42 protein-coding genes are annotated in these 55,036 nt (G+C 43.7%); 24 read left to right on the forward strand and 18 right to left on the reverse strand.

All coding sequences use genetic code 11. The features are described from left to right. Positions 1-4,133, forward strand: a 4,133-nt coding sequence (locus tag VJL_RS24630; protein WP_038881958.1) for a Calx-beta domain-containing protein, incomplete at its 5' end; no start/stop codon positions are given. A gap of 67 nt (positions 4,134-4,200) precedes the next feature. On the opposite strand, the gene VJL_RS24635 is transcribed toward VJL_RS24630, so the two are convergent. Both VJL_RS24635 and VJL_RS24640 read right to left on the reverse strand, forming a co-directional pair. Beyond that, positions 4,201-5,394 (reverse strand): class I SAM-dependent methyltransferase, encoded by a 1,194-nt coding sequence (locus tag VJL_RS24635; RefSeq protein WP_038881960.1) that lies wholly within the window; start codon positions 5,392-5,394, stop codon positions 4,201-4,203. 186 nt (positions 5,395-5,580) lie between these two features. Beyond that, positions 5,581-6,984 (reverse strand): methyl-accepting chemotaxis protein, encoded by a 1,404-nt coding sequence (locus VJL_RS24640; RefSeq protein ID WP_038881961.1) that lies wholly within the window; start codon positions 6,982-6,984, stop codon positions 5,581-5,583. A gap of 90 nt (positions 6,985-7,074) precedes the next feature. Here VJL_RS24640 and yccX point away from each other — a divergent pair, with 90 nt between their 5' ends. Beyond that, positions 7,075-7,347, forward strand: a complete 273-nt coding sequence (gene yccX, locus VJL_RS24645; protein ID WP_038881962.1) for an acylphosphatase — start codon at positions 7,075-7,077, stop codon at positions 7,345-7,347. A gap of 47 nt (positions 7,348-7,394) precedes the next feature. Here the strand turns inward: yccX and VJL_RS24650 are convergent, their stop codons facing one another. Next, complete coding sequence (locus VJL_RS24650; RefSeq protein WP_038873035.1) at positions 7,395-7,724, reverse strand: TusE/DsrC/DsvC family sulfur relay protein; 330 nt, start codon at positions 7,722-7,724, stop codon at positions 7,395-7,397. Between the two features lie 419 nt (positions 7,725-8,143). Between VJL_RS24650 and VJL_RS24655 the strand changes: the two genes are divergently transcribed. Then, positions 8,144-8,500, forward strand: coding sequence for a putative quinol monooxygenase (locus VJL_RS24655; RefSeq protein ID WP_038881963.1), 357 nt, complete (start codon positions 8,144-8,146; stop codon positions 8,498-8,500). A gap of 75 nt (positions 8,501-8,575) precedes the next feature. On the opposite strand, the gene VJL_RS24660 is transcribed toward VJL_RS24655, so the two are convergent. The 5 genes from VJL_RS24660 to VJL_RS24680 form a co-directional block, all read right to left on the reverse strand. Next, positions 8,576-9,238: a Bax inhibitor-1/YccA family protein gene (locus VJL_RS24660; protein ID WP_005446774.1), complete on the reverse strand. Its 663-nt coding sequence runs from the start codon at positions 9,236-9,238 to the stop codon at positions 8,576-8,578. 342 nt (positions 9,239-9,580) lie between these two features. Further along, positions 9,581-10,330: an amino acid ABC transporter ATP-binding protein gene (locus VJL_RS24665; protein WP_038873031.1), complete on the reverse strand. Its 750-nt coding sequence runs from the start codon at positions 10,328-10,330 to the stop codon at positions 9,581-9,583. 23 nt (positions 10,331-10,353) lie between these two features. Then, a complete protein-coding gene (locus VJL_RS24670; RefSeq protein WP_038881964.1) occupies positions 10,354-11,451 on the reverse strand; it encodes an amino acid ABC transporter permease in 1,098 nt (365 codons plus the stop codon). A gap of 1 nt (position 11,452) precedes the next feature. Next, on the reverse strand, positions 11,453-12,658 hold the full coding sequence (locus tag VJL_RS24675; RefSeq protein ID WP_038873025.1) for an amino acid ABC transporter permease: 1,206 nt from the start codon (positions 12,656-12,658) through the stop codon (positions 11,453-11,455). A gap of 82 nt (positions 12,659-12,740) precedes the next feature. Continuing rightward, positions 12,741-13,769: an amino acid ABC transporter substrate-binding protein gene (locus tag VJL_RS24680; RefSeq protein WP_038881965.1), complete on the reverse strand. Its 1,029-nt coding sequence runs from the start codon at positions 13,767-13,769 to the stop codon at positions 12,741-12,743. Between the two features lie 461 nt (positions 13,770-14,230). Here VJL_RS24680 and VJL_RS24685 point away from each other — a divergent pair, with 461 nt between their 5' ends. Next, positions 14,231-15,151 (forward strand): NAD(P)-dependent oxidoreductase, encoded by a 921-nt coding sequence (locus VJL_RS24685; RefSeq protein ID WP_038881967.1) that lies wholly within the window; start codon positions 14,231-14,233, stop codon positions 15,149-15,151. Between the two features lie 105 nt (positions 15,152-15,256). Here VJL_RS24685 and VJL_RS24690 read toward each other — a convergent pair whose 3' ends face one another. Both VJL_RS24690 and VJL_RS24695 read right to left on the reverse strand, forming a co-directional pair. Beyond that, positions 15,257-15,739, reverse strand: coding sequence for a YajQ family cyclic di-GMP-binding protein (locus VJL_RS24690; RefSeq protein ID WP_038873018.1), 483 nt, complete (start codon positions 15,737-15,739; stop codon positions 15,257-15,259). Positions 15,740-15,771: 32 nt separating this feature from the next. Then, on the reverse strand, positions 15,772-16,824 hold the full coding sequence (locus VJL_RS24695) for a 3-deoxy-7-phosphoheptulonate synthase (RefSeq protein WP_038873016.1): 1,053 nt from the start codon (positions 16,822-16,824) through the stop codon (positions 15,772-15,774). A 396-nt stretch (positions 16,825-17,220) separates the two neighbouring features. On the opposite strand from VJL_RS24695, the gene VJL_RS24700 reads away from it, so the two are divergent. Beyond that, on the forward strand, positions 17,221-17,712 hold the full coding sequence (locus tag VJL_RS24700) for a PaaI family thioesterase (RefSeq protein ID WP_038873013.1): 492 nt from the start codon (positions 17,221-17,223) through the stop codon (positions 17,710-17,712). A gap of 25 nt (positions 17,713-17,737) precedes the next feature. On the opposite strand, the gene VJL_RS24705 is transcribed toward VJL_RS24700, so the two are convergent. After that, complete coding sequence (locus VJL_RS24705; RefSeq protein ID WP_038881969.1) at positions 17,738-19,090, reverse strand: hypothetical protein; 1,353 nt, start codon at positions 19,088-19,090, stop codon at positions 17,738-17,740. Between the two features lie 182 nt (positions 19,091-19,272). On the opposite strand from VJL_RS24705, the gene VJL_RS24710 reads away from it, so the two are divergent. Continuing rightward, positions 19,273-20,109 (forward strand): CvfB family protein, encoded by an 837-nt coding sequence (locus VJL_RS24710; protein WP_038873007.1) that lies wholly within the window; start codon positions 19,273-19,275, stop codon positions 20,107-20,109. A gap of 324 nt (positions 20,110-20,433) precedes the next feature. Here the strand turns inward: VJL_RS24710 and rsmF are convergent, their stop codons facing one another. The 4 genes from rsmF to VJL_RS24730 all read right to left on the reverse strand — a co-directional run bounded on the left by rsmF (position 20,434) and on the right by VJL_RS24730 (position 27,717). Continuing rightward, a complete protein-coding gene (gene rsmF, locus VJL_RS24715; RefSeq protein WP_038873005.1) occupies positions 20,434-21,870 on the reverse strand; it encodes a 16S rRNA (cytosine(1407)-C(5))-methyltransferase RsmF in 1,437 nt (478 codons plus the stop codon). Positions 21,871-22,001: 131 nt separating this feature from the next. Beyond that, a complete protein-coding gene (locus VJL_RS24720; protein WP_038881970.1) occupies positions 22,002-24,656 on the reverse strand; it encodes an MlaD family protein in 2,655 nt (884 codons plus the stop codon). Further along, the gene (locus tag VJL_RS24725) at positions 24,649-25,896 is read right to left on the reverse strand and encodes a paraquat-inducible protein A (protein WP_038881973.1); all 1,248 of its coding nucleotides are present in this window, start codon (positions 25,894-25,896) and stop codon (positions 24,649-24,651) included. Before VJL_RS24725 ends, VJL_RS24720 begins: the two co-directional genes overlap by 8 nt. 24 nt (positions 25,897-25,920) lie before the next feature. Further along, complete coding sequence (locus tag VJL_RS24730) at positions 25,921-27,717, reverse strand: ABC transporter ATP-binding protein (RefSeq protein WP_038881974.1); 1,797 nt, start codon at positions 27,715-27,717, stop codon at positions 25,921-25,923. 92 nt (positions 27,718-27,809) lie between these two features. Between VJL_RS24730 and VJL_RS24735 the strand changes: the two genes are divergently transcribed. From VJL_RS24735 to rmf, 14 genes are all read left to right on the forward strand, one after another. Next, positions 27,810-28,283, forward strand: coding sequence for a free L-methionine (R)-S-oxide reductase MsrC (locus VJL_RS24735; protein ID WP_038881975.1), 474 nt, complete (start codon positions 27,810-27,812; stop codon positions 28,281-28,283). A gap of 98 nt (positions 28,284-28,381) precedes the next feature. Continuing rightward, positions 28,382-29,008, forward strand: coding sequence for an RNA chaperone ProQ (gene proQ / locus VJL_RS24740; RefSeq protein WP_038872990.1), 627 nt, complete (start codon positions 28,382-28,384; stop codon positions 29,006-29,008). A gap of 17 nt (positions 29,009-29,025) precedes the next feature. Continuing rightward, the gene (prc, locus tag VJL_RS24745; RefSeq protein WP_038872987.1) at positions 29,026-31,020 is read left to right on the forward strand and encodes a carboxy terminal-processing peptidase; all 1,995 of its coding nucleotides are present in this window, start codon (positions 29,026-29,028) and stop codon (positions 31,018-31,020) included. Between the two features lie 210 nt (positions 31,021-31,230). Beyond that, on the forward strand, positions 31,231-31,896 hold the full coding sequence (locus VJL_RS24750; protein ID WP_038872985.1) for a hypothetical protein: 666 nt from the start codon (positions 31,231-31,233) through the stop codon (positions 31,894-31,896). A 232-nt stretch (positions 31,897-32,128) separates the two neighbouring features. Further along, positions 32,129-34,735: an aminopeptidase N gene (gene pepN / locus VJL_RS24755; protein ID WP_038881977.1), complete on the forward strand. Its 2,607-nt coding sequence runs from the start codon at positions 32,129-32,131 to the stop codon at positions 34,733-34,735. A gap of 66 nt (positions 34,736-34,801) precedes the next feature. After that, a complete protein-coding gene (locus tag VJL_RS28360) occupies positions 34,802-35,020 on the forward strand; it encodes a DUF2835 domain-containing protein (RefSeq protein WP_080774401.1) in 219 nt (72 codons plus the stop codon). Between the two features lie 199 nt (positions 35,021-35,219). Continuing rightward, positions 35,220-40,061: an NAD-glutamate dehydrogenase gene (locus VJL_RS24760; protein ID WP_038881979.1), complete on the forward strand. Its 4,842-nt coding sequence runs from the start codon at positions 35,220-35,222 to the stop codon at positions 40,059-40,061. Between the two features lie 305 nt (positions 40,062-40,366). After that, the gene (gene pyrD / locus VJL_RS24765) at positions 40,367-41,377 is read left to right on the forward strand and encodes a quinone-dependent dihydroorotate dehydrogenase (protein WP_038872975.1); all 1,011 of its coding nucleotides are present in this window, start codon (positions 40,367-40,369) and stop codon (positions 41,375-41,377) included. A 164-nt stretch (positions 41,378-41,541) separates the two neighbouring features. Next, entirely contained in the window at positions 41,542-42,090 is a 549-nt protein-coding gene (locus VJL_RS24770; protein ID WP_038881980.1) for a cell division protein ZapC, read from the forward strand. Positions 42,091-42,602: 512 nt separating this feature from the next. Then, the gene (rlmKL, locus tag VJL_RS24775) at positions 42,603-44,729 is read left to right on the forward strand and encodes a bifunctional 23S rRNA (guanine(2069)-N(7))-methyltransferase RlmK/23S rRNA (guanine(2445)-N(2))-methyltransferase RlmL (RefSeq protein ID WP_038881982.1); all 2,127 of its coding nucleotides are present in this window, start codon (positions 42,603-42,605) and stop codon (positions 44,727-44,729) included. A gap of 22 nt (positions 44,730-44,751) precedes the next feature. Beyond that, complete coding sequence (locus VJL_RS24780; RefSeq protein WP_038881984.1) at positions 44,752-45,003, forward strand: glutaredoxin family protein; 252 nt, start codon at positions 44,752-44,754, stop codon at positions 45,001-45,003. Next, on the forward strand, positions 44,981-46,900 hold the full coding sequence (locus VJL_RS24785) for an ABC transporter ATP-binding protein (protein ID WP_038881986.1): 1,920 nt from the start codon (positions 44,981-44,983) through the stop codon (positions 46,898-46,900). Before VJL_RS24780 ends, VJL_RS24785 begins: the two co-directional genes overlap by 23 nt. Positions 46,901-46,907: 7 nt before the next feature. Continuing rightward, positions 46,908-48,641, forward strand: a complete 1,734-nt coding sequence (locus VJL_RS24790) for a DUF3466 family protein (protein ID WP_038881987.1) — start codon at positions 46,908-46,910, stop codon at positions 48,639-48,641. 170 nt (positions 48,642-48,811) lie between these two features. Beyond that, complete coding sequence (gene rmf, locus VJL_RS24795; RefSeq protein ID WP_005532367.1) at positions 48,812-48,985, forward strand: ribosome modulation factor; 174 nt, start codon at positions 48,812-48,814, stop codon at positions 48,983-48,985. Positions 48,986-49,114: 129 nt separating this feature from the next. Here rmf and fabA read toward each other — a convergent pair whose 3' ends face one another. Together fabA and VJL_RS24805 are read right to left on the reverse strand one after the other, a co-directional pair. Beyond that, entirely contained in the window at positions 49,115-49,633 is a 519-nt protein-coding gene (gene fabA, locus VJL_RS24800) for a bifunctional 3-hydroxydecanoyl-ACP dehydratase/trans-2-decenoyl-ACP isomerase (RefSeq protein WP_038872958.1), read from the reverse strand. A 70-nt stretch (positions 49,634-49,703) separates the two neighbouring features. Continuing rightward, positions 49,704-51,344 (reverse strand): S16 family serine protease, encoded by a 1,641-nt coding sequence (locus tag VJL_RS24805; protein WP_038881988.1) that lies wholly within the window; start codon positions 51,342-51,344, stop codon positions 49,704-49,706. 211 nt (positions 51,345-51,555) lie between these two features. Between VJL_RS24805 and matP the strand changes: the two genes are divergently transcribed. From matP to VJL_RS24825, 4 genes are all read left to right on the forward strand, one after another. Continuing rightward, positions 51,556-52,005, forward strand: coding sequence for a macrodomain Ter protein MatP (gene matP / locus VJL_RS24810; protein ID WP_038872954.1), 450 nt, complete (start codon positions 51,556-51,558; stop codon positions 52,003-52,005). An 11-nt stretch (positions 52,006-52,016) separates the two neighbouring features. Next, positions 52,017-52,328 carry a DUF3634 family protein gene (locus VJL_RS24815; protein WP_038881990.1) on the forward strand — a complete coding sequence of 104 codons (312 nt, stop codon included), beginning with the start codon at positions 52,017-52,019 and terminating at the stop codon, positions 52,326-52,328. A 113-nt stretch (positions 52,329-52,441) separates the two neighbouring features. Next, positions 52,442-52,765, forward strand: coding sequence for a hypothetical protein (locus VJL_RS24820; protein WP_038881993.1), 324 nt, complete (start codon positions 52,442-52,444; stop codon positions 52,763-52,765). A 131-nt stretch (positions 52,766-52,896) separates the two neighbouring features. Continuing rightward, positions 52,897-54,111 (forward strand): HDOD domain-containing protein, encoded by a 1,215-nt coding sequence (locus VJL_RS24825; protein ID WP_038881995.1) that lies wholly within the window; start codon positions 52,897-52,899, stop codon positions 54,109-54,111. A 95-nt stretch (positions 54,112-54,206) separates the two neighbouring features. On the opposite strand, the gene VJL_RS24830 is transcribed toward VJL_RS24825, so the two are convergent. Beyond that, entirely contained in the window at positions 54,207-54,677 is a 471-nt protein-coding gene (locus VJL_RS24830) for a helix-turn-helix domain-containing protein (protein WP_081635034.1), read from the reverse strand. Between the last annotated feature and the right edge of the window lie 359 nt (positions 54,678-55,036).

The following is a 55,036-nucleotide window of genomic DNA, read 5'->3' on the forward strand; positions in this document are numbered from 1 at the left end:
CCAATGACGATGTCTTTGAAGGCCCTGAAACCTTCACATTGTCAGGTTCCACTTCAACTCAAAATACTCCAGCACAAGGCACGGGTACGATTGTTGATGATGGTAGTGGCCCGGGACCTGAGCCAGATGACGACCGTCCAGTTGTCGCGTCAATTAGCAACGCAACAGTCAATGAAGGTGATCCTGCCACATTAGATGTCACGTTAAGTAACCTAAGTACGACCGACACAGTTGTGAGCATGACACTTGCTGATGGCACTGCCGATGGTGGCGTGGACTACACAGACACCTCGGTCACTATCACTTATGCAGACAACTCAACCCAAGTGGTGGCTGTAAATCCGGATGGTACATTCGATGTGACTGTTCCAGCTAATAACACCACTTACAGTGTTATCGTTAATACGACCGATGATGATGTCTTTGAAGGACCCGAAACCTTCACACTGTCAGGCGCTACCTTAACTCAAAATACCCCAGCGCAAGGCACAGGTACGATTGTCGATGATGGCAGCGGCCCGGGGCCTGACCCAGATGACGACCGTCCAGTGATTGCTTCAATTAGCAGCGCGACAGTCAATGAAGGTGATCCAGCCACATTAGATGTCACGTTAAGTAACCCAAGTACGACCGATACAGTTGTGAGCATGACACTCGCTGATGGCACAGCAGATGGTGGTGTGGACTACACCGACAGCTCTGTGACTATCACTTATGCAGATAACTCAACCCAAGTCGTAGCTGTGAATCCGGATGGTACATTTGATGTAACTGTGCCAGCCAATGACACGACCTACAGCGTTACTGTAAACACCATCAATGACACTGATTTTGAGAGTTCCGAAACCTTCACGCTTGATGGTGCAACCTTTACCCAAAATACGCCAGTGCAAGGTACTGGTACGATTTTAGATAACGACGCGCCTCCGGCCATCGGTAATGTGGTTGATGCGATTGTTTCTGAAGAAGGGTTACCTGATGGTATCGCCGATACTATGGGAACTCCTTCAGACTCCACGAACTCGGCGAGTTTTGTTGGTTCATTCACCGTCAGTGATCCTGATACGACGAACGTCAGTGTTGTACTTTCCGGCCCCAATGGACTGGCATCTGGAGGTGAACCTGTTACTTGGTCTTGGAACGCCAATACTCAAACACTCACCGCATCGACGGCAAGTATTGCGAGTGTAGCAACAGTCGTGTTGACAGAACCAAATGCGGCAGGGCAAGGAACATGGGGTTACACCATCACACTCTTAGAGCCACTCGATCACCCAGTTAATGACGTCGAAGATTTGATCGACTTTGATTTGCAGATCTCAGTGAGTGATGGTCAAACCACGAGCTCCCAAAGTATGAGCGTGGTTGTCGAGGATGATTGTCCACATGTTCCAACGTCTTCTCAAGCCGTAGATGTGTCGCTGGCAGATATCCCGGAAATTCTCACCGGCAATATTAGTTTTGTTGGTAATGAATCCGATGCATTAAGCCGAACTTTCGGAGATGTCGAAGTGACTGCCTTGGGATTTTTGTCTAATGAGTCTACCGATCTTGGCGCCGCAGAGATTAATCAAACTTCATCAGGTATTGGTGTGAAAAGTGTCGGTAATAACGGCTATCCACTTGCTAATGAAGTGGACTATCGTTTTGCCAATGATACTGGTGTCTCAGAGCAATTGGTCATCGACTTGGGCGACAAGATTGCATTTGGGGCTGAGATCGAATTCGAGAAGATGTTTGGTGGGGAGCTAGAAGAAGGTCTTGCGTCTTTCTATCGAGATGGTGTTTTGATCGCACAGCAAGCGTTTAACTCTGATGCGGCAAGTGGTGACTATGCGGCTAACTTTAGTGTTCAACAGGGTGGTTTTGACAAGGTTATTCTTGAAGCAACTGGCAACGGGAACGGGCCAAATACCGCAGACAACAGTGACTTTACCGTCAAATCTATCACCTTTACTGGGGCTGACTCCTCCATTCCAATTGCAACAGCAGAGGGGAATTTAGGCGCACTCTATGGTGCTGATGGCCCAGGAAGTATCGTTCTTAATGGTGCAGAGAGTGGTCTAGAAACGCTTGATGGCATGGCTATTAGTGTTGCGATTGATCCTCAAAACCCAAACAGGTTAGTCGGTGAAGCGAACGGCGAGTTGGCATTTGAAGTTCAATTAACGCCAAGTACCGGGAAGTGGGAATTCTTCCAGTACGTACCTTTGACCGCTCCAAGTGGTGATGGTGATATCGACTTCAGTTACACGATTACCGATAACGATGGTGACAGTAAAGCGGGGAATTTTGCGGTTAATCCATATGCGCCTCAGATTGTTGAAGGCGTCACGCTTAATGTTTCTGAAGAGGGTTTGGGTAATGCTATTGCCGATGACTTCGCGTTGAATGGATTTATGGACACCACAGATTCAACGTTAGATATGGATCAGTTAACACTTGGTCAAACCGTTGACTCTGTCGCACTGAATGTCCCAACTGCGAACCTAACCAGTAACGGTGAGGCAATCACATGGACCTTGGCCAACAACGACCAATTGCTTGTTGGTTCAGCGGATGGAGAAGAGGTTATTAAGATCTCGGTTAGTGATACGGGGGCAATCTCTACTGAACTCCTTGGTCCAATAGATCACCCAGATACTTCTGGCGAGGACTCTTTAAACATTGAGGTTCCTGTCGTTGTTTCGAATGCACTTGGCTTGACGAACTCTGCGGTAGCAAATGTTGTTATTGAAGATGATTCACCTGATTCGACATCCATTGTTCATGATGTGGTCGCGGAAACAAAAGAGAGCGCTAACGTTCAATTGATTATGGATGTTTCAGGCTCGATGCGTACGGGTAATCGCCTTCAAATAATGAAGGACTCGGCAACTCAGTTATTAAATCAGTACGAATCGATTGGCCAGACTCGGGTTCAAATCATCAAATACAGCGGTTCGGCAACAACGTACGCTATTGCTGGGGCAACATGGTTAAGCGTAGATGAAGCGAAAGCGTACATTGATACACTCACTGCTGGCGGTGCAACTAACTACAATCGCGCAATTAATGAAGCGAAGGACTCTTGGGATGATGCGGGTAAATTACCTAGTGCATCAAACGTGAGCTACTTCTTATCTGATGGTCAACCAAATCCAGCCTCATCATTCATCAACGATGCTCGTGAGAACAGCTGGATAGATCACTTGACCGATTCTGATAATCAGATCACAGCGCTGGCTTATGGCATGGGCGTGAACCTGATGCCTGATCAGTTAGACCGTGTTGCTTACGATGGTTTCTTGAACCAAGACCTTGATGGTGTAGTCGTGCCTGACGTAACTCAGCTGCCTCCAGTAATGTTGCAGTCTGTGATTCAACCTGTTGGTGGTAACCTCATGTACACCACATCACCGGATACAGGTATTGGTGCAGATGGCGGTTACATCAGCGAAATAGAACATGACGGTGTCACTTATTCATTTGACGGTACAGACTTGACGGTTGTAGACAACAACAACGACATCTCACATGCGTTTGACGATATCACGAAGTTGCTCACTATCTACATCGATAGTAAGCACTCGTTGGAAGTCGATTTGAATGATGGCGCATATGCCTTCTATGGAGCGGTAGGCGACACAATAGAACCGTTAGACTTCGATTACGTACTGACCGATAACGATGGTGACCAATCTGAAAATACACTTCAGTTTGTGATTGACGAAAATGGTGGCGTAAACGCGGCGAGCGGTGGTACTGCGAACATCATCGAAGCGGAAGTGGATGTAAGCCATGACATTTTAATTGGTAATGACAACGAAGCGGACATATTTAGATGGGTTAATGACTCACTAGATTCCGGCACGGACTTGGTGCGTGGCTTTGAACGAGACCTCGATACTCTAGATCTAAACCAAGTTGTCGAAGATGCAGGGCATAACACCATTGAAGAGCTGCTCAATAGTATCGACCTAAATGTGGACGGCGAAGATCTATCGCTTGAAATCACCCACAAAGAGGGTAATTCCATCCAAACGATCGTCATTGAAAAAGGAGCTTCCGAGTTTAGCGACTTGATCATCGGAAATATGGACTTTGAAAGAGATGTCTTATCGGCTCTCACGAAAGTTAATTTAGATTCATAATAAAAAAGGGCCAACAGGCCCTTTTTCTATGTTTCAATTCTTTATCGTTGGCTATGACTAAGCCCGATTATAGGACCTTACACGCAAAACCTTTTAGGTAGAAACCTTCTGGGTAAGCCGTATCCGTTGGGTGATCGGCAGCTTGCTCAAAACGCTCTACGAACTTAACTTGGCGGTTTGCATCTACTGCGGCGTCAGCAATGATTTTTTGGAACAGAACTTGGTCCATTAAGCCTGAGCAAGAGTAGGTCAGTAGTGTGCCACCTGGGTTTAGAATTTGCATCGCCAACATGTTGATGTCTTTGTAGCCACGACATGCACCGTTTAGCTGTGCTTTACTTTCTGCAAACTTCGGTGGGTCCATGATCACAACATCGAACTTCGTACCTTGGTCACGGTATTCGCGTAGTAGTTTGAACACGTCAGCGTTTAGGAACACAGCGCGTTTTTTAGAGATATCAAACTCGTTCAGTTCTGCGTTGAACTTAGCAGTGTCTAGAGCTGGTTGTGATACGTCCGCATTGATAACGCGTTTTGCGCCGCCTTTTAGTGCGTACAGACCAAAACCGCCAGTGTAAGAGAAACAGTTCAGAACTTCTTTATCTTTCACGTACTTCATCGCTTGTTGGCGGCTGTCGCGTTGGTCTAGGTAGAAACCCGTTTTATGACCACCAACGATGTCTACGCTGATTTTCACGCCGTTTTCTTCAATCACCACTGATTTTGGTGGCTCTTCACCGTGCAGTACGCCAGTGGTTTCTTTCAAACCTTCTTTCTTACGTACCGCGACGTCTGAACGCTCGTAAACGTTGCAATCAGGGAAACACTCAACCAAAGCATCAACAATCACTTGCTTGTTGTATTCTGCGCCCGCACTTAGAAGCTGACACACAAAGAAGTTTTGGTAACGGTCGATGGTAACCCCAGGCATACCATCAGATTCTGCCGCGATAAGACGGTAGCCAGTTAGGCCATCGCGTTCGATAATGTCTTCACGAAGAAGTTGAGCGTTGTTGAAGCGCTTAACGAAGAAGGCTTTGTTGATTTCTTCTTTTTCAAAACTCCAGATGCGAGCACGAATTTGAGACTCTGGTGAGTACGCTGCTTTAGCTAGCCATTTTCCGTCGTGAGTGAATACATCAACGGTTTCGCCGAGCGCTGGTTCGCCCTCAACTTTACTGATGCCTCGAGAGAAGATCCAAGGGTGCTTGCGCTTAACCGATTTCTCACGACCTTTTACCAAATAGATAGCAGCTGTCATTTCTTTAGCTCTTGTTGAATTTTGAAAGGGGCGTATTGTCCGGGATGTTGCCCGCAAAAGCAATATCCATCGACAATCCAATCATTTGTAGAGGCTTTAATTATAAACTGATGAGTGGAGTAACGGATGGGTTTTCCAGACACAAAAAAGGGCCACCGAAGTGACCCTAGTTATTCGTTTTAGCGATTACGCTTTTAAGCCAGTCAGTAGCGACTCCATGGTGTCACTTTGAGCTCGAAGCTGCTCAACGTTTTGCGACGTTGTGCTGATCATCGTACATACATTGTTTGCTTGTATGCGAATCTCTTCAACGCTTGATGCGATATTGTCTGCCACGACACCTTGCTCCTCAGCTGCTGTCGCAATTTGAATGCTGCTGTCTGAGATAGTTTGGTTCTTGTCTGCTAGTGAGCCGATTTCGTGGTTCACTTCAGCCATCAGAGTTTGGCCTTCGTTCGCATTGTGAACCGTTACTTCCATCAGTTTAGTCAGTGATTGGCTGTTACGTTGTAGCGCTTCAATCATTGCTTGAATCTCTACTGTCGCTTGTTGAGTGCGGCCTGCAAGAGCACGAACTTCATCAGCAACAACCGCAAAGCCACGACCTTGTTCGCCTGCACGCGCCGCTTCAATTGCAGCGTTCAAGGCGAGTAGGTTAGTTTGCTCAGAGATACCGTTGATGGTTGTAACCACTTCATCAATCTGCGCTGCGTTTGCATCTAGCTCTTCAACCGCTTGAGATGCCGATTGGATCTCAGTAGAAAGGTTCGAAATAGAGTGAAGGGTATTTTCCACTTTCACCTGACCTGATTGCGCGACGCTGCGAGCATCATCAGTTTGTGTACTTGAGTCATGAGCCAGTGTTGCTACTTCACGAATCGTGGAAGCCATCTGCTCTGTTGCACTTGCTAGTGAGTTAAGGTGCTCTTGTTGGGTATTAGAGATCTCAGAGCTGTTGTGAATCGAAAGGTTAAGGTCAGAGCTGATTTGCTGCATCAGCGCTACGGATTCTTGAATCGACTGAACCATCTTTTGTTCGCGATCCGCTACTTTGTCGATAGTAATCGCGATTTCGCTGAACTCATCACGAACACGGAAGAAATTCATACGCGCGGTTAGATCACCATCTGCCAGCGTGTTGAGCGCTTTGTTCATCGTAAACATCGCACCACCGATGAAAGTCATGATGTAGTAAACACCCATCGCGATGATGAATAGAGTCACAAGAATAATACTGACTTGCGTTGTAGAAAGTGCGGTCCATAAAGACTGCTCATGGTTTGCTACAAGGCTAAATGCGCCATTCAGCACGGACACGGAATCTGGACCAGTACCAAAGGTAATGGTGTCTGAGCCAGCAATAAGGTTTGCAACTTGAGATTGCGAAAGGTTACCAGCCTCGATTAGCCCTTTCATCAGCATTAATTCTTCCTGATACAAACCAGAAATCATGGAGTCAGCAGCACTGTTTAAGACTAAAGTGAGAATGACCAATGCAAGAAGAGGAAGAAAGAAGAGTAAATAGAACTTTTCTTGAATTTTTAGATGGATGAGATACTTATCAATCCAACGGAAGGGAATTTCTTTCATAATTATTATAACCATATAAAAACCCACTATCCTTAGTGGGGTAAATAGACGCAAATAATATATCACTCAAATATAGGGAGCGGTATACGGATGGTACTAAAGTGTGAGAAGTTTCTGATAGTAGGGCATGTTCAAGGGGTAGGATTTCGATACCACACGTCACATCAAGGTTTGAAGTTAGGTTTAACAGGGTATGCAAAGAATTTGAACAATGGTGATGTTGAGGTAATCGCTTGTGGTACAGAGGCGCAAATCGCAGCGTTTTCGGCGTGGTTGGAGGATGGACCGCGGACGGCAACAGTAGATAGCGTTACCCAAGAGAGTGTATCTTACAAACCTTTCCGCGGATTTAAGATCTTATAGTTTTATAAGCAGTGATCTTTTTAGTCGTGTTTTTGCAAACTAGAGTACTACAAGCATTTCGCTGGTTTTGGCAATCCTGCCAATTTTGTCGCTTGTTTTGCAGGGCCTTTTTTAAATAATTTGAATAGGTACTTACTGTTACCTTTTTCTGGGCCGTGCGCTTTTTCCATTGCCTTCACAAGCATTCGAACTGCTGGTGATGTATTGAATTCTTCATAAAAATTACGCACGAAGTGAACTACTTCTAAGTGAGCTTCGGTAAGTTCGATTTCTTCATCTTTTGCTAGAAGCGCAATCATACCTTCTTCCCACTGGGTGTGATCAAGTAAGTAACCTTGAGAATCGGTTTCTATTTCTTTGCCGTTGTATACGAACATCGCTTTGTATCCGCTAAGTAAACACTGGTGTGTATAGGGTAGCGTAGAGCGAAGCTTAGACTCAACAAAAGAATCTATGAAAGCTTCTGAGCGAAGTAAATTTACACAATCGAGAGCTCACGTAAAGGTAAAGGCGTTGAGCCTAACTACTTTTTCATTATTCACAAAAATGTAAGTTTATTCACGTTGTTGGAAAATTATCGGGGTGAGTATTTTGGTATCTGCATTTTTATGCTGAATTTGGAATAATGTCTCTGTTTTATTAGTGGGAATAGAGCAGAGTTATCGTTATTTCACTGCCTTTTGTTTTATTCAGCTATTGCTGGCGATGTGTATCGCACTTTATCGTTACTGAACGTGAACTTTTTCATTGTTCGTTTACCTTTTTGATAGCACTACTCAACAATGAAGGAAATCGAATGACAAGCCGTGTCTATGTTTTAGCTCAATTTAAACCAAAAGAAGGAAAAGAAGCCGAGTTATTTGAAGTACTCAAAGCACTAGAGCCAGACTCCTATCGAGAAGAGGGATGCATCCAATATATGCTCACTCGGCAAATTGATCACCCCAGTGCGATGAAAAATGACTATCCGATTGTGTTTAATGAAATTTGGGAAGATGCAGAATCTTGGGCAGCGCATGGGCGAAGAAAGCAGATTCAACATTTCTTTGAAACTCAAGTGAAAGCCGAGACAGGATTAGTTGAAGACGCGATGGTTACGGCATACAGCGATGAAGGGTATGACTACGATGCGCCCATCTATGAACCAGAATAGACACTGCTAAAAAGTGAAAAGAAAAAGCCCGAAGTATAACTTCGGGCTTTTGAGTCTTGGATTCAATCTAACGAATTAGTCGTCGTTCATGATGCCTAGAATGCTTAGTAGGCTGATGAAGATATTGTAGATTGAAACGTATAGCGTAATCGTTGCAGAGATGTAGTTTGTTTCACCGCCACGGATGATGCCTTGCGTAGTCATCAAAATAGCCATGGTAGAGAAAACAATAAACAAGCTGCTCATTGCTAGGTGCAGGATAGTTGATTGGATGAAGATGCTCGCAATCATGCCCACTACTAGAACAACGAATAGAGACAACATCAGGCCACCCATCATAGATAGGTCGCGTTTGGTCGTTAGAGCGTAAGCAGAAGCTGCCATGAATGACAGTGCGGTACCGCCAAGTGCAGTAAGAACCACATCGCCCATACCAGCACCGATGTACATGTTTAGAATTGGACCGATGGTGTAACCCAAGAAACCAGTAAATAGGAATGTGAATACCAAACCCATGCTGTTGTTACGGTTCTTTTCAGTCAAGAATAGTAAGCCGTAGAAACCAACCAACATCAGGATAATGCCCGGACGTGGCAAGTTAAACGCCATTGAAACGCCAGCAACCAGTGCTGACCATAGTAAAGTCATTGAAAGTAGTGCATATGTATTACGCAATACTTTGTTGGTTTGTAGAGCACTCTCTTGAGTAGTAGTGCGTGAAAACATAGGACTGTTCATAATCTTCCTCTATAAGGGACCGTCTTATCTTTGATATATAGACATATATGGGCCCGAAAGTTCAAAAAATCAAGCCCGACACGTCTATCTCTAGAACAAAATAATAATAGAAATAGTGTGTTATGTATGTGGCAACTTGTAACACAATATTACTGCCTTGCATAGTTAGGAAGGGCTTGGCAATCAAAGGGATGAAGGTTACCTCACGAACTTTTTTGTAAAATCGAACAAATTTACAACGTATTGAATCAACTGGATTTTAGTAACATCGACCTGAGGCAAACAAAAAGCGCCGATTTTTTCGAATCGACGCTTCACTTTTTTAGCGTTTTTTGCGACTAATTAATGATGAAGAATTTGCGCGAGGAAGTTCTGGGTTCGATCCGATTGCGGATTCTCGAAGAAGTCGACAGGGTTATTCTCTTCGATAATTTCACCTGCATCCATGAAGATAACTCGATCCGCAACTTCTTTCGCGAAGCCCATTTCGTGTGTTACACAAAGCATGGTCATGCCTTCTTCAGCCAGTTCAACCATTACATCAAGAACCTCGCGTACCATTTCTGGATCGAGCGCTGATGTCGGTTCATCAAACAACATTACCTTTGGGCTCATGCAAAGAGAGCGTGCAATCGCTACACGTTGTTGTTGACCTCCTGAAAGCTGACCTGGATACTTATCTGCTTGATCTGGGATCTTAACACGCTCTAGGTACTGCATCGCGATGGCTTCCGCTTCTTCCTTTGGCATCTTCTTCACCCAAATTGGGGCAAGTGTACAGTTCTCGAGGACCGTTAGGTGAGGGAAAAGATTAAAGTGTTGGAAACACATGCCGACTTCGCGACGAACGGCTTCGATGTTCTTTAGGTCTTCGGTTAATTCGGTGCCTGACACATAGATGTTGCCTGCTTGATGTTCTTCCAAGCGGTTGATACAACGAATCATGGTCGATTTGCCAGAGCCAGAAGGACCACAGATAACAATCTTTTCGCCTTTCTTTACATCGAGGTTGATGTTCTTTAGTACGTGAAACTCACCATACCACTTATTCATGTCCTTCAGCTGGATCATATAGTCTTGTTGTTGCGTCATAATACGTCCTTGATCTTGATGAGTTATCGTTTGTGACCGGTATGAAGTCTATTTTCGAGCCATATCGAGTAGCGTGACATGCCAAAACAGAATACCCAAAACACTAACGCGACAAATACATAACTTTCTGTAGCGAAGCCTAACCATTCAGGGTCAGTGTTCGCTGCTTGTCCTATACCCAGTACATCAAACATACCGATAATAAGCACAAGGCTGGTGTCTTTGAACAAACCAATAAAGGTGTTCACGATAGAAGGGATAGTAATTTTAAGAGCTTGAGGCAAGATGATCAGCCCCATCTTTTTCCAATAGCTTAAACCCAACGCATCGGCGGCTTCGTACTGGCCCTTTGGAATGGCTTGTAAGCCACCACGAACCACTTCTGCCATATAAGCGGCACTAAACATCACAACACCAATTAGGGCGCGGATGAGCTTGTCTGTTTCTGAGCCTTGGGCAAGAAAGAGCGGGAGCATGACGGACGCCATGAAGAGTACTGTAATTAAAGGTACCCCACGCCATACCTCAATATAGATAGTACAAATACTGCGGATGATCGGCATATCGGAACGACGGCCTAACGCTAACGCCACACCAATAGGTAAGGAGACAACGATACCGACTAAGGCGATGATCAGAGTAACCAGCAAGCCACCCCATTTGTGTGTTTCAACCACTTCTAAGCCAAATACCCCGCCATACAACAATGCTGCGATAATGAACGGATAAATGTTCACAAAGAACAACCAAATCCAAATACGTTTTGGAGTCTTTTCGTAAGCAAGGAGTACTGTGAATATCGCCAAGGTAATGTAGAACAGACGTGGCCGCCACAGTTCAGCTTCTGGATAGAAACCGTACATAAACTGTTCCCAGCGTACACTGATAAATACCCAACATGCGCCTTCACGGGAACAGTCATCTCTCGTTGTGCCAACCCAATCGGCATTAATGAATGCCCAATCCGCAATGTTCCAAAGTGCAGAAAACACGATGTAGGCAAGGATGATGGTAACAACCGAGTTAACTGGACCATTGAATAGGTTTTTGCGCAGCCATCCCACAATACCGACGGTATTGGACGGAGGTGGGAGATCAGGCTGAAATTGATGTGTGCTCATATTATCTCTCCACCAGCGCTACTTTTCGGTTGTACAAGTTCATCAACGCCGACGTTATCAAGCTCAATGTTAGGTATACACCCATCGTCATTGCGATGATTTCGATCGCTTGTCCAGTCTGGTTCAGCGTTGTACCGGCAAAGACCGAAACAAGGTCTGGGTAGCCGATTGCCATTGCCAACGAAGAGTTCTTCGTCAAGTTCAAGTATTGGCTTGTTAGAGGAGGGATAATGATTCGCAATGCTTGCGGAATCACCACCAGTTTCAATGTTTTTGCTCTTGGTAAGCCCAGCGACATAGCGGCTTCGGTCTGACCATGATTCACTGCATTAATACCAGATCGAACAATCTCAGCAATAAACGATGCAGTGTAAACACTTAGCGCTAACAGAAGGGCTGCGAGCTCCGGAATAATGCTGATACCACCGCGGAAGTTGAAGCCTTTTAATTCTGGGTACTCCAAAGAGATCGGCATGCCTGTTACAAAGTAAACCACCAAAGGCAGACCAATCACTAGACCGAACACAATTCGTCCCATTGGTGTTTGTTGGCCTGTTAATCGCTGTTTGTTTTTAGCCCAACGATTGATTAAGAAACTTGCAATGACACCTATGATGAGTGCTGCAACCACAAGACCACCGCCAGCTTCAATTACCGGTGAGGGGAAGTAAAGACCGCGCACATTCAGGAAAACGGATTCGCCAAGACTTAAGCTTTGTCTTGGAGATGGAAGGGCTTGTAGAACCGCGAAATACCAAAAAAAGATCTGTAAAAGTAGAGGGATATTTCGGAACGTTTCAATGTAAACAGCCGCCAAACGACTGACCAGCCAGTTAGAAGAAAGGCGTGCAATCCCCATAACGAAACCTATGACGGTTGCGAGGATAATACCCAACACAGACACGAGTGCAGTATTAAGTAAGCCAATGACAAACGTACGCCCATAAGAGAACGTTTCGTCATATTCGATGAGTGTGAGTCCAATACCAAAGCCCGCTTCTTGATTAAGGAAACCAAAGCCGGTGGCGATACCACGAGCGTCGAGATTGGTTAGTGCATTGTTGATGATTGTGTAAAAGAAAAATACCAGTGCGGCGATGGCAATGATCTGGAAAATAGCAGAGCGAAAAGCTGGGTTATAAATCAGACTCTTGCTTCCGCTTGGTTTGGACATCGTACTTTGCGATGCATTATTCGTCGGTTTCATACAGCGATAACCTCAAACCCTTATATAGAATAGATTCAGCCAAGAAAAAGGGCGGCATGCACCGCCCTTATTTAACTCGTTTCTATCGGATAGGTGGTGCGTACATAAAGCCGCCTGCATTCCACAGCGCATTTACGCCGCGAGAAATCTTAAGAGGCGAACCAGTACCTACCGTACGCTCAAAGCTCTCACCATAGTTACCGACTTGCTTGATAACTTGGTAACCCCAATCGTCACGGATACCTAGACCTTTACCTTTAGGGCCGTCAACACCAAGAATGCGTTTGATGTTTGGATCTTTAGATTTCAACATTTCATCGGCGTTCTTAGAACTGATGCCATATTCTTCCGCATTCACCATTGCAAATAGCGTCCATTTAGCGATGTTGAACCATTGATCATCACCTTGACGAACAACAGGACCTAGTGGTTCTTTTGAAATGATTTCTGGAAGTACGGTTGCTGAAGAAGGGTCTTTAAGGTTTAAGCGAAGGGCATAAAGGCCAGATTGGTCAGTAGTAAGAACATCACATCGACCAGCATCAAAACCTTTAGAGGTTTGCGCGGCGGTATCAAATACCACTGGCTTGTAAGCCATACCTTGGTTACGGAAGTAATCAGCTAGGTTAAGCTCTGTGGTTGTACCTGATTGCACACATACAGAAGCGCCATCAAGTTCTTTTGCACTAGAGATACCTAGATCTTTCTTCACCATAAAGCCTTGACCATCGTAGTAGTTAACGCCTACGAAGTTCAAACCAAGAGCAGTGTCGCGATGAAGTGTCCAGGTGGTGTTACGTGAAAGCACATCGATTTCACCCGATTGTAAAGCTGTGAAACGTTCTTTCGCGGTTAGGGGTACATATTTAACTTTCGTTTTATCCCCAAGAACGGCTGCGGCCAGTGCTTGGCAATATTCTACGTCGATACCTTCCCATTCACCTTTAGAGTTAGGGTTTGAGAAACCAGGTAGACCGGTACTTACGCCACAAGTGATAAAACCTTGTTTTGTGACTTTGTCCAGAGTCGTGTCTGCTGCTTGCGCTGATGTCGTCATCATGGCAGTAGAAGCCGCTACGACGGAAGCAAGAACTGTGAGTTTATTTGCCATTTGTATCCTTCCTGTATGATCCATGTTTAATCAGGAGCGACCTGATACAACGTGTCCAATTTATTTGTGTTATCGTCCTATCTGGTTGATTTTCAATGAAACGGTAATCGACAAATCAACCAGTTATAAGCGTAGGTAAGGATCTGCTAATTCTCAAATATATAATTTAAAAAGAGTTTTGGAGAGAACTTACAAAGAACCTTGCGATTTAGAATGGCGAAATGTTAAATGTTTGTAAATAGTGCAACTGGTTGTCAAATTAGTGCATCAGAACAATCACTAAAAGAGTGTCAAAAACAAAAGGATAATAATTTGTTATTAAAAGTATCATTAGTAGAGGCGGGCTGAGTAAGCCGAAAATTTGAACAAAAATTATTTGTGACATCGAAACTAGGTGAACAGGTTGCCCTGTTTTTGGTAGCATGAATTTCGACAGTTATTTGAAGTAATCATGGATTGAAATGCGATATTTTCCTCTGTTCTTAGATTTAGTAGATAAACCCGTGCTGGTTGTAGGCGGTGGTGAAGTAGCAAGCCGTAAAGTAGAAGCCCTACTTAAAGCTGGCGCGGACGTTACGATTGTCTCCCCAAGCCTTGTCTACTTTCTTGATAAGCTTGCGCAAGAGCAACAAGTGCGATGGATTCAACGTTTTTATTCTAGTGACATTGTCACGAAATCGTTCATTCAAGTTTGGGCAACCACGGATAATCCAGAGTTAAACCATCAGGTTTACAAAGACGCTAAAGAGCTTGGCATATTAGTTAACGTTGTTGATGACAAGCCGTACTGTGATTTTATTACGCCTTCAATGATTAATCGTGGCCGCATTCAAATTGCCATTTCAAGTGGTGGCGCGTCTCCTGTTTTGATTCGAAATATTCGTGAAAAGCTTGAAGCTATTCTTCCGCAAAATATGGGATTGATGGCGGAGTTCGCTAACTCCAAACGCAATTCGATTAAAGAGGCACTACCGAGCGTCGACTTACGCAGGAAATTTTGGGAAAGTTATTTCTCTCATCCAGAAGTAGAGAACGCTCGCGATAATCGCGAATTGGAAATCATTTATCAACAAACCATGGCAAAACCTTTGGACGAGGAGGGAAGCTGTACCTGGATTCAAGTTGGGCAAGATGTCGAAATGCTGCCTATCAAAGCAGTCCGTTACATGCAGCAAGCCGAACTTGCCTTGTATTCGACGATGTGCGAAGTGGACGTCATGGAGTTGGTAAGAAGGGATGCTGAACGTGAACCTTTTAGAAGTGCCACCGAACTTTCTGATATGTTGACTAAAGCGAGAAAAGAAAACTTACGTGTGTGCGTGTTTGTACCTTCAGGGACGAGTGAATTCTCTTTATTGCAAGGGCAAGACCTAGTTATCTGATTATTTTGCATATAGTTTACGGACATAAAAAACGCCGACGAATAACTCGTCGGCGTTTTCAATTCTCGGTTTCCTCAATCGACAGGTGTTAATTGAGGAACCGAATTAATCACGGAAGTTGTTGTACTGAAATGGGATACCCATATCTGCTTCACGGATCGCTGCAATCGTCGCTTGGAGATCATCGCGCTTCTTACCTGTTACGCGAACTTTGTCGCCTTGGATAGAAGCTTGAACTTTAAGCTTTGCGTCTTTGATTAGCTTAACCACTTTCTTTGCGGTTGGTGTATCAATGCCTTGGCGGAAAGCAACGTTTTGGTGCCAGTTTTTACCTGTTGCTTCTGGATTTTTTGCGTCCATAGCATTTGCATCAATGTTGCGTTTAGCCAAGTGGCTACGCAGAATGTCACGCATTTGCTTAAGCTGAAACTCGCCTTCTGCTGACACTTTTACATTTTCTTCTACTAGCTCAAAGCTCGCATTCACATTGCGGAAATCGAAACGAGTAGACAGTTCACGGTTAGCGTTATCAACCGCGTTACGTAGTTCGACGGTATCGATTTCTGAAACAATATCAAACGATGGCATGAAGATTCCTTGATTATCTTGTTATAGGGAAATTACTTACTGGATTTAACTGCGGCTGCCAGCATATCTAGCATGGTTACAGTATCATCCCAACCTAGACATGGGTCAGTGATCGATTGACCGTAAGTTAGGTTGTTAATATCAGTCATTGGTTGATTGCCTTCAATAATGAAGCTCTCTGCCATAATACCAGCAATACGTGTGCTGCCTGACTTAATTTGGTCGCAAATGTCTTGAGCAACATCGATTTGTTTACGGTGTTGTTTTTGGCAGTTTGCGTGACTGAAATCGACGATCAAACGCTGCGGCAAATCGAACTCTGCTAGCGCGTCACAAGCTTGCTTAACAGAAGCTTCGTCAAAGTTAGGGCCTTTCTCACCACCACGAAGAATAATGTGACCGTAAGGGTTGCCGCTAGTGCGGTACACCGTCATACGCCCATTCTTGTCTGGGGAGTAGAAGTAATGTGATGCTTTAGACGCACGAATCGCATCGATGGCAATTTTCACGTTGCCGTTAGTACCGTTCTTGAAGCCAACTGGGCAAGATAGGGCAGACGCCATTTCACGGTGAATTTGCGATTCAGTCGTACGAGCACCAATTGCGCCCCATGTGATCAAATCAGCAATGTACTGGCCTGTAATCATATCAAGAAACTCAGTAGCAGTCGCAAGACCAAGCTTGTTGATATCCAGTAGCAGTTTACGCGCTTTGTGAAGACCGGCTTCAAGCGCATAAGAACCATCTAGGTTAGGGTCAGTAATCAAACCTTTCCAACCAACTACTGTACGCGGCTTTTCAAAGTATGTACGCATAACGATGAACAGTTCGTCTTTGTACTGATCTTGAATTTCGCTAAGACGCGTCGCGTAGTCAATTGCCGCTTCAGTGTCATGCACTGAACATGGGCCAACGATAGCAAGGATACGGTCATCCTCACCAGTTAAAATCTTTTCAATTTGTCGACGAGATTGAGCGATACGGTCAGCTACATCATCAGTGATTGGATGTACACTACCTAGCTCTGCGGGTGTCGGCATTGGACCCAAAGGTTGGGTTCTCAATTCATCTGTTTTTATAGGCATGTTATAGCTTTATTCTCTATTGCGAAGCGGTAAAGATAACGGAATTATAGTTAGGAATAAACCGTTTCACGGGATTCTTATCTAGTAAATACCGAATTGTATGTACTGCTGTTGGTATTCATTGGTGTTGCTTATATATAAATGACAAAACATGCTCTGGATATCAATACATAGTTGTTTGAATTTATAACCGTTTTTTCTATTTGCTAACAGAATAATTGTGCCAAATCGTAAGCAAAGCGTTGTAGGTTGGGAGTTTCATATATTGTGACCATGTCACGCGAAAATGCGCAAACGATTTGTTTTTTAACCAAGATCGATTTCTCGTTAACATTTCTTTGACATCTTTGAAGTTTGTTGATTGACTGGTCAGACTAGTTTAAAGGGAGTTTAAAAATGTTTTCAGCGGTTCGTCGTGCAAACCTTTACCTCAATCTGTTTGGCTTTTCAAAAGTGCCTTTAATTTGGCTATGTCGACCGAAGATCCTTGCGATTGATGATCAGCATGTCGAAGTAAGAATCCCGCTCAAGAGAAGAACCAAGAATCATCTTAATAGTATGTATTTTGGCGCATTGGCTGTTGGGGCAGATGTTGCTGGTGGCTTTCTTGCTATGAGTAAAGCACAAGAGCAAGGAGAGAAGATTTCACTCGCGTTTAAAGGAGTAAGTGCTGAATTCTTAAAACGTCCTGAGGGTGACGTACACTTTGTCTGTCATGATGGCCCTGTGATTGATGAAATGCTCAAAATCACGCTAGAAACCGGTGAACGCGTTAATCGAGATGTGAAGATCACCGCATTGTGTCCAAAGATTAATGGTGATGAACCAATGGCCGAGTTCTCTTTAACGCTCTCCATCAAAAAAGCAGCCCAAAAGCAGGCTGCTTAACTTAAGAATGGTGACTGACGTTAGTTTAATTCAATTCTATTTTCTCAATAGACACGATTTTCGAACGGTTTAACACGACTTTCCAACGATAGAAGACAGGCTCGTCAGTGTGGTTGTCTTCTTTCACAATCACGTTGACCAAGTGTCGCTTCTCTACAGACTCTTTACTCACTTGCCCTTCGTTCAGGCGATATACGCGGTTAGAGCTTTTGTCCATCAAACGGATAATTGGGCGTAAACTGATGTTTAGCGTTTCACGAGTTTGTTCATAGCCACTCAAAAATAACGACGTCGCCATCTCAGTTTTTGCATGGTAATGAAGAATTTGTTCTTCACGCTGCACGACGCGTTTCTTACGAATTTTCTGAATGCGATCAGGCAAGCTCGAAAGGGAACGATAGTCCAACCATTCCAATTTTCGACCCACCACTTTCTTTGTTGTCGGGTCCATGTACTTCTTACGCCACTTCGGTTTGCCTTTGCGGATCCAACGCCACATCGCGTCGCGTAGGTCATCTTTAAAGATTTCACGTAGAGCATAGATAAACGACATCGCAATGATAAAAGATGCAGAAATCTCTCCTAAGTAATCTCGGGCAAGAATAACGGTACTTGTGACCACGACCATCACCAAGCCCGTGGCTATGCCTTTAATCGCACGCTTGATGTTGTTTCCCATCGACATCGTTTTTTCGCTTAAAACGATAGGGTGCTCAATCAAACGTCTCAGCAAACGCATTTTATTCGACAAACGAGTTACATCTTCAACGACACTCGGCGAGTTATAGTTGTTGAGTTTACGGTGGGCTTGCTCTTTCTCACATAAAGTAATCAGACGATCTTTAATTGTGCTGTAATCGCCTTCGCGAGGAAGGTGCGCGACAAGAGACAAAAATTTTTGCTCAGTGTACCAAGACAAGTAGTTATCAATGTTCACGTAATAACGCTTGAGATTTTCTTCATAAGGAATGGAACGTCTCAAACGCTTAAGAATGTCGATAGTCAATTCGATGACTTCATCCACTTCTTCTGCGGTAACACTGTCGTTGTCATGCTTATTCAATGCTGCAACGGCCTTATCCAGAGCTGTGACGTATTGATACGCAAACAAACTCAAACTTACGCGATACTGTCGATTAGATAGGCGCCCTCGTTTGGCCAAGCGGCTATGCACGAGAGGGAGTAGCACTTCTGTACTGTAGTAAGAACGTTTTTGCGTGATGGAAGTGTAATAGAACTCAGACTCGCTGATGATGTCGGAGTTTAAACCTAATTCACCAGGCACAAAAATATAGATATCAAGATCAAGCGTTTTGCTCTTTGCCAATGCGTGGCTAATTTTTAAGGTTATCGAATCCTGTTTGTCGACGGTGACCAAGGAAGGCTCCTGATTTTGCTAAAGCATCCTATACCCATAAGCGTCCATTAAGCACAATAACTTAAGGTCGACTAGGATAAGTAGTTGAACGACGACAGCATAGCAGAGAGGATGGTATTTCTCTCTGATTTTCTTGTCAGTTTGGGTATAATTCCCAGTAAATTTAAAAAGAGACAAATTCAATGATTAAAATTGGTCAAATTAACAGCTTAGAAGTCACTAAAACGGCTGATTTTGGCGTATTTTTGGATGGTGATGATTACGGTTCAGTCATGCTGCCTAATAAATATGTACCAGAAGGTACGAATGTAGGCGATCATATTGACGTATTTCTTTACTTTGATTCAGAAAGTCAGCTAGCTGCGACCATTGATAAACCCATTGCTCAGGTTGGCGAGTGGGGCCTAATGCAAGTCGAAGGTGTCAGTAGCACTGGTGCTTTCGTAAATTGGGGCATCAAAGAAAAAGATCTTCTTATCCCGTTTAGTGAGCAACGTGCGCGCTTTACCGCTGGTCAAAACATTCTGGTTTACGTGTACACAGATAAAGCATCTGGTCGTATTGTCGGTACAACTAAGTTCAATAAGTGGCTGGATAAAACGCCAGCAAACTATGAAGTGAACGAAGAAGTTAACCTAATCATCGCAGAACGTAGCCAACTTGGTTATAAAGCGATTGTGAACGGCGAGCATTGGGGAATGATCTTCCCATCGGATGTGTTCGGTAAGCTGTTTATTGGTAAAAAGTTGAAAGGCTACATTAAGCAAATTCGCGAAGACGGCAAAATCGACCTTGCGCTACAAAAAGTAGGCGTGGCGAAAATGGATGATCTTTCGAGTAAAATCCTAGAGCTTTTAGAGAAGAAGGGTGGTTTCCTACCTCTAAACGATAAATCTACGCCAGAAGCGATTTTTGCAGCTTTCCGTACAAGTAAAGGCACGTTCAAAAAAACCATCGGCGGTTTGTACAAGCAAGGTAAGCTCGTGATTGAAAAAGACGGTATTCGTCTCGCTGAATAGAGCTTTAAGTTGCTGGTGGCGGAGGTTCATCAAGTTCAAACTCGATTTGGACGAAAATAGCAGTCAAAAAAATGGCCCAAACTCGTCCTTATTTTGGGCCTAGGGGAAACGGCTCCTTTCATAGAGCCTGCGCTAAACTTTTGACCAACACATCTTGTTGGTGAACATAGAGAGAAATGCCGTTTCAAAGCGATGCTTTGATATCTTCAGTTTAGTACAGGGGACTCGAATCGCTAGTGAACCCAGTTCCAATCATGCCTTAGAACCAAAAAGCCATCGTAAATACGATGGCTTTTCATTTGTTTATAGCATTTCACTTTGCTACTAAAATAAGTTCTTATCTCGCACTAATTCTCGTGGAAGGCCGTTTTTAATGCGGTTACTTACCCATTTACCAAGGCCAATGATCGCGCCTTCGTACTTCACTAATACTTCGCCTTTGCCGGTTTTCATCTCAGCTGGAATGTTTTGAGGGCGAACGTCTCGGCCCATATACCATTCACGAGCTTCGTCGATCGTAAGCTCAATCGCATTTTTCTCTAAACCTGTCGCCAGCGCCGTTGCTACTTGATGTTGCCAACGGTAGCCATTCTTATGCGCTTCGGCAATCTTGATACCCATGCGAGAGAAACGCAGTTCGCCAATCATCGGCTCTAGTGCGTCTGGGAAAAGCCACACATCTTTATCACGAATCCAAACCGTACTGTCTTCAGGTAACTTGATTTCCATTGCGCTTTGAAGCTGGTTAGCGATATCAGTGGATTCTTTGTTAGACGCTTTAACAAATGGGAATTTACCCATGCGTTTTTTGACTTTTGGTGCTTCTACGGCAGCAAGCTTACGTATACGTGCAACAAAGAAACCCTCACAGTCATACACTTGAGGGAAGATGTGTAAGAAGCCTTCTTCAGTCAACGCCGCCTCGGCATTATTAAACAGATCTTTTAAGCTCTCGAATTCAACCGCGTCACCAAATGTTTCTTTAAGATGATGGCAAACTTGTTGGTTTTCTTCCGTGCTCAACGTGCAGGTTGAATAAACCATCACGCCGCCGGGTTTAAGAGCGTGGAACGCACTTTCGATCAAATCTTTTTGAGTGTCTGCAATTTCAATGACTGATGTTTGCGTCCAGTTCTTCATTGCGTCTTCATCTTTACGCACTGTACCTTCACCGGAACATGGTGCGTCTAACAGAACGGCATCAAATTGTTCTGGTAGCCAGCCACCAAACACACGACCGTCGAAGTTACTTAATGCTGCGTTACGCACACCACAACGTTCGATGTTTGCGTGTAGCACTTTTACACGACTTGCCGCGTATTCATTCGCGACCAAAACGCCTTCATTGTTCATTAAGGCAGCTATTTGAGTTGTTTTAGAGCCCGGAGCCGCAGCGGTATCGAGCACTGCGTCATACGATTCGTCATTCATGAATAAGGCGGATACCGGCATCATTGAGCTGGCTTCTTGAATATAAAACAACCCAGACATGTGTTCTGCGGTATTGCCTAATGGTACGAGCGATTCATCTGCTTCGATCCAAAAACCAGTCTCACACCAGGGTACAGGAGATAACTTCCAACCTTTTGCCTTTGCTCGCTCTAAAAACGCCTCTACGCTGACTTTCAACGTATTAACGCGAATACTCTTGCGCAACGGCTTTTGGCACGACGCTACGAAGTCATCCATGTTGAGGTGAGCAGGAAGAATAGTTTTGATTTTTTCCAGAAATGCTTCTGGGATGTAAACATTAGGATGCAAAGTGGAATCTCGATTGCAGAATTTGCTGCAAATGATATACGAAACTGGGTTAGAAACGAATAGCCACAAAGGCTACGGTAATAAAAAGAGCAGCGATTGCTGCTCTTTAGTCTATCTTGGTTATCTATGAATCATGGTTTGGGGATCGCTGTGCGCCATTCCAACCAACTCTCTTCAGCTTGAGGGTACAAGTAGAAAGAGTGACCTTTTTTTGCTGCTGGTGGAATTTGAGATTGCTCTGGTGTTGAGAAAGCGATACCACCACGTACAAGGCTATCAATTGTACCTGCTTTAATGTTTGCTCCACCTAAACCAATCGAAACATCAACGCCAGACACGTTCCAGAATACACTGTTCTGACGAACTAGGTAGGCATATTCTGGCTGAATTTCAATCTGGGTAATCACACGATCAGCGAATTCTCCTAAATGCACATCCGTTACCTGACCAACTTCCATTTGACGGTATAGGATAGGGGTGCCAATCTGTACTGAGCCACGCTGTTCACTTTGTAAGGTAAAACGTATCCCTTGTGAGCGCGCATTACCTTTCTCTAGATCAAATTTGAATGCTGCTGCACCTTGGCCCGGTTCCACGCTAATGGATTTAGACACTAATGCGCCTAGGTTTTTAACACCGCCTAAGCCAATTTCTGGTTCAGTTAGCCAAAAGTGTGACCCGGTAACGGCAATATCTTTCACATATTCAGGCAAAATACGGGCAGTCACTTCAACCATTTCTCGGCGGAAGTTAGGGACCACTAAAGTGACTTCACCGACTTTGACACCTTGGTATTTTATTGGCATCCCTTTGCTTACTTCCTGAGAACCGTCTGTTTCCAAAGCGATGACACGTCCAAACTTACGCGCTTGCTTTTGATCTTGATAGAGCTTCCAGCGTTGGCCAATTTTGTTCTCAATACCTGGAATTGAATCGAACGCGATACCGCCTTTAATTAAGGATTTAAGCGGGTGTGCCTTAACGGTGATTCCAGCAAGTGAAGCGTCGACCTCAACGCCTGAGCGATTCCAAAATACGGTTTGAGCCGTAATCAGATGTGCGTAGCGGTTTTCAATCGTGGCTTTTACGATGACGCCACCATCGACTAAATTGAAATCAGACACGCTGCCCACGGGCAGATTTCGGTAGAGCAGAGGACTGCCTTTCGAAATCGGAGGCAACTCAGAAGCAAATAAGTTAAGCGTTTTCGAACCACTCTGGTTGTATTGCGCTAATTCAGCTAAAGATTCACTTTGGAATAGTTGGTACTCTTTTTGAATCTTTTCCGCGCCTTGGCTAACAAAGCTGATTGAACCTGCTAACAGTTGTTTGGCCGGTGGGACCGTCACACTGAGGCCCGATTCGGTGAGCTCGGCCGATGCACTGCCTGTTACATAGAAGCGGTTGTTGGATTTGATGAGGTGTTTGTATTCTTGATCAATCAACACATCCATGAAAACTTCATGATTCGCTTGCTGAGCTTTCTCTTCATCGAGTAGCCCTACTTTAATGATTGAACCCACAACAATGCCTTTGTAGAGGACGTTTGCACCGCTATCTAAGCCGAATGAGTTATCCGAAACAAGGCGAATCGCGATCGATTTCTCCTGCTGCTGATTAAAGACGTTTTTACGAATAGCAGTAAACTGACGTGCACGTTCACCTTCACCTGGAACGATGGTTAAGAAATTGCCACGAACAAGGTTAGCGATATTTTCGACACCAGAAAGTGATACTTTTGCTTCTTCAAGAACAAAACGTGTACCAGAGGTAAGCATGTCACTGAATGCGGGTTGGATTGCAGCAGAAGCAAGAATGACCTCACGACCTTCAGATAGGTTTAAATCCGTGACTTGGCCGACTTCAATCCCACGATACATGATCGGAGCACCTTCAGCGCTGATTTTGTTGTCATCTGGAAGGGCAATTTTGATTGCGATACCACGGCCTGCGGTTTTAAGGTCTTTATATAAACGAAATTCTTTATAATCTTCGACTGGCTCACCATCGTCTGGTGAGTCGACCGCGATCGCACCACCAAGTAGGGCGCTCATGCTTTCTAGGCGGACATCAACGCCTTCAAAACCGATGCTTGCACCAATACCACTCACATTCCAAAAACGACTGCGGTTGTTGATGATGTGTCGGTATTGATCCTGAATGTTGGCTTGGATCGTAATGGATTTCGCATCTTCGTTTAATTGGTAGCTGTAAACTTCACCAATAGGGATTTTTTTATAAACAATCTGAGAACCAATGGAAACGCCGCCTAAGTCACGACTTTTTAGTTTGATATTGAGCCCTTGAGTGACACGAAGATCAGTCGGTGCGGAATCAAGTGCGTGGAACGACGTTTCAAACTCTTTACTGTCACCCGGTTGGATAGAAATATAGTTACCGGAGACAAGAGCATCTAACCCAGATACACCAGTTAAACTTGCGGTCGGTTTAACGAGCCAAAAGCGTGTTTTCTCATTAAGCAATTTGGTTGCTTCTGGGTAAATGTCTGCATCGACATAAATGCTGCCTAAATCCTCAGACAAGTTGATGTCGCGTACCATACCCACTTCCAAGCCTTGATAGCGAATCGTCGTACGGCCAGCAATTAAACCGGCTGCATCAGAGAAGTGGATTTGTACCCGCTGTCCAGCGTCATGAATGGACTTAACGACGAGCCAACCGGCTAAAATCATCGTCAAGATCGGCAGGAGCCAAAGGGGAGAAATGCCTTTACTCCTCTTTATCTCTGGCTCGTATGACGTTTGAGAACTGTTCTGATCACTCATTAATTGACTCTTTTTCTGATTGTTTTGGGGCTTGGTCCCAGATAAGCCTTGGATCAATGCTCTCCGCGGCGAGCATTGTAAGAACGACAACTACACCAAACGCTACCGCACCGTAGCCTGGTGTGAAATCGAGAATTTGTCCACGATCGACCAATGTCATCATGATAGAGATAACAAACAAATCCATCACGGACCATTTACCGATCCACTTTACTGCAAAGTAAACCATCATTCGCTGTCTTCGAAACACCGAACGTTTAAATTTTATACATAGCAAGATGTAGGTGAGACCAAGGATTTTTGCCACAGGTACGACAATACTGGCAACAAAAATGATCACTGCGATACCGTACATCCCATTTTTGACTAAACCAGCAACGCCCGAAAATATCGTATCTTCTAAACGTTTGCCGTTCGTAAGCAAGATAGAGATAGGGATTAGGTTCGCCGGAAAAATAGCAATGGTTGCTGCGATTAGGTAAGCCCAAGTTTTTTGGATTGAATTTGGCTTACGATGGTAAAGCGCATGATTACAACGGCGGCATTTATCACTTTCTGGTTGAGAAAGGTGACACTCGTGACAATGTACGTCCTTGTGTTTAAAGTCATAGCTCGTCTCAGACTGCCATGACTCCCAGTAGCGACGGACGCTAATACGAGAAATCAACAAAACAGTGAAGATTTGCAGTAGTACGAGGCCGATTAATCCTGGTCCGACGAAAATGTCAGAGTAGTCCTGAAGCTTGAAACAGGAGATTGCGATACTGACCAAAAATACATCCAGCATGACCCAATGTTTAAGGTGTTGGATTAGCCACAGTGAAACCCTAAGTCCTTTAAACCAACGCTTGTGTAATGACCAATGTGCGGTTACGACAGAGCTGCATACGATCAGTGGGGCGAGGGAGCTGCAAAACAGAATTAAGATAGAAAGAAGGACAAAGCCTTCTTGAAACAGCGTAATCATCCCAGATGGCAGTGTTGCCGGTATCATTACACCGAACAGACGAATGCTGATGAAATTAAAAAAATGTGAAGGGATGAACAGGAGAATGCAGGTAACCGCGATAGCAAGATTACCAGACAAGCTTGGACTGCCACCTCGATACAACTCAGTACCGCAGCGTGGGCAGTGCGCATTTCTTCGATTAGGTAAATCGACAATATCGACAGGTAACTCGCAACCTTGGCATAAGCGAACATTATTGGGTTGCGACGCATGTTTAGACAGAGAGGTCACAACGACCTCTCCACTAAGAATGGTTTAAGCGTGGGACTGAATGCCCCCGTATAGGGTTTGATATAAGCCTTCTTGCTCAACAAGCTCACCATGGGTTCCTGTTTGCGTCACTCTTCCGTCCTCAAGCACATAAATCAAATCAGCTTGCTTAACGGCAGATAAGCGGTGCGCGACGATTAGTGTCGTTCTACCACGTAAGAATTCAGTTAACGCCTTATGAAGAGCCGCTTCAGTTGCGGTATCCAATGCAGACGTTGCTTCATCTAGGATAACAAATTGTGGATTACTCAACACCATTCGTGCAATAGCTAAACGTTGACGTTGGCCCCCAGATAGGCGAATACCATTGCGTCCGATTTGCGTATCCAAACCGTGGTTTAGTTGAGAAATTACATCTTGCAACTGCGCAACTTCTAGAGCGCGCCACAATGATATTTCGTCAAAATCCCCACCGAGGGTCAGATTATGCCTCAACGAGTCATTAAATAGTATAGGTTGTTGTAAAACCACGGCAATTCTGTCGCGTATCACTTCAAAGCTAATGTCGTCTGTCAGTTCATCATTAAAACGGATTGAACCTGCGTTTTGTCTGTATACGCCAATCAACAGCTGAATCAGCGTCGATTTACCACCACCACTTGCACCGACCAAGGCTACTTTCTTACCAGCTGGGATGTGTAACGAGAGATCGTCCAACACTTTGTTTTCATTATTGTATGAAAAATCAACATGTTCGATTTTTACATCAACTTCTTTATTTTCTTTGAAAGGATTTACCTTAGAGACAGGTCTATGTTCTTCTTCCAATTCTAATAGGTCGTTAATGCGTTTTAGTGCGGCTTTTGCGCTATACCAAGAGAATTGGATGCCCAGTAGTTCTTGGACTGGAGAGAGCATAAACCAAAGGTAACCGAATACTGCGAAGATTTGACCAATGGTGAGGTCACTGAACATCACCATTAACATCGCAACAGCACGGAACAGCTCAAAGCCAATTAAAAATAAGAGGAAAGAAACTCGACCCGCGGCTTCGGATTGCCATGCATACTTGTCCGCATCAATACGAACTTGGTCAGCGTTGTTCTTCAATTGCTGTAGAAATTCTCGTTCTTTGTTTGCTGCGCGTAATTGATAGATACCATCTAGCGTTTCGACTAATCGATTCTGGAAGATTTCGAATGAATGGTTTTCCTTACGTTTTAGGTGTTTAACCATGCTCCCCAGTTTGCGAGAGAAGTAGATAACGATAGGGTTAACCAAAAGAATAAAGAGGCCGAGACGCCAGTCGAGCCATAGAAGGACAATGGCGGTACCAATCACCGTTAGAAAACTGATAACAAATTTAGCTAACGTAGAACCAATGAATTTATCAATAGTCTCAATGTCGGTGATAAGGTGAGCATTGATGCCACCGCTGCCTTTTGTCTCGTATTGTCGAATACTGATGCGACCGAGTTTGTCGATCATTTTACTTCGCATTTCAAACGTGATGGTTTTGGAGACTAAAGTAAATTGTCGGCTCTGAAGAATATTGAACGCTTGGCTGCCTGCCCGCATGAGCACAACCAAAAAGAGAGTAAAGAAAATATATCCCGTAGGTGTATGCCACGTTTCAGGTAAGACTGCATTCATTGCCGCAAGGCCTGATGCCGGTTTGTCCAATAAGACTTCATCCACCATTAAAGGCATAAGAAGAGGGATTGGAACACTAATCAAGGTTGCAAGAACAGCAATCAAGTTCGCCACAATCAACTTGGACTTGTGCTTTTTGACTTGTGTTATCAACCAAGAACGGCTAATAGTGTCGTTTTTCGGATTCATTGTAATTGAGAATAAGTCCTATTAAAAAGTAGGGCTGCATTGTAGCGCCATACTGTAAGAATGGAAGCCTAAATAAAAAGTAGGAAGTTAATATGAACATAGAACAATACCAAAGACTTACCAAACAAGCCGTAGCGCTGATCGAGTCAGAAAAAGACTACGTCGCGAACCTTGCCAACATCAGCTCACTACTATTTATGGAGCTTGACGAGCTCAACTGGGCGGGTTTTTACCTTAAAAAAGGAAATGAACTGGTACTTGGGCCATTTCAAGGCAAACCTGCTTGCGTTCGTATCCCAATGGGGCGTGGTGTTTGTGGTACAGCTGCTCAAACTAATACCGTACAAAGAGTATACGACGTTCATGAGTTTGAAGGTCACATTGCCTGTGATGCTGCGAGTAATTCGGAAATTGTTATTCCTTTTACTATCAATGGAGAAGTGGCTGGCGTATTGGATATTGATAGCCCAAATATCGGCCGATTCGATGAAACAGACGAAGAAGGACTCACTCATTTTATGTCAGAAGTAGAAAAGCTGCTTAATTCGCACGCTAACGACGCATAAATTCGTCCTCTAGTGTGGTTTTTCCTTGGCATGTCACTATAATACGAGAATATTTTTTCTTAATGCTTCGCGGAAATCCGCTCAAACCAGGAACCCTCATGACTGAAAAGTTAAAAAACAGCAAAGAAGTTATCGCATACATTGCTGAATGTTTCCCTAAGTGCTTTACTTTAGAAGGTGAAGCAAAGCCTCTGAAAATTGGTATTTTTCAAGATCTTGCGGAACGTCTAAATGAAGACGAAAAAGTAAGCAAAACTCAGCTTCGTGCAGCGTTAAGACAGTACACTTCATCATGGCGTTACCTACACGGTGTAAAACCAGGTGCAGTACGTGTTGATCTAGATGGCAACCCATGTGGTGAGCTAGAGGAAGAACACGTAGAACACGCAAAAGCAACACTAGCTGAAAGCAAAGCGAAAGTTCAGGCTCGTCGTAAAGAACAAGCACAAAAAGCTCGTGAAGAGGGTAAGGCGAAAGCGAAACCTGCGGCTAAAAAGCCACAACAGCCTCGTCGTACTAACAAACCAAAAGTACAAAAAGAAAGTAAGCCTGTTGAAACACGCGCGCTAAACGCTGATGAAATCACAATCGGCAACGCAGTAAACGTGAACATGGGTAAAGGAAACATGGCAGCGACCATTGTTGAAGTCAATAAGGAAGATGTACGTGTTCAACTTGCTAACGGCCTGCAAATGGTTGTGAAAGCGGAGCACTTGCGCGCATAAGGGAGATACTCCTACGCATGAATTGCCGTTCAAAAGTGACACTGATTGCTGCTAGCTTCTGGCTAGCAGCATCAGCTCAGGCTCTCGAAGCCAAACTAAACAAAGATGACTTGCCGGTTCTTGCTCCTGAAGTTCAGCATGAAACAGCCAGCAAACGAGTAACTTCTCGATTTACCCGCTCTCATTATAAGCACTTCAATCTGAATGATGATTTCTCTAAAGCGATCTTTGAACGCTACGTAGAAATGCTTGATTACAATAGAAATATTTTTACTCAAGCGGACATTGATTCTTTTAAAGATTGGTCGATCAGTCTTGATGATCAGCTAAAAGCTGGTAACAACAAGATTGCATTTGATGTTTATAACCTTTCGATGCAAAAACGTTTCGAACGTTTTGCCTATGCGTTAACTCTGCTTGATAAAGAAATCAAATTCGATACTGAAGACTTTATTGAACTGGATCGTTCTGAAGCGACTTGGCCTAAAGACGAAGCAGAGTTAAATGAGCTTTGGCGTAAACGCGTTAAGTACGACGCTCTAAACCTAAAACTGACTGGTAAAGACTGGCCAGAAATTAAAGAGGTTTTAGAGAAGCGTTACAATAACGCAATGAAGCGAATCACTCAGACTCGTAACGAAGATGCCTTCCAGCTGTACATGAATGCATTCGCTCGAGAAGTAGACCCGCATACTAGCTACTTATCACCTCGCAACGCTGAACAATTTCAATCTGAGATGAACCTCTCTCTTGAAGGTATTGGTGCGGTGCTCCAAATGACGGATGACTACACAGTGATTCGTTCACTTGTTGCAGGTGGTCCGGCATCTAAAAGTAAGCAGTTAGGTGAGGGTGACCGCATCATCGGTGTTGGGCAAGATGGTGAAGATGTTGTTGACGTAATTGGTTGGCGTTTAGATGACGTTGTTCAGTTAATTAAAGGCCCTAAGGGGACTAAAGTTAACCTAGAAATCTTGCCGGATGGTAAAGAAGCTAAGAGTTACGTTGTCACTATTGTGCGTGACAAAGTTCGTTTAGAAGACAGGGCAGTCAAATCTGAAATAATAGAGAAAGACGGTAAGAAAATTGGTGTACTAGAGGTACCAAGTTTCTATGTTGGTCTCTCGAAAGACACAGATAAACTGATTTCTGAACTCAAAACGAAAAACGTTGATGGCATTATCGTCGATTTGCGTAACAACGGCGGCGGTGCTCTAACCGAAGCAACGGCACTGACTGGTCTATTCATCAAAGAAGGCCCTGTTGTTCAAGTTCGTGATAGTTATGGTCGCATCAAAGTTAACGCGGATACTGATGGTCAAGTCAGCTATGATGGACCACTGACGGTATTGATTAACCGTTATAGTGCCTCTGCTTCTGAGATCTTTGCCGCAGCACTGCAAGATTACGATCGTGCCGTGATTTTGGGTGAAAACTCATTCGGTAAAGGGACGGTTCAGCAACATCGTTCATTGAATCATATTTATGATCTTTTCGATAAAGAACTCGGGTATGTTCAGTACACGATTCAAAAGTTCTACCGTATTGATGGCGGAAGTACTCAGAACCGTGGTGTCGCTCCAGATATTGCTTATCCAACGCCTGTGGAACCAAGTGAAACTGGAGAGAGTGTTGAGGACAATGCACTACCATGGGACAGCATTGATAAAGCGAAATATCAGATGTTCCCAAGTAATGACGCTTTGGTTACCAAACTAACAGAACTTCACAACAAACGTATCGCTGATGAAATGGAGTTCCGTTTTATCAATGAAGATATCGAAAAGTATCGTAAAGAGAAGGATGATAACTTATTGTCTCTTAACGAAAAAGTTCGTGAAGAAGAATCTGATGAAGCAGAAGCATTACGTTTGAAGCGCATCAACGAACGCCAAGTTGCAATGGGCAAAAAACCATTTAAGACTTTGGATGACGTGCCGAAAGACTACGAAGCACCAGACGTATACCTGGACGAATCAGTAGCGGTCATGGTTGATATGTTGAAAGGCTAAAAATTTAGTCATAACAACTAGCAATTCTGTTGTTTAAGAGCGAGTCATAGTGATTCGCTCTTTTTTTATGCGCTTTTCGCTAGGGGTATTCACTGCAAATAAGTTAATTCTGCGCTTAATTTTCTTTAACAATTTACGTGATGTAGATCAAATATTTCGCGAAAGTGAGATCTAAAGCCTAAGCTAAAAGAAAACGATAAGGATACCGTTATGAAATGGTTCATTATTTTACTTAGCTTTTGCTGCTTTAGCGTTTCTAGTGCGGAAACCAACAAAGAAGACGAACTCAGTCACTTTGATACTCCTTTTCTCATAGGGGATTGGTACTTAATGAACCCAAACCCTGAGGATTCAGCGGAGAATTTTCGCGCAATCAAACTGACACTTGGTTCTAATTATACTTTCTCAATAGATATCCAAAAGAAAGACTATTCTATCGATCATTGGGAAGGACTATACAACGCTAATGAGGACACCATTGTTCTTGGGTTAAACACAGATGAACCGCAAATCTACGCCTATCAAAACAACCACAACACGCTTGACCTAAACGGTGTGACTTTTACCAAAGGACTCTCCAACGCACTAGCTGGTATTTGGTCAAGTTCTCATGTTGCAGGAGATGGTATGTTGGCGAACAACATCAACCAAATGGACCTTATCCTCCAGCCTGATTTTGTCTTTATGTTCCGTGTCGCTAATGAATCTGGAGAAGAATCAGTGAAACAGGGTGTCTTTTATACCGAGGGTGAACACCTAGTCCTTTTGTACGAAAACGGTGAGCATGGCACGCGCTATAAGCTGAACCAAAACGAGCTTACTATTGAGGATTCTAGTGGAGAGATGTACGCGGTACTCAATCGAGTCACACCCTAAATGATTCATTTCCATTATTTCACGCTGGTTTATTAATAGTGAAATATTCTGATGTTGATTAAATGTTAAACAGAAAGCGGAGCTAAGCCACTAAAAGCTCCGTTTTTTTATAGAAAGACTTGTATTCTGATACCACAACCCCTACAAATAGCTTATATCGTGATACCAGTGTGAGGTGTTTGAGCCTCCGGTCCTGGTATTTTTGTGGTTCTATATACAAGGATTTATGGACATGTCTCAAGCTCCCCAAGCAAAATATCGCAAAGACTATCAAGCGCCTTCGCATGCGATTATTGATATCGATTTAACGTTTGATCTTTACGACAACGACACTATCGTGACCGCAGTATCAAAAGTAGTTCAAAAGGGTGAATCAACAACTTTAGAATTAGACGGTGAAGGGCTAGAGCTTCGCTCCGTAAAAGTAAATGGTGAAGATTGGGCTCATCATGAAGTAAAAGAAGCCTCTTTAGTGCTTAGTGATTTGCCTGCGGAATTTGATTTAGAAATCGTTACTAAGATCGACCCGGAAGCAAACTCGGCACTTGAAGGTCTTTACAAATCAGGTGGTGCGTTTTGTACGCAGTGTGAAGCAGAAGGCTTCCGTCGTATTACTTACTACCTAGACCGTCCAGATGTTCTTGCGAAATACACAACAAAAGTGATTGCAGACAAAGCTGTTTATCCGTTCCTACTTAGCAACGGTAACCGCGTTGCAGAAGGCGAAGCAGAAAACGGTCGTCATTGGGTTCAATGGCAAGACCCACACCCAAAACCAGCTTACTTGTTTGCGTTGGTAGCCGGTGATTTTGATGTACTACGTGACAAATACACAACCACATCAGGTCGTGAAGTAGACCTAGAAATCTTTGTCGACAAAGGCAACCTAGATCGCGCTGGTCATGCGATGACTTCACTTATCAACTCAATGAAGTGGGATGAAGACCGCTTTGGTCTTGAATACGACCTAGATATTTACATGATCGTGGCCGTTGATTTCTTCAACATGGGCGCGATGGAGAACAAAGGTCTAAACATCTTCAACTCGAAGTTTGTCCTTGCGAATGAAAAAACCGCGACTGACCGTGAATACCTTGGTATTGAGGCTGTAATCGGTCACGAATACTTCCATAACTGGACGGGTAACCGCGTTACTTGTCGTGACTGGTTCCAACTGAGTTTGAAAGAAGGCCTAACGGTGTTCCGCGATCAAGAGTTCTCATCTGATCTTGGTTCACGTGCAGTAAACCGCATCGACAACGTTCGCATTATCCGCGGTCCTCAATTCGCGGAAGATTCAAGCCCAATGTCGCATCCAATTCGTCCGGATAAAGTTATTGAAATGAATAACTTCTACACGCTAACCGTGTACGAAAAGGGTAGCGAAGTGATCCGCATGTATCATACGCTACTTGGCGAAGAAGGTTTCCAAAAAGGCATGAAACTGTACTTCGACCGTCATGATGGTACTGCAGCAACGTGTGAAGATTTCGTTTCTGCAATGGAAGACGCAACGGGCGTTGACCTTAAGCAATTCCGTTTATGGTACAGCCAGTCTGGCACGCCAACACTTCGTGTAAACAGTGAATTCAATGCGGAAGCAAAAACTTACGCACTAACGGTTGAGCAATTTACTGAAGCAACGCACGACCAATCAGAAAAACAATCGCTACATATTCCATTCGATATTGAGCTATACGCGCAAAACGGTGACGTGATTCCACTGGTTATCAACGGTGAATCAGTACACAACGTGCTGGACGTGAAGCAAGACAAACAGACTTTCGTATTCGAAAACGTCGCAGAACAACCAGTGCCATCATTGCTTCGTGAGTTCTCTGCACCGGTTAAATTGGAATACGATTACAGCGATGATGAACTGTTCTTCTTGATGAAGCACGCAACAAACGATTTTGCTCGTTGGGATGCAAGTCAAATGCTGCTAGCGAAGTACATTCGTCAAAACGTAACTAACGTTCACGCGGGTGGTGAGGTTAAGCTATCAGAAGACTTAATCGATGCATTCCGTGGCGTGTTACTTGATGCGAATCTTGAGCCAGCGTTTATCGCACAAGTTCTGTCTTTACCTTCAATTAACGAAATCACTGGCTGGTACAAGCAGATTGATATTGATGCGGTAGATACGGTACTGAATAGCATTACAGTGTCACTTTCTGAAGAACTAGAAGATGAACTTAGTGCCACTTACCACGCATTGAACCAAGCGGAGTACAGCATTGACCATGCAGCGATTGGCAAACGCGCTCTACGCAACCAGTGCTTGCAGTTCTTGGCTTACACTGAAAAGGGTAACGAGCTAGCAAAAGCGCAGTATGAATCATCAAACAACATGACCGATACGATCGCGGCAATGAGTGCTGCGAACAATGCGCAACTTGAATGTCGTGAAGCGCTAATGGCGGATTACAGCGACAAGTGGAAACACGATGGTCTGGTTATGGACAAATGGTTTGTTCTTCAGGGCAGCAACCCAGTTGAAAACGCACTTGAGAAAGTGAAAGAAACCATGAGCCACGAAGCATTTAGCTTGAAGAACCCGAACCGTACGCGTAGCTTAATTGGTTCTTTCTTAAACGCAAACCCAGTGCGCTTCCATGATAAATCAGGCTCTGGCTACCAGTTTGCTGGTGAGATCCTTCGTCAGTTGAACGATACCAACCCACAAGTGGCGTCTCGTATGATCGATCCTCTATTGAAGTTCCGTAAATACGATGAAGGCCGTCAAGCGCTTATCCGTGCAGAGCTTGAAAAGCTTAAAGCGATGGACAATTTAGCGAAAGACCTATTCGAAAAAGTGACTAAAGCACTAGACGAATAATCGACAAAAGAATAGGGTGGTCGTTAAGATCACCCTAGTTTTTTGTTCTGACAATAATCCATTCTCATGAACCAGTATTACTTCTCTCTCAACATCTCTTATCAAACATTTCTTTCACACTATGCCGGTGCCGCTAGTTCGGTACAAGTCATTACTGACAATGGTTTAAGAGTGCAACTAGATGCATCAAAATTTAGACCATTTCTTAGTCAATTAGGCGTTAGAGGTCGTTTTAGACTCACAACTGACCAAAATAATAAGTTTCTAAAGTTAGAAACTCTGTGATGCCTGATATTCCTAGTGAGTTAAACAGGAATCTTAGTCACATAATCAGACATTTCACCTCTTACCACTGCGAATTTTTGTTAAACATTTGTAATTATGCTTTTACAATAAGTGCATGCATTACCTATGCTTAGTTTCGAGGCTAAAACCCGAAGTTAAGTCCCCCTACAAAACAACAATTCTAATGTGGAGTGTGAATATGACCGCGCGTGAAAATGTAGTGCCGGTTCTGCTTGAAAAGGTATACCAACTAATTCAAGACAAACTCGAGCTTTCTCACCAACCGCTTGTAACTAAACTTGCTCAACACTTATTTAGCAACATTGCTGATGATGACTTGATTCAGCGAAATGAATCCGACCTTTATGGTGCCGTTGTTAGCCTGTGGCATCATATCAATGAAAAGAAACCAGAAGATATTTCTGTCAGGGTATTCAACCCAACTGTCAGCCGCCAAGGTTGGCAATCGACTCACACTATTGTTGAAATTGTTGTACCGGATAGCCCGTTTTTGGTGGATTCCATCAAGATGGCGCTAACGCGACTCGACCTTGTCTCTCACTTGATGCTCAACAACCCAACGCAACTAGAACGTGATAAGAAAGGGCAAGTGACGGACGTAAATGGCGAGGGCGGCGTTCTTCAATCTCTATTCCACATCGAAGTAGACCGTTTAACCAGTAAAGATGAAATGCAAGCGCTGAAAAATGAGCTGCTAACCATTTTATCAGACACGCGCTTAGTCGTTGATGATTGGAAGCAAATGGTTGAAAAACTTAAGATCGTTACCAACGACCTTGAGAAGAATAAAGATCGTGTTTCAATGAAAACGGATCGTTTAGATGAAACGATCGAATACCTACGCTGGTTAGGGGATCATAACTTCACCTTCATGGGGTATAAGGAATATGATCTTGTTAGTATCAACGGTGACACTGAACTCCAGCCGGTGAAAGAGAAAGGCCTTGGCATGTTTGCTGATGACAGTCGCGTTCGCAGCATCAAGCTTTCTGAACTGTCAGACTCTGCGCGCCTTGAAGCGAAAAAACCTTACGCGCTGATCATCACTAAGGGCAATCAAGCCTCTCGTATTCACCGCCCAGCTTACACTGACTATATTGGTGTTAAGAAATTCGACAAGAATGGCAAAGTGGTTGGTGAGCACCGTTTCACTGGTCTTTACACTTCTGCTGTATACAACCAAGCGGTACAAAGTATTCCTCTGATCCGCGAGAAAGTGGATCGTATTCTAGAAGCGAGTGGCTACCGTAACGGATCGTACTCGTATAAAGCCCTGCACAACATCCTAGAAAACTACCCACGTGATGAACTGCTTCAAGCTCGTGAAGAAGAGCTATTAGAAGTGGGGATGGGCGTCGTGCAAATGCAAGATCGTGACTTGTTACGTCTGTTTGTTCGTAAAGACCCGTTTGGCCGATTCTTCAGCTGCATGGTTTATGTGACAAAAGATCGTTACAACACCGAGCTTCGCCGTCAAACACAACGTATTCTTAAGCAGTATTTTGGCTGTGAGCAAGAAGTTGAATTCACAACCTTCTTCTCAGAGAGTCCGCTGGCGAGAACCCATTACATTGTTCGTGTAGACAATAACAACATTGATGTAGACGTGAAAAAGATTGAGCAGAACTTAATGGAAGTATCGACTTCATGGGATGATCGCCTAAAAGAATCTATTATTGCTAACTTCGGTGAAAGCAAAGGTCTTCCGCTTTCGAAAGAGTATATGAGCGCATTCCCACGTTCATATAAAGAAGACATGATGCCAGGTTCTGCGGTTGCAGACATCGAACGTCTAGAAGCGTTAAGCGATGACAACAAACTCGGCATGCTGTTCTATCGTCCGCAAGAAGAGGCGGCTGAATCGAAAGCAGTTCGCTTGAAGCTATACCACCGCGACGAGCCAATTCACCTGTCCGACGTGATGCCAATGTTGGAAAACCTAGGCTTACGTGTGATCGGCGAATCTCCATATGAGATCGAAACCAACAATGGTCAAACGTTCTGGATCCTTGATTTCTCAATGCTACATAAGAGCGACAAGACCGTTGATCTTCGTGAAGCTCGAGATCGTTTCCAGCAAGCATTCGCGGCGATTTGGGCAGGTAATTTAGAGAGTGATGGTTTCAACCGTTTGTTGCTAGGCGCTTCACTGTCTGGTCGTGAAATTTCTATTCTTCGTGCATACGCTCGCTACATGCGCCAAGTTGGCTTCCCATTCAGTCAACAATATATTGAAGATACCCTGAGCCATTACCCTGATTTAGCAACAGGTCTGGTGAATCTATTTGCTAAGCGATTCGATCCAAAACACAAGGGTAGTGAGAAAGGTCAGAACGATCTTATCAAGAAAATAACCGAGCAATTGGATCGCGTTGAAAGCCTAGATGATGATCGTATTATCCGTCGTTATATGGAAATGATCACAGCAACGCTACGTACGAACTATTACCAGTTAGACGAAGATAAGCAGCCAAAACCTTGGTTATCATTGAAGATGAAGCCAAGCGAAATCCCTGACATTCCTCAGCCAGTGCCTGCGTTTGAAATCTTCGTGTACGCACCGGATATCGAGGGTGTTCACCTACGTGGCGGTAAAGTCGCGCGTGGTGGTCTACGTTGGTCAGACCGTCAAGAAGACTTCCGTACGGAGATTCTTGGCCTAGTTAAAGCGCAGCAAGTTAAGAACACGGTGATTGTTCCTGTGGGTGCTAAAGGTGGCTTCGTATGTAAACGTCAGCACACTCTAACTAACCGTGATGAAATTTTTGCCGAAGGTCAGCGTTGTTATAAACGCTTCATCCGCGCACTATTGGATGTTTCCGATAACATCATCGAAGGTGAAGTCATTCCGCCGAAGAGTGTCGTGCGTCATGATGAGGACGACCCATACTTGGTTGTTGCAGCCGATAAAGGCACTGCAACTTTCTCTGACTTGGCAAACTCTGTATCTGACGAGTATAACTTCTGGCTAGGTGATGCGTTTGCATCAGGTGGCTCTAATGGTTACGACCACAAAGCAATGGGTATCACTGCGAAAGGTGGTTGGGAGTCGGTAAAACGTCACTTCCGTGAAATGGGTATCAACTGTCAAACCACTGATTTCACGGCTATTGGTGTCGGTGATATGGCTGGGGACGTATTTGGTAACGGCATGTTGCTTTCTGAGCACATTCGCTTACAAGCTGCGTTTAACCACATGCACATTTTCATTGACCCGAATCCTGACTCTGCTACCAGTTGGGTAGAGCGTGATCGCTTATTCAACCTACCTCGATCAAGCTGGGAAGACTACAACGCGGATTTGATCTCGAAGGGCGGTGGTATTTTCTCTCGTCGCTCTAAATCGATCCAATTAACACCAGAAATCCAAAAGATGTTGGGCACCAAGAAAGCATCTTTGCCGCCAAACGATCTGATTAAGATGATCCTACAAATGGAAGTGGATCTACTTTGGAATGGTGGTATCGGTACTTACGTTAAAGCATCTAGCGAAACGCATACCGATGTTGGCGACCGTGCAAACGACGTGCTCCGTATCGACGGACGTGATTTAAAAGCGAAAGTCGTTGGTGAAGGCGGTAACTTAGGTATGACTCAGCTTGGTCGTATCGAGTACGCAACCACAGGTGGACGTGTAAATACCGACTTTGTGGATAACGTTGGTGGTGTAGATTGTTCAGACAACGAAGTGAACATTAAGATCTTCTTGAACGGCCTTGTATCAAATGGCGATCTAACGGTTAAACAACGCAACCTGATTCTTGAATCAATGGAAGACGAAGTCGGCGAAATTGTTTTGGACGATGCTTACCGTCAATCTGAATCGATTTCAGTGACCGAACAGCAAGGTGTTGGCATTGTTAAAGAGCAAATCCGCTTTATCCATACGATGGAGAAAGCTGGGTACTTGGATCGTGCGCTTGAATACATTCCTGACGACGAAACACTGATTGAACGCGAAAAACAAGGTCTTGGTCTGACGCGTCCCGAGCTTTCAGTGTTGGTTGCTTACGGCAAGATGGTTCTAAAAGAGCAACTCGTTGCTGACGAGATTGCAAATGATGAATTCCATGGAAAACAACTAGTTGCTTACTTTCCAAGTGAGTTACGCCGTAACTACAAAGATCAAATGGTAAACCACCCGCTGCGTGCAGAAATCATCGCGACGGCGTTAGCTAACCAAATGGTTAATGAAATGGGCTGTAATTTCGTGACTCGTCTTCAAGAAGAAACGGGCGCGAGTGTGGTTGATATCGCAAATGCTTACAGTGCAACCCGTGAAATCTTCGAATTGGAAGATATACTCAAGCAAACCCGTGCTCTAGATAACGTTGCAACAGCGGAAGCACAGTACGAAATCATGTTCTACGTACGCCGTGCACTGCGTCGTATCTCTCGCTGGTTACTACGTAATCGTAGCAGTAAGAGCACAGTGACTGAGCTGGTTGCTTTGTATAAAGACGATGTTCACACTATCACTGAAACACTAGACACCATGCTAGTTGAGTCTGAAGTAGAAGAGCACAACGAACTTGCGAAGAAGTGGGTTGAACGCGGAGTAGAAGAGAAGCTAGCACATCATGTTGCTCGTCTATCAAGCTTACAATCAGCACTGGATATTTCAACAGTAGCAAGCGAAACAGGTAAAACAGTAGAGCAAGCTTCGAAGTTGTACTTCAACTTGGGTGACCGTTTATCACTTCACTGGTTCTTGAAGCAAATCAATAGCCAAGCCGTTGATAATAATTGGCAGGCATTGGCGCGAGCGGCATTCCGTGAAGATCTAGACTGGCAACAACGTCAGTTGACGGCTCAAGTGTTGACTTGTGGTTGTTCAAGCGAAGATCTTGATGTGATTCAAGCGTTAGAGGATTGGATGTCAACGAATGAGCTGTCTTTACATCGTTGGGAGAGTATTCTAAACGAATTTAAAGTCGGTTCAGTTCATGAGTTTGCGAAGTTCTCAGTAGCACTTCGAGAGTTGGTTTTGCTTAACCTAAATTGTTCCTCGAACGAATAGGGTAAGTTGACTCAGATAAAGGCCTCGCAAATGCGAGGCTTTTTAATGCTTAAAGCAATCGAAACCACAAACCCTAGTGACAATGTAACTTAGAATTTAAGTTTTCATGGCGTGAAATCGTTTGCTTTTAACGAAAAAGCCATCAGTTTTGTATAGGTAATAGCGCTATAATAGACTGTTTTTATAAGAAAAATTAAAATAAGAAGTACAATTTTGCTGAATTCATTCATTTTCATTGAATTGAGACGAAAAACAGTAAATAATATTGTCCCGTTTACACGGGGCTTTTTTCTTTCGGAGGCACAATGCTTTACCGTCTAGCCAGAACTGGCTTTTTTCAACTTGATGCCGAAAAGGCACATGATCTTGCAATCAAAAACTTCCAACGTTTCAACGGCACTCCTCTCGATCTTTTCTATCGTCAACAATTACCGAACCGTCCAGTAGAATGCATGGGACTTACATTCCGCAACCCAGTTGGTCTTGCTGCTGGCTTGGATAAAAACGGCGAATGTATAGAAGCATTTGACGCTATGGGCTTTGGTTTTGTCGAAGTTGGTACTGTTACTCCTCGTCCGCAACCAGGTAATGACAAGCCACGCTTGTTCCGCCTAGTTGAAGCGGAAGGTATCATCAACCGTATGGGCTTTAACAACCTAGGTGTGGATCATCTAGTTGAGAATGTGAGAAAGGCAAAATACAACTGCGTTCTTGGTATTAACATTGGTAAGAATAAAGACACACCAATTGAGAACGGGGCAGAGGACTACCTGATTTGTATGGAAAAAGTGTACGAGTACGCAGGTTACATCGCTGTGAATATCTCGTCACCAAATACACCAGGACTTCGTTCACTTCAGTACGGTGAAGCGTTAGACGAATTACTGTCTGAACTTAAAGAAAAACAGTCAGAACTTGCAGAAAAGCATGCCAAGTACGTACCACTTGCTCTGAAAATTGCACCAGATTTGAGCGATGACGAAATCAGCCAGATTTGTGAGTCTCTGATCAAGAACAACATTGACGGCGTTATAGCAACAAACACAACGCTGGATCGTACTGTTGTTGAAGGCATGAAACATGCAAACGAAGCGGGTGGTCTAAGCGGACGTCCGGTTCAATCACGTTCAACAGAAGTTGTGCGTAAACTTCATGAAGAGCTTGGCGACAAACTTCCGATCATCGGTGTGGGCGGTGTTGACTCATACGTTGCCGCAAAAGAGAAAATGATGGCAGGTGCGCAACTTGTTCAAGTTTACACAGGCTTTATCTACCACGGACCTGGTCTCGTACGCGATATTGTTAAAAATCTATAAGATCAATCGCTAAATCGTTGAGAAATCGACGCTTGTAACTAAAAAAGAGGAATTCGTTTCCTCTTTTTTTTTGTCCGTTCGTTTGTAAAATTTAAAAATCATGAGTAGGTAATTAAGCGTCTTACCTCTTATTGCTGTTTAATTAGTCACAAGAGAACGGAATAATGCTTAAACCCAGCGACAAATGGAATTGGTATTTTGACGAGCACAAAGCTTGCTTAATGCTGGATTTAGGGGAGGAAATGATTTTCCAAACCAATCTATGCCGTAAGCTGTTGGTCAATTGCGCCTTCTCAGAAAATGAATTCACAGTTGATGATGCAAGCGCGTTTCAAACATACAACGAACGAATTCGCTGTCTCGACATAAACGAATACCGCCAAGCAGAGTTAACACTTTATTGTGTGGCCGCCAAACGCTTCCACAAACCTGTACAGCCTAAGAGCTGGTTCTTCGATGCTCAAGCATGCGATCACGAACCGGAAGAAGGGGATATGGTTTTCTTAACGAATCAACACTCCGAAGGTGTGTTTATTGTCCTTGAGGCAGGTGATACTTCTAGCCTTTGTGCTTATGTAGGGCAAGAAGAGTTCTTGCTCAATGGAAGTAAAGCACTTGGTTTCGGCCAGCCTATCAAAGTCATGCATGACAGAATGTCATGTGCTAATCACTTATTTATAATGACACCAATGGCAATGGCAATGGTAGGGTAGTTTCCTTTTTGATTTTCTTTGTATTTCGTTCCTTTATTTGCATTAATCGACCGTACTAGGTCGATTTTTTTTGCCTAGAATTTTCCAAATCTCTCCTAGTACATGCTCCAAACTCACCCCTAGGTGAGGGGGATTTCGTATCTCATATATGAAGCAGCTCACTTTTATTTCACTTTTTTCACATTAGCGCTTCCTTAAATTAGACAACTTGGAGCCTAATATTTAACCTTTTATTCCCCTATATGCCCACTTTGTAAGTAAATTACGCGCTCAACTCGCAGTTGGTATAGACCAAATTTAAGGTAAATAAGTATTCACTCCTTCTGGAGAGCTTGTTTTTATTAGGTAATGAAAAAGAGACTTATTTCTTGATGACAGGCGTTGTGTTTTGACTTTCAGCGGGAAGGGTTGGTGATGGATTGCGCTAACAAATCGAAAAAGCCTTTAAAAACGAGGCATTGATCGTAAAGTCAGGTATAATCAAAGCCATTTTTTATCGACGAAAGAACACTATGAATCAATATCTCGCGGTAACTTCAAATGGCATGGAAAACTTGCTGGTTGAAGAACTGACTAAACTAGGCATTGAAAACGCCAAACCAGTACAGGCAGGCGTAAAATTTAAAGCAACGAATGAGCAGATTTACCGTTGCTGTTTGTGGAGCCGCTTGGCGTCTCGATTTGTACGTGTTTTATCGGAGTTTACCTGTAACGACGACATGGACCTTTACCTGTCAACGTCTGCAATCAACTGGGTAAACCAATTCCATAGCTCAAAGCGTTTTGTGGTTGACTTCAACGGTACTAACCGCGAAATCCGCAACAGCCAGTATGGTGCAATGAAAGTAAAAGATGGCATCGTAGACTGCTTCGAGAAAAAAGGGCTCCCTCGTCCTAACATCAGTAAAGAGAACCCGGATATCCGTGTTCACGTCCGTCTGCATAAAGACAAAGCGATTCTTGGTGTCGATATGGTGGGTAGTGGTCTTCATCAACGTGGTTACCGTCCAGAATCTGGCCGAGCTCCACTTCGTGAAACGCTAGCCGCAGCTATTATCATGCGCAGCGGTTGGGACACTCACCAACCGCTTTTGGATCCTATGTGTGGTTCTGGTACTTTATTGATTGAAGCAGCAATGATGGCCGCTAACATGGCACCAGGTGTTAAACGTAAACAGTGGGGCTTTGAAGCGTTAGAAGACTTCGAACTTGAGCTTTGGGCAGAGATTAAATCTGAAGCTAATGTACAAGCTCGTCGTGGCGTCAAAAAAGTTGACGCTAAGTTTTTCGGCTTCGATAACGACCCAAGAGTTCTGAAAGTAGCGCAAGACAATGCTCGCAGAGCTGGTGTCGAAGAGTTGATTGAATTCGCTCAGGGTGATGCTGCAACTCTTACCCGTCCGGCTGGTTTCGAAGCGGGCGTTATCGTTTCTAACCCTCCTTATGGTGAACGTCTTGGAACTGAGCCAGGTCTAATTGCGCTATACACAGCATTTGGTGGCCAATTAAAAGCAGAATTTGGCGGTTGTAACGCGTCTATCTTCTCTAGTTCAGACGAACTATTAAGCTGTCTTCGCATGCGTGCTGATAAACAGTTTAAACTGAATAACGGTGCGTTACCGTGTCACCAAAAGAACTACAGCATTGCAGAGCGTAGCGCTGATGAAGTGAAGGGAGCGAACGGTACCACAGTTCAAATCGCACCTGACTTCTCAAACCGTTTGAAGAAAAACATTGGTAAGATTGGTAAGTGGGCTCGTAAAGAGAAGTTAGACTGTTACCGTATCTATGACGCAGACCTTCCAGAATACAACGTAGCAATCGACGTTTACGGCGACCAAATTGTGATTCAGGAATACGCAGCTCCGAAGAATATCCCAGAAGAGAAAGCGAAACGCCGTTTGACCGATATCATCCGTGCCACAATTCAGGTGACAGGTGTTGAAGCGAATAAAGTTGTTCTTAAAGTTCGTGAAAAGCAGAAAGGTCGTAGCCAGTATCAAAAATTAGGTCAGGAGTCTGAAACTCTTGAAGTGAACGAGTACGGCGTGAAGTTGATCGTAAACCTTCACGACTATCTAGACACAGGTCTGTTCTTGGATCATAAAATCACTCGTCGTCGCTTGGGTGAAATGGCTCAGGGTAAAGACTTCCTTAACTTGTTTGCTTATACAGGTAGCGCAACCGTACACGCAGCAATGGGTGGCGCACGTTCGACAACCACGGTAGATATGTCGAATACTTATCTGAACTGGGCAAAAGACAACATGCAGTTAAATGGTCGTGTTGGTCGTCAACATCGTTTTGAACAAGCAGATTGTTTGCAATGGTTAGAGAATGCGAAAGGTGAGTATGATTTGATTTTTATTGACCCACCGACATTCTCCAACTCTAAGCGTATGGAAACTTCATTTGATGTGCAGCGTGATCACATTAAGCTGATGACCAATCTCAAGCGTTTGTTGCGTTCAGGTGGCACGATCGTTTTCTCAAACAATAAACGCCACTTTAAAATGGATGAAGCTGCGTTGGCAGAGTTAGGGCTAAAAGCGCAGAATATTTCTTCGCAAACATTGCCACTAGACTTCTCTCGCAATAAACATATTCACAACTGTTGGTTAGTGTCTCACGTAGAATAAACGAAGGATTAAAGATAAAAGGATGTTACAAGCGTTCACACTATACAGCACTGAAGGATGCCATCTCTGTGAGATGGCATATGACCTTATGGGTCAGGCAGGTCTCGCCGAACACACAAACATTGTCGATATTGCACTAGATGATGAACTCTTCTCGCGTTACGGCGTCACAATCCCTGTGTTAAAATATCAAAATTCTGAGTTGAACTGGCCGTTTGACTTGGAACAACTCAAAAATTGGTTGGAAAATAATGGCATTACTTACCATTCATAATGCACAACTTGCATTTGGGGACCATCCACTGCTTGATAAAGCAGAATTTGCCCTACAAGAAAACGAACGGGTTTGTTTAGTAGGGCGAAATGGTGCTGGTAAATCAACTTTGATGAAAGTACTCGCTGGAGACATTTTGCTTGATGATGGCAAAATTCAAGTGACTCAAGATGTGGTGGTTTCGCGTTTAGAACAGGATCCCCCTCGTAACCAAGAGGGCACGGTTTACGAATTTGTGTCTGGCGGGTTGGCAGAAGTCGGCGATTTACTCAAGATCTACCATGATCTTCTTGATCTTGTTACGCATGACCCGAGCGAAAAGAACATTAATCGTCTTGCAAAAGTGCAAGAGCAACTCGACCACTTGAACGCTTGGCGTTTTGATGACCGCGTTAATAACGTTTTGGGCGCTCTCAAGCTGAGTCCCGAAACAAAATTGACGGATTTGTCCGGTGGTTGGCAACGTAAAGCAGCACTCGCGCGTGCGCTTGTATGCGATCCAGATGTATTGCTTTTGGACGAACCGACGAACCACCTTGATGTGACCACCATTGAGTGGTTAGAAGGCTTCCTCAAAGACTTTAAAGGTTCGATCATCTTTATTTCGCACGACCGCACGTTTATCAAGTCAATGGCAACGCGTATTGTCGATCTCGACCGCGGTCAATTAGCATCATTCCCTGGAGATTACGAGAACTACCTTGTAGAGAAGGAAGAGATGCTTCGTGTTGAAGAAATGCAAAATGCAGAATTCGACAAAAAACTTGCTCAAGAAGAAGTGTGGATTCGACAAGGCATTAAAGCACGTCGAACTCGTAACGAAGGCCGAGTAAGAGCTCTAAAAAAATTACGTGAAGAACGCAGTGACCGCCGTGAAGTTCAGGGTAAGGTAAACTTAAACATCGATGATGCCTCTCGTTCAGGCAAGATTGTCTTTGAAGCAGAGAATATCTCTTTTGCTTTTGACGGTAAAAATATCGTTGATAACTTCAGCTTCAACATTATGCGCGGCGATCGTATTGCACTAATTGGTCCTAACGGCTGCGGTAAAAGTACCGTGCTCAAGCTGCTATTAGGTCAGTTAGAAACTCAAGGCGGCCGTTTGCATTGCGGTACAAAACTCGAGGTGGCTTACTTCGACCAGTACCGAGAAATTCTCGATCCTGAAAAAACGGTTATCGATAACCTAGCAGACGGCAAACAAGAAGTGATGGTTGGTGGTCGCCAGCGTCACGCATTGAGTTATTTACAGGATTTCTTGTTTGCTCCGAAGCGTGCTAGAACGCCAGTTAAAGCACTTTCAGGTGGTGAAAAGAACCGTTTGTTACTTGCTCGTATATTGTTGAAACCAAACAATTTACTTATTCTTGATGAACCAACTAACGATTTGGATATCGAAACGTTGGAACTTTTAGAAGAAATGCTTGCCAATTATCAGGGTACGTTACTATTAGTTAGCCACGATCGTGAGTTCGTCGACAACACAGTAACGACCAGTTGGATTTTTGAAGGTAACGGTATAATTGAGGAATTTGTTGGTGGTTATCACGATGCAAGACAGCAACGTGAACAAGCTCTTGCTTCGCGCAGCTCGGTTGAAAAAACAGCGAAGAAAGAGAAAGTGGTTGAGGAAACTCCCAAAACTACGCAACCTAAGAACAACTCGAAGAAGTTATCGTATAAGCTGCAAAGAGAATTAGAAGCTCTTCCAGCTAAACTAGAACAATTAGAGTCGGATATTGAGGCGCTACAAGAACAGGTGAATGACCCATCGTTTTTTGCCAAATCTGTAGAAGAAACTCAACCGGTATTGGAACAGCTCGCTGCTGTAGAGCAGGAGTTGGAAATCGCATTCGAGAGATGGGAAGAACTCGAAGCAATGCAACAGGACAGTTAAGAATTCGATGAATTGTAGTAACAAATTCAAATTGACCGCCGTCGCGATGATGGTTGGCACGGCAATGAATGCGAATGCAGCATTGTATCAAGTGGTTGAGGTGGATCCTGGAGTCAACGGGGACAATATTGATTACTCAACAGCTTATGGTGTCGCGATCCAACAGGGGGATGTAGAAAACCCTGGTACAGATGCTCCGTATGCCTTAGGTTGTTTCAACGATTCAGCAGGGTGTACGCCAGAACAATTCAAGCTTGCTCTCGAGACTCGTACAACACCGTTATCTGCAAGTGAAGCCGTTGATGGTGTTAGCTACCGAGAGGAAGTGCCTTTTGCGATGGACTCTGGCTTCTATTATGTACAAGAATATGACGACTTCGAACGCTATTGTTACAATGAACGTCGTTATTCAACATGTGAGTCCTGGGCATCAGTTCATTGGCAGCCATGGAGTAAAGAGCTAAGTAAAGACTTTACAACAAATGCTTTTGCATTCGTCGAAGGCGATGAAAACGCTTACGAAAACAAATACAACAATGTCATTAACAGCCTTACCGAGGACGGAGAGGCTGTTGGTAACCAAAGTATTGTGAGTAGCTCTGATTCTTCTGAATTGGAAACTCGAAACACAGTAGTAGCTCCTGTTCTTCCAACAATAGTCCCAAGCGATGAAGATGCAACTGTCGTCGCTAGCCGTGCATGGCGTACTGATGGCAAGTTTACGGTAGGTAGTATCTCAGAGAAAGCCTCAAACGATAACGGGACCCATCACACATCAAAAGCAGCGATTTGGGATCAAACTGGAGCCGTCAGTCAGGTTGAATGGCCAAGCGGAACTGCGAAAGATGGTGAGCGTTTAGCGCAAGGCAGCATGCGTGGTATCGCTGAAAGTGGTAACAAGGTGTATGGCGTAGGTTACAACACTTACAAAGATGACAACTACATGAATGCGACTGTTTTTGTTGGTACATTGCCGACAGCAGGTTCTATCGCAGGCGTTACTTGGGAAAATAAACAAGTTAGTGGTGCACAGCAACGTATAGATGGTGATACAGTCCATTCAAACTCTCGCTTAACCGACGTCAATGACAATTTTGTCGCCATTGGTGAAGCAAAACGTTCCGGTGGTTATTTAATGCCAACAGGCTCTGCTCCTAATCGATTGTTTATCGTTGATAACGTGAGTGCTGAGTCTGTTAGTGCGTTTTATCCAACAACAGGGATTTTCTTCAGTGGCGCCGGTGGTCACATGGGTAGTATTAACGCTTACAATGAAATTGTGGGTCAGTTAGATGCAGAGGCCACTCGTGAAGATGATGGTAAACCTCGCCGTAAACGTGGTTTCATTTATCCGTATACCCAAGATGGACAGCTGACAAGTGATCGTTCTACAACACTATTTGATGGTAAGCCATGGTTCTTAGATAACTTAACGAATGGTGGTGATCACTCTGATGAGAACAATGCATTCCGTATCATTAATGCTACGGACATCAACGATGCAGGCGTAATTTCCGGTACAGCGATGATGTGTAGTGGTGGCTATAAAACGACCTCGCATAACTCGTCATGTGATGGTGAAGAGAAGATCGTTGCCGTTAAGCTAGTCCCAATTGCTGGGGCAACGGCTGCTGATATTGAAACGCGTAGCGTTGAAGAAGATTCGGCAGAACGACAAGGTGCGGGTCTAGGTTGGTTGGCTTTGACCATGCTAGGTTTGTTCGGGTTCCGTAGAAAATAGTCAGTATTTTTTAAATCAAGCAGAGGCTCACAGAAATGAGCCTCTGTTTTTTTATGCCTTGAGAAAATCCTCAAATTGATCGATTCTTATAAGTGGAGTCATAAAAGCTCCATCAAAGTTTCACAATATCAGCTGTACGTTAGTAAATGGACCTGTATGAGGAATTAACTATGAAGAGACAAAAGCGTGATCGCCTAGAACGAGCTCAATCTCAAGGCTATAAAGCTGGGTTGAATGGGAGGTCTCAAGAGGCTTGTCCGTATCAACAAATTGATGCTCGGTCATATTGGTTAGGTGGTTGGCGTGATGCCAGAGATGAAAAACAATCTGGTCTCTACAAATAACTCTCCACATACAAACAGAAGGATTTGAAAAGGCTCTTTAAGAGCCTTTTCTACATTTGTAACGAGGATGAATGTAGAAATGAAAAAGGCCCCAAAAAGGAGCCTTAAGAATAATCTGTAAGCAGGAGATTAAAAGCTAGAAGTATCTTGGAATAAACCAACTTTCAAATCTTTCGCAACGTAGATCTCTTTACCATCAACACATACACGACCATCAGCTAAGCCCATTACAAGCTTGCGGTTAACAACGCGTTTCATGTGGATTTCGTACGTTACTTTTTTCGCTGTTGGTAGGATTTGGCCAGTAAATTTAACTTCGCCGACACCTAGAGCACGACCTTTACCTTTGCCGCCAACCCAACCGAGGAAGAAACCAACCAGTTGCCACATTGCATCTAGACCAAGACAGCCTGGCATTACCGGGTCGCCAGGGAAGTGGCAATCAAAGAACCAAAGATCCGGAGTAATGTCCAACTCTGCAAGGATCAAACCCTTACCGAAATCCCCTTCAGTTTCAGACATTTTACTGATGCGATCCATCATTAGCATGTTCGGCGCAGGAAGCTGTGGATAACCAGGACCAAACAGCTCTCCTTGGCTAGAGGCTAAAAGATCATCACGGTTATAAGAATCACGTTTGTTTTGCATTATCAATTACTCCAATTTTTGATAGCTGCATCTTAGTGAACACGTGTACGCTAAACAACTCCGATCAGTACTAGACAAACCAGTTTTTGATGCGCTCCACAATTCCTAAAGGATGCTCATGTCTTTCAAAGTTTTCAATACGTTCGGCGATCTTGCCAATGATGCTGTCATCTTCACCACGGAACGGCTTCGACATCAGAATTGGGATAGCTTCATCTACCGTAGAAACCGACCAAATATGGAACTCGCCATTTTTAATGCTTTCTATTACATCTTTATGTAGCGCAAGGTGTTTAAGGTTTGACTTAGGTAAAATAACCCCTTGCTCCCCGGTAAAGCCTTGGTGCTTACAGACTTGGTAAAAACCTTCGATTTTTTCATTTAAGCCGCCAACGGCTTGGACACGGCCAAATTGGTCAACCGCGCCGGTAACCGCAATTTGTTGGTCAACGGGAGACTCAGACAGGGCACTCACCAAACAGCACAATTCCGCTAATGAGGCGCTATCGCCATCAACTTCACTGTAAGATTGCTCAAATACAATAGATGCAGAATATGGCAGAGGCTCATCAAGGTTTAACGCCGAGCTCAAGAATGCTTGCATGATCATCATACCTTTGGCGTGCAAGTTACCGCCTAATTCCGCTTTTCGTTCAACGTCGGAGATGTCACCATCACCAAAATGAATCACACAAGAAATGCGAGCAGGCTCTCCGTAAGAAACAGGGTGTCCGGCCATATCAATAACGGTTAGGCCATTGATCTGCCCAACTTGTTCACCGGTAGTTTCAATGATCACTTGTCCATCAAGAATGTCGTCAACGGCGCGCTGTGGTAGATATGACTCACGATAGTATTTGTCATCAATGGCAGCATCAATCGATGTAAAATTGATAGTGTCACATTCAGTATATTGACTGGCTAAACTAATCAATTGATTGTGCCAAAGAACACCAAGAGGTAGGTAATGTTGATCTTCCGTATAACGCATACCGGCAAGCATTAAGCGTCTAAATGCCGAATCGTCCAAACTAGGGTGCTGATATTTTTTACATATCCAATTCACTAAGCCGAAATAAAGAGCGAGGCTACGCTCAGAGATGTGAATATCTTCTTCTACTTCGGTGTACATAGTCATTCCCGTAGAAAAATCGTCATCTACAAACTCAATCTCTGCCAATTGAGTTCGGTCACCTGTGATGATCAACTTAACGTCATAATGCTGAGCTACAAAAGGAGAGGATGCAATACGATTCGGGGTTAAGTTAATCGGAGCAAAAGCTTCCCCTTGTATCGCAGCTTTCACACTCGGCCATCTTACTGCGTTTGCCAAAATGAGGTTAGCAGGGACGATTAGATAGCCACCATGAGCCTTCGATAATAAGCCATTCTCGAAAGTTGATTGACCTTCAGTATTGACGCTATATCGATCAAATAGATCTTTTGCGTCTAGAGACTCTGTTGAAACCACTGGCAAAGACGCAATATCGATTACAGCTTCTCTAACGAATTCACGGTAAATTGCATTATCTGCGCAGTTTACGAGTAGGACTCTTGTGAGGCCATTTACCCGAGCAAATCGACTCAACGTTGCCGTCAAGCGAGGTTGTAGGTCAGTGAACGTCTTTGCAGGGAGAAATGGGGCGGTTTCTAATAGTGCTTCATATGGCTTAAATGAAGGAGTTACGTCTTGCCAGTCAAGTTGGTTCATTAATAATCGTCTTAATTCAATGTTGAGGTCATTATAACGAAACGTCCTATAACTCCATAGCGAGAATTTGAGCAATATAAAAATACTGAATATTCATATGATTAAACCTTCGACAAATGAGTGATCAACATCGATACTTTATGGAGTTTTAATTGCTGTATAGCAACATCTGGGTTACGCTGTCACCAGATGTGTTTTAAGGGTCGAAAGGATGAAATATCAGCAACTTGAAAATCTAGAGTGTGGTTGGAAATGGAAATATCTGATCAAAAAATGGAAAGATGGTGAGTCGATCACCAAGTATATTGATACCAGTGAAGCGGATGCTGCCGTTGCAGAACTACGAAAATTAGAACATGAACCAACTTTAGTGCTTGCTTGGATTGAAAATCATATGTCTGAAGAGTTAGAGAATAAACTCAAACAGGCAATTCGTGCCAAGCGTAAACGCCATTTCAATGCTGAACAAGTTCATACCAAAAAGAAATCGATTGATCTTGACTATCGAGTTTGGGAGAAACTGTCAAATCGTGCGAACGAGTTAGGTTGTACACTCTCTGACGCAATTGAATATTTACTCTCAGAAGCTTCTCGCAGTGAGAAGGCCAGTCAAAAAGTAACCTCGATTAAAGAAGATTTAAATAAACTATTGTCTAGTTAATGGAGTATCAAATGCTTTATGTAATCTTGATTGCTGCTGTTGTTATTTTTTGGCTTATCGCTGTAGATAGACCTGTCTTAAAAATATCGTTTGAGAAAGGGCACATTACAAAAGTGAAAGGTCATATTCCTCCTTCCTTTAAACACAACTTGCAAGACATTGCTGAGCATGACCCTTTTGATGGTGAGATGAAAGTTTACAATCAGCGAACAGGAATGCGTTTGACCTTTTCGAAACAAGTTCCGAAGAAAGTGCAGCAGCGAATTCGTAACGTCTTCCCTCATCAAGGTTTTAAGTCAGGCAAAGGAAAAAAAAGAGCTTAAGAAAACTATCAGTTACTTATTCTTGTTAAATGGGGCGCATTAATTGCGCCCCGTTTTATATCTATTAAGTCAGTAAGTTAGAGTTTTTCTTTTATGAATCATAAGGAAGCTCCATGCGATACACTGTCACTTTAATCTGTTTTTTAATTGGGGCATCAGCCGCGAAAGCCGATGATTCAGAAACGAACCCCATTGCAAAGAAAATTAAAACAGAATTGCAAAAGAAGACCAATAGACGATTTGATAGCTATGAAGGTTATTGTGACCTAATGATTGAGATGGAGCATAAAGGTAAGACTGCGAAGATTAAAAAAGTAAAGGAAAGTGGTGATAAAAGCGTATGTAAATTTGCAAAATCAAACTTAAAAATTGGTAAACGATATCGTTATAAGTTTGCGGAAAAATACATACGACTTCACATAACAACGAGTGATTAGCATTCACTAATAATATTTCGATAACTTGGATATATTTATAAGTGGAATTAATGTCACATTTCATTTACTGCTTGTGTCTTTATAGATAAACTTGCCAACAGGAAAATAAAAACAACGTTAGGAATAGCAGTTTGTTGCTCACGCAGAAAAACTATACACCAGAAGCAATGGACATCGCAGTCAAGGTATCGAAAGAAGTCGAACTTAGACATGCCAAGTGGCTAGCTAGTATGAATCACCAAGTGGATCAGTCACAAGTGGATAAGCTCCTTAGTTTACAGGGGCGATATTGTGACGACGTGATCTTTAGTGAAGAAGACAGAATCACGCGCAACCAAAGAATACTTCTCATGTGCGAACAAGAGCGAGTAAAAGAAAAGCGCCAAATCGTGGAAGACAAGCAGAAAACACTGCAAAAAGTCATCAGCGATGTATCGAAAGTCGCCGATCGAATGTTAATGAAAAAGCTTGAAACGCTTCCAATTGATAAATTATCGAGCATTATACCCGCATTTGAGCTGTTCGCATCGTTTGCCTATTCTCCATCTCTAAGCTTTTCAAAACTGACAGACTTGGCTAACAATAGCCATCAGCTAAGCTCAACGATTATAGACCTGATTGAAAACTCAAGACTGCGTGAGCGAGGAAGTGTGGCTAAAACCAGTTCAGATGCAAGAGTCGCGATTGGTCGCCTTGGAATTGAAAATTGCCGCAAACTATTCCCAGTTTTAATGGCGCGCCCAATGATGAGATGGTCAGATAGTAATACTAAAATCCTGACTCCCAAGTTTTGGCAACAATTGGTTTTGACTGCCAACGTCACCAAAATGCGATTGGAATCGGCAGATGTTCAAGATCCCGATTGTGGTGTTTTGATCGGAACGCTTCGTAGCTTAGGTAGCATCGTATTGATTAATCACTTCACAGATACGTTTGAAGACGCACTCATTGAAGTCATGCTGAACTATAGAAAAACGAACAGGAAAGATGAGTATTATGCCTGTGCAGATGTCCGACCAAATTCCGCTTTCTTGCCTAAAGTCATTGTCGATATGGAAGCTCTGGTGACTAAAAGACTTTTAGAAAACTTTCAATGGCCGAAGAATGTAGAACATATAAAAGTTGCTGTTCTTGAAGACATCGAAAGCAAACCCATCTTAGAGCGTAGTGTCTATGGCGCAGCATTAGCGCAGGCTAGGGCATATGCAATCTATGATGGATTATCAAGAAGTGCAGTGTTTGCAGAAAAGCACAAACCATTTTGGTTTGCTAACGTCCAGATATCGGCGGAAGCATTATCATCAATTAGAATGAGTGCTCCAGGGAAGATGACTCTTATGATATAAAGAAGCGACAGTGTCACAAAAAGTTTGAAGCGACTATATCAAGTCGCTTTTTTAATGTCGTAATAAATAGAACTGAATAAGATAAGGTTACGGCGTCACGATCCTTCAAACCAATCGTGGTGAGAGCCATCAATTTGAACGAGCTCGCCTAAACAATCACGTCGGTAACGAGGTTGGTAAACTCGGGGCTTGCGTTTAGAGTGTGTGACCCAAAGTCCGTCGGCGATCATCCATTGACGCAGAGTCTCTTTAGATACAGCGATGTTGTGTTGCTCTGAGAGTTTTTCTAGAGCGAGCGTTGGTGAGAAATCAGAATAATACTTGTGGATGATCTTAAGTATTTCAATTTTAAAATCTTCTGAGTAACGTCGGTTACTTGGACGACCACGAGCTGCGTGCGCGAGACTTTGAGCTCCTAAAGTGGAGAGTCGATTGAGTAAACGCCGGATATGATGAACAGACACATTTAAAATAACTGCAGCATCAACTTGACGTAATCGCTTTTCACGGACGTCAGACAGAACCTTAAATCGATAAATATCTTTTTCACCCATCGTAATCAACATCGGTTAAAGCCTCAAAAGCAAACAATGTTGTTAATCTTAGGAGGACATTTTAAAGTGGCTAAAACCGGACATTACTAAATTGCTCTAACAGATTATGTCAATCCCATTTTAAAATGTCCTCTTTTCTCCCAAGTAGAAATGTCCCTTTATGAGCAAAATAGAGTAGGTGAGTTAGGTTTTACTGTTAGAAGCTTTGAAAGTTTTTGGTGTGATGAGAACTGGGTTTATCGCCCTTAGTTGTTCCTGAAGCGCTCTTTGTTGAGCTCTGCGTTTAGGGGCTAATTATATGGTCCGCCTCACTCTCAAGCCCTACGCTTAGAGTAGGCTCTCAGAACGAGGTGAACCATATGTCTACCATT

Origin of the sequence: Vibrio jasicida CAIM 1864 = LMG 25398 (assembly GCF_000400365.1) — a bacterium.
In the GTDB taxonomy this organism is placed as follows: Bacteria; Pseudomonadota; Gammaproteobacteria; order Enterobacterales; family Vibrionaceae; genus Vibrio; species Vibrio jasicida.

Bases quoted from the DNA above. Each gene is read 5' to 3' on its own strand.
- VJL_RS24730 (WP_038881974.1), bottom strand. From the start codon at position 27,717: ATGAATCCGAAAAACGACACTATTAGCCGTTCTTGGTTGATAACACAA.
- yccX (WP_038881962.1), top strand. From the start codon at position 7,075: ATGGTACTAAAGTGTGAGAAGTTTCTGATAGTAGGGCATGTTCAAGGG.
- VJL_RS24695 (WP_038873016.1), bottom strand. From the start codon at position 16,824: ATGCCTATAAAAACAGATGAATTGAGAACCCAACCTTTGGGTCCAATG.
- VJL_RS24635 (WP_038881960.1), bottom strand. From the start codon at position 5,394: ATGACAGCTGCTATCTATTTGGTAAAAGGTCGTGAGAAATCGGTTAAG.
- VJL_RS24720 (WP_038881970.1), bottom strand. From the start codon at position 24,656: ATGAGTGATCAGAACAGTTCTCAAACGTCATACGAGCCAGAGATAAAG.
- rlmKL (WP_038881982.1), top strand. From the start codon at position 42,603: ATGAATCAATATCTCGCGGTAACTTCAAATGGCATGGAAAACTTGCTG.
- VJL_RS24820 (WP_038881993.1), top strand. From the start codon at position 52,442: ATGCGATACACTGTCACTTTAATCTGTTTTTTAATTGGGGCATCAGCC.
- VJL_RS24660 (WP_005446774.1), bottom strand. From the start codon at position 9,238: ATGAACAGTCCTATGTTTTCACGCACTACTACTCAAGAGAGTGCTCTA.
- VJL_RS24675 (WP_038873025.1), bottom strand. From the start codon at position 12,658: ATGAAACCGACGAATAATGCATCGCAAAGTACGATGTCCAAACCAAGC.
- VJL_RS24690 (WP_038873018.1), bottom strand. From the start codon at position 15,739: ATGCCATCGTTTGATATTGTTTCAGAAATCGATACCGTCGAACTACGT.
- VJL_RS24805 (WP_038881988.1), bottom strand. From the start codon at position 51,344: ATGAACCAACTTGACTGGCAAGACGTAACTCCTTCATTTAAGCCATAT.
- prc (WP_038872987.1), top strand. From the start codon at position 29,026: ATGAATTGCCGTTCAAAAGTGACACTGATTGCTGCTAGCTTCTGGCTA.
- pepN (WP_038881977.1), top strand. From the start codon at position 32,129: ATGTCTCAAGCTCCCCAAGCAAAATATCGCAAAGACTATCAAGCGCCT.
- fabA (WP_038872958.1), bottom strand. From the start codon at position 49,633: ATGCAAAACAAACGTGATTCTTATAACCGTGATGATCTTTTAGCCTCT.
- VJL_RS24685 (WP_038881967.1), top strand. From the start codon at position 14,231: ATGCGATATTTTCCTCTGTTCTTAGATTTAGTAGATAAACCCGTGCTG.
- VJL_RS28360 (WP_080774401.1), top strand. From the start codon at position 34,802: ATGAACCAGTATTACTTCTCTCTCAACATCTCTTATCAAACATTTCTT.
- VJL_RS24790 (WP_038881987.1), top strand. From the start codon at position 46,908: ATGAATTGTAGTAACAAATTCAAATTGACCGCCGTCGCGATGATGGTT.
- VJL_RS24785 (WP_038881986.1), top strand. From the start codon at position 44,981: ATGGCATTACTTACCATTCATAATGCACAACTTGCATTTGGGGACCAT.
- VJL_RS24735 (WP_038881975.1), top strand. From the start codon at position 27,810: ATGAACATAGAACAATACCAAAGACTTACCAAACAAGCCGTAGCGCTG.
- VJL_RS24770 (WP_038881980.1), top strand. From the start codon at position 41,542: ATGCTTAAACCCAGCGACAAATGGAATTGGTATTTTGACGAGCACAAA.
- VJL_RS24670 (WP_038881964.1), bottom strand. From the start codon at position 11,451: ATGAGCACACATCAATTTCAGCCTGATCTCCCACCTCCGTCCAATACC.
- VJL_RS24780 (WP_038881984.1), top strand. From the start codon at position 44,752: ATGTTACAAGCGTTCACACTATACAGCACTGAAGGATGCCATCTCTGT.
- VJL_RS24655 (WP_038881963.1), top strand. From the start codon at position 8,144: ATGACAAGCCGTGTCTATGTTTTAGCTCAATTTAAACCAAAAGAAGGA.
- VJL_RS24750 (WP_038872985.1), top strand. From the start codon at position 31,231: ATGAAATGGTTCATTATTTTACTTAGCTTTTGCTGCTTTAGCGTTTCT.
- VJL_RS24680 (WP_038881965.1), bottom strand. From the start codon at position 13,769: ATGGCAAATAAACTCACAGTTCTTGCTTCCGTCGTAGCGGCTTCTACT.
- VJL_RS24815 (WP_038881990.1), top strand. From the start codon at position 52,017: ATGCTTTATGTAATCTTGATTGCTGCTGTTGTTATTTTTTGGCTTATC.
- VJL_RS24700 (WP_038873013.1), top strand. From the start codon at position 17,221: ATGTTTTCAGCGGTTCGTCGTGCAAACCTTTACCTCAATCTGTTTGGC.
- pyrD (WP_038872975.1), top strand. From the start codon at position 40,367: ATGCTTTACCGTCTAGCCAGAACTGGCTTTTTTCAACTTGATGCCGAA.
- VJL_RS24760 (WP_038881979.1), top strand. From the start codon at position 35,220: ATGACCGCGCGTGAAAATGTAGTGCCGGTTCTGCTTGAAAAGGTATAC.
- VJL_RS24830 (WP_081635034.1), bottom strand. From the start codon at position 54,677: ATGTTGATTACGATGGGTGAAAAAGATATTTATCGATTTAAGGTTCTG.
- matP (WP_038872954.1), top strand. From the start codon at position 51,556: ATGAAATATCAGCAACTTGAAAATCTAGAGTGTGGTTGGAAATGGAAA.
- VJL_RS24710 (WP_038873007.1), top strand. From the start codon at position 19,273: ATGATTAAAATTGGTCAAATTAACAGCTTAGAAGTCACTAAAACGGCT.
- VJL_RS24650 (WP_038873035.1), bottom strand. From the start codon at position 7,724: ATGTTCGTATACAACGGCAAAGAAATAGAAACCGATTCTCAAGGTTAC.
- VJL_RS24640 (WP_038881961.1), bottom strand. From the start codon at position 6,984: ATGAAAGAAATTCCCTTCCGTTGGATTGATAAGTATCTCATCCATCTA.
- proQ (WP_038872990.1), top strand. From the start codon at position 28,382: ATGACTGAAAAGTTAAAAAACAGCAAAGAAGTTATCGCATACATTGCT.
- VJL_RS24665 (WP_038873031.1), bottom strand. From the start codon at position 10,330: ATGACGCAACAACAAGACTATATGATCCAGCTGAAGGACATGAATAAG.
- rmf (WP_005532367.1), top strand. From the start codon at position 48,812: ATGAAGAGACAAAAGCGTGATCGCCTAGAACGAGCTCAATCTCAAGGC.